This window comes from Achromobacter colocynthidis, assembly GCF_057334535.1.
Genome location: NZ_JBHFIZ010000039.1, coordinates 420,365 through 465,509 on the forward strand (window position 1 = coordinate 420,365; position 45,145 = coordinate 465,509).

The following is a 45,145-nucleotide window of genomic DNA, read 5'->3' on the forward strand; positions in this document are numbered from 1 at the left end:
GGCGCGGCTCGATGGTGACCAGCCCTTCGGCGGCCAAGGCGCGCAGCGCTTCGCGCACCGGGATGCGCGATACGCCCATTTCCTCCGACAAGCGGCCTTCCACCAAGCGGTCACCGGGGGTGAATTCCCCGCTGAGAATGCGTTCGCGCAGCTTGTCGCGGATAACGGCGAACAACTGCGGATGCTGCTCGCCGATCTTCAGCGGGGCGGAAGACGGCGTCTCTACGGCTTGCGGGCTGACGGGAGAAGTGGTCATGGCGAGCAGGTATGGATTAATGGATACAGTCCGCATTGTATTACCGGGTGTAGCCGAATGCCGCGACGGCAAACCGGTGCGGCGGGCCAGGCATCGATGCCGCGCATCAAGCCCCCCAGAAGGATTTGGCCAGCACGCCCACCGCGCCCAGCGCGCACGCTGCCAGCAGTACGCTGCGCACGGCTTGTGGCGGCAGCAGCGTGCGCAAGCGGTTGGACACGGCAAAACCGGCCAGCAGGAACGGCGCCAGGCTAAGCGCCAGGCCAAGGTGGTAGCCGGTGTACCGCTTGGCCAGGGCCAACATCGCCAGCGAGAAAATCGACCCCAGGAACAACACCACACCCAGCGTGGCGCGCAGCTGTGGCGGCGCGGTGTGTTGCAGCACGATGGCGATGGGTGGGGCGCCCACCGACGTCATCGTTCCCATGATGCCGGAGGCCCCCCCCGCGCCGGGCCCCCCGCCCCGGGGGGGGCGGTAAAGCGCAAGCCCGCCACGCTTAGCGCCACGGCCACCAGGATCATGCCGGCGAACAGCACGCCCAAGGTCTGCGGGGCAAAACGCGCCATCGCGTAGATGGCCAGCAGCGTCCCGCCCGCGCGGCCGGCCAAGGCGTACGACACGTTGGACCAGTCGATGAAGGCCCGTTCGCGCAACGCGGTCAACAGGGAGATGAAGCCGCCCAGCGTCAGCAGGGGGCCGGGAGCCAGTTGCGGAAAGAACATTGCCGCCACCGGGGCCGCGAACATCGCAAAGCCGATACCGCCCACGCCCTGCGCCACGGCAGCGCCAAACACCACCACGGCCATGGCGGCGTACTGCCAGAAATCCGGGAAAGACAGGGGGGACATGGCCTAAGCCTCTTCTTGTATACGATAGTCGAGCGTTGATTTCGACCGCAATGAATGCCGCCGTTCAAAAATAAGGGTAAACCCGTAATTTTTAAGCGGTATTCATGGGATTTTCAGAATTATCGGTTTCCCTAGGCACTGCATATTTCGATTGGTATGCCTTCAAACGAAATATAGTATACCGATTGTGGCGACCTAACAGCCACGTCACAAGGGGAATCACGCATGCAAGCGGACGTCGTGCTCACTGCTGCTCACTGGATATATCTGATCAGCGTGGCCGCCATCATCCTGACGATGATTTTGCGGGCCAACGTGGTGGTGCCATCGGTAATCGGCACCTTTCTGGTGGTGCTGGCCATTACCGGCAATCCGATCAGCGCGCTGATCGGCATCTTTTCGGCCAGCTTCGTGGCGGCCAAGGAATTGTTCAATATCTTCCTGGTCATCACGTTCATGACCGCCCTGCTGAATTCCCTGAAAACCTTGCAGGCGGACGTGCGCATGGTGCAGCCGTTTCGGCGTGTGATGCGGGGCGGCCATTCGTCGTTCATCATCATCGCGCTCTGTACCTATGTGATCTCGCTGTTCTTCTGGCCCACGCCCGCCGTGCCGCTGGTGTCGGCCATCTTGCTGCCCGCGGCCATCGCGGCCGGTTTGCCGCCACTGGCGGGCGCCATGGCGATTGCCATCGCCGGCCAAGGCATGGCCTTGTCGTCGGACTATGTGATTGGCGTGGCGCCCAGCATCAGCGCCAAGGCGGCGGGGGCGGCGGTCAGCGCGGCCGTGGTGGCCGACCGCGCGCTGGTGTTGTCGCTGATCACCGGCGCCGTGGCGCTGACCGCGGCCTATCTGCTGATCCGCAAGCACATCGTGCCGGCCAACGCGGGGCTGCTGGACGCCTGGCAGGCGCGTGCCCAGGACGGCAGCCTGGCGCGCATCGAGCAATCCGGCTCGTTCGACAAGGCCGAACTTGCGCGCGGCACCATGGGCGCCGACCCGGCCTTGCCCAGCGGCCCCACCGTCAGCGATGAAGAGCGCCGCCGTGTGCGCTGGTCCAAGACCTTCGCCGTGGTGACGCCGCTGGCCTTCCTGGCGGTGATCGGCGTGATGGTGCTGCCCCGGCTGTTCCCGTCTTTGCCCGCCTTGCGCGGCGGCGACGCGGCGGCGCTGGTGGGCGGCGTCGCCTTCGTGGTGATGATGCTGGTAACGCTGGCCGCCGAAGGCCCGCGCAAGATGCTGGACGTGTGCCCCGAGCACGTGACGGACGGCTTTGTGTTCGCCTTCAAGGCCATGGGATCGGTCCTGCCGATTGCCGGCTTCTTCTTCATCGGCGCCAACGAAACCGCGGCGCAGATCCTGGGCGTGCCACAGGCTCAGGCTCCTGGGCTGCTGTTTGAAGTGATCTCGGCCGGTCAGCACCTGATTCCCGAAAACCACTTCCTGGTCGCGTTCGGCGTCTTGCTGGTAGGCATGATTACCGGCATCGACGGCTCCGGCTTCGCGGGGCTGCCGCTCACCGGCACCTTGTCCGGCGCGCTGGGCCCGGTGGTGGGCGTGGACCCCGCGACGCTGGCCGCGGTGGGCCAGATGGGGGCGGTGTGGACGGGCGGCGGCACGCTGATCGCGTGGTCGTCCTTGATTGCGGTGGCCGGATTCGCGCGGGTGAACGTGCTGTCGCTGGTGCGGGCGCTGCTGCTGCCGGTGGTGCTGGCGCTGTCGGTGTCCACCATCTGCGCGGTGCTTATCTGGCGTTGACCGAGGGCGCACCACGCCAAGCAAGAAGGGGCCCGAGGGCCCCTTTTTCACGGCTCAGATCGGGTTTTCACGTATCGTTCGCTAGAGATTAAAGTATACAATGTTCAGAAATTACCTCAGACGCCCCATTTCGGGCCACTCCCGTACCGGCATAGGAAGCGCTTCCGTGGACGATCTTTCGCAGCAAACCTTCATGAACCATATCGGCGGCGCCTGGGTGCCCAGCGCCACCGGCCGCACGGCCCCCAACATCAACCCGGCCGACACCAGCGACATCGTCGGCAACTTCCCGGTATCGGACGCCGACGACGCGCGGCGCGCGGTGCAGGCGGCCGACGCCGCCTTTGCCGCCTGGCGCGACATGCCGATCTCGAAGCGGGCGGCCATTCTGTTTCGCGCGGCGCAATACCTGGAAGACCACGCAGACCAATTCGCCCGCGAACTGACGCGCGAAGAGGGCAAGGGCCTGAACCTGGCCAAGGACGAAGTGCTGCGTTCGGCGCAGACGATCCGTTTCTATGCTGTCGAAGGCCAGAGCTTTACCGGCGAAACCTTCGTCAACGATGACCCGGACATGGTGGTCTACAGCCAGCGCGAACCGTTGGGCGTGGCGGCCGTGATCTCGCCGTGGAACTTCCCCATTTCCATCCCGGCCCGCAAGATCGCGCCCGCGCTCATCGCCGGCAACACGGTGGTATTCAAGCCGTCGTCGGACGCGCCGCTATCGGGCTACCGCCTGACCGAAGCCTTTGTGCAGGCCGGCTTGCCCGCGGGCGTGCTGAATCTGGTGATCGGCCCGGCGGCGGCGGTGGGCGCCGCCATCACCAGCGCGCCGGCCGTACGCGCCATTTCTTTTACCGGGTCCACCGCCGCGGGCGAACAGATCCACCGCAGCGCCGGCCTGACGACGCGCACGCAGATGGAACTGGGCGGCAAGAATCCGCTGATCGTGCTGGCCGACGCCGACCTGGACCGCGCCGTCGACCTGGCCGTAAAGGGCGGTTTTTCGCTGAGCGGGCAGGCCTGCACGGGTACCAGCCGCGTGCTGGTGGATGCCAAGGTGCGCCAGGCGTTCACCGAAAAACTGGTGGCGCGCGTCAAGGCGCTGACCATCGGCAATGGCCTGGAAGGCAACTTCGATCTGGGGCCGCTGGCCACCCGCAAGCAGTTGGACAACGTGCTGAGCTACGTGGCGATCGGCAAGGAAGAGGCCACGCACCTGTGCGGCGGCGAGCAGTTGACCGGGGCGGGCTTTGACGGCGGCTACTACGTCACGCCCGCGCTTTTCACCGACGTGACCCAGCAAATGCGCATCGCGCGCGAAGAGATCTTCGGGCCGGTGATCGCATTGATCGAAGTCGACGGCTATGACGACGCCATCGCCAAGGCCAACGACACGGAATACGGCCTGTCCGCCGCCATCGCCACCACCGACGCGCGCTACGCACACCGATTCGCGCGCGACATTCAGGCGGGCACGGTAAAGATCAATCGCACCACCACCGGCAACCTGATCAACGCGCCGTTTGGCGGTTTGAAGCATTCCAGCACGTCCACGTTCCGGGAATCCGGCCGCGTGGGCCTGGAGTTCTACACGCAAATCAAAACCATCTACCGCGCCGGCTGAGCGCGCGCGATCAATCACTGAAGAGGCTACGACTATGAAACAGATTTATCGCCTGGAACTGGAAGAAGCGCGCGTGATGGTGCGTGCCGCCATGGCCAAATCCGAAGCCATCGGGGTGCTGGAATCCATTTGCATCGTGGACGACGGCGGCTACCCCATCGCCTTGGAACGCATGGACGGCGCGCGCATCACCGGCCCGCAAATCGCCTGGAACAAGGCCTTTACCGCCGCCGGCCACAAGCGCTCGACGCACTTGTTCAACACGCCGCCCAACGGCCCCGCGCTGCCCGGCAACGAAGCGTTCGGCATCCAATGGAGCTTTGACGGTAAGTTCGCCGTGTTCGTGGGCGGCTTTCCCATCGTGGTGAACGACGAGGTGATTGGTGGCGTGGGCTTGAGCGGCGGCAACGGCGAACAGGACACGCAGGCGGGCCTGGCCGCGTTGGCGGCCTTGGCCGAATTGCTGGAGCCGCGCGGCATGAAAGTGCTGGTGCAGGCCGACATCAAGAAATAAGCGAGGCCCGTCATGGCATACCGCGTGCACATCCTGCAGACCGGCGCAGCCTTCGTCGCCGGCGCCGACGAATCCCTGCTGGACGCCGCCGAACGCGCGGGTGTCAAGCTGCCGCACGAATGCACTTTCGGCGGCTGCGGCACCTGCCGCATCAAGCTGGAATCCGGCGCGGTGCGCTATGACGAATTTCCGATGGCGTTGACGCCGGAGGAAGCCGCCGAGGGCTACGCGCTCGCGTGCCAGGCGCGCGCGGAAAGCGATCTATGCATCAGCGTGCCCAGCAGCCGCCAGGTGTTTCCCGAGCCGCGCCAACTGGCCGCCACCGTGCACCGCATCGACGCCTATACGGACGACATCATCCACCTGACGTTGGCGCTGCCCGACGGCGGGCTGGACTATGTGCCGGGTCAATACATGAACGTGCTGCTGCCCGACGGCGAAACGCGCAGTTTCTCGATGGCGTCAGTGCCCTCGGATGGGCTGGTCGACTTCCATGTGCGACGCATTCCCGGCGGCCGTTACACCGACCAATGGCTGGGGCAGGCGCAGGCCGGCGCGGCCTTGACGATCGAAGCGCCCTTGGGCGTGTTCAGCTACCACGAGGAAGATTGGCGCCCGCTCATCATGGTGGCCACCGGTACCGGCATTGCGCCGATCAAGGCCATCCTGGAATCCTTGCTGGACAAGGAGGACTGCCCGCCCGTGACTTTGTATTGGGGCATGCGCACGGCGGCGGACCTGTATCTGCAAGATGAAATCGCGGGCTGGGCGGGGCGTTTGTACGAATTCAATTTCGTGCCGGTGCTGTCACGCGCGGACGCAAGCTGGCAAGGCCGGCGCGGCCATGTACAGGACGCCGTCGCCGAAGACCACGACGACCTTTCCGAACACGCGATCTACCTGTGCGGCGCACCCGCCATGATCCAAGACGCCAAGCACGTGCTGGCCGGACGCGGCGCCAGCCTGGACCACATCTACGCCGACAGCTTCACCTTCCAGCACGCACTGGAGCCGGCGGGCTGACGGCAAAGATGCCAGGCCTGGAAGCTCGGTCGAGCCGCGTCAGGCCGGGCCGCGTCAGGCCGGGCCGCGTCAGGCCGAGCCGCGTCAGGCCGAGCCGTGCCGAGCCGCGCTGTCCGTCATCGGAACACCAGCACGGGTAGCCGCGTCTTGGCCAGCACGCGCTGGGTTTCACTGCCCAGCAGAAAGCCCGTCATGCCGTGGCGCCCGTGCGACCCCATGATGATCAGGTCGCACCCCTGGCCCTTCGCGGTTTCCACAATGGCCTCGTGCGGGTGGTCGTTGATCAGCACGACGCAATTGCATGGCACCAGCGCGTGGCGGGCTTCCATTTCAAGACCGTTCAGGTAGTTTTCCGCGTTCTTGCGCGTCTGATCGGTGTGATGCGTTTGCGTGGTGCCCAGCATTTCAGCCTGGTGAACCAGCAGATGGTCCTCCGGTATGGCGCGGATAAGCGTGATGGTTGCGCCCATTTCCTTGGCGAAAACGAGCGCGCGCTTGAATGCCGATTCGGACAGCAGGGAGCCATCCACGGCGATGAGCAAGTGCCTGTACATGTTGCCTCTCCTTTAGGAAAAGGAATGTCGAGCAACGGCGAAATCAGTATAGGCCTGGCCCTGCCGGCAATCCAGTCCCGCAAAAGGACGAGGCGCGTGATGCCAGGGCTTCCCATGCCCGGGTGATAGGCATATATTGACATCGCGTTATCCGGCAGTTCCCTCGTGGCTTTTAGCTTCATGCGTTGCTTCACGGAGAACGGTTCATGCGTCGACTGCAAGCGTGGTTAATTTCTTGTTTGTGTCTGGGGCTGGCGGTCTGCATGCCCGCGGCGGCGCAAACCAAGCTGGACAACGGGCAATTGGATCAGTTGATGGCGCCTGTGGCGCTGTATCCCGATTCCTTGCTGTCGCAGATCCTCATGGGGGCCACGTACCCCGACGACATTGCCGCCGCCGCCAAGTGGTCGGCGGCGCATACCTCGGAATCAGGTGACCAGGCGGTCAAGGCGGTTGAAGGCGAAGCCTGGGACCCCAGCGTGAAATCACTGGTGGCTTTCCCGTCCGTCATGGACATGATGGGCCGCCAGCCTGACTGGGTGAAGTCCGTGGGCGATGCCTTCCTGGCGCAGCCGGACGCCGTGATGGATTCGGTTCAGCGCTTGCGCACGCAGGCGCAAAAGGCCGGCAACCTGAAAAGCACGCCGCAGCAGACGGTCACCACCAACACCACCAACGACAAGACGGTGGTGGTGATCGAACCGGCTGATCCGCAGGTGGTCTACGTGCCCAGTTACAACCCCACCGTGGTCTACGGGGCGTGGGCTTATCCTTCCTATCCGCCTTACTACTATCCGCCGCCGCCCGGGTCCGTCTTTGGGACCGCGCTGGTGTCGGGCATCGGTTTCGGCTTGGGCGTGGCGGCGGTGAATTCGATGTGGGGCGGGTTTAACTGGGGCAGCAACGACGTCGACATCGACGTCAACCGGTACAACAACATCAACGTCAATCAGCGCATCGATAACGCCCGCAACAATAATGTGTCCTGGAAGCACAACCCGCAGAACCGTGGCAACACGCCTTATGCGGACCAGGCCAACCGTCAGCGCTTCGATAGCGAACGCCAGGCGGGCCTGCAAAACCGGCAAGCGGGCCAGCGGCAAGGTCAGGCCGGACAGGGCGGACGTGTGGGCGGCGCCGCACCCGCGGCGAATTCACGCGACGCCGCGCGCGATCGCGCGGCACAGTCTTTCGAGGGACGTACCGGGGAGCCCATTGCGGGCCATTCACAACCCGGCGCAGGGCGTGGCCAGGGCGCCGCGGACCGTGGTGGCCAGGGCGCGGCGGGCCGGAATGGCCAAGGCGCGGCGGGACGGAACGAGGGCCAAGGGGCTCGCAGCACACAGGCCGGCAACCACAGCCCGCGCTCTTCAAGCGTGTCCACGCAGAACCATCAGGCCGCGGCCCAGCGCCAGCGCGCGGATGAAAGCGCCGCCCGCGACCGTGCCCGCTCGGCCAACAGCAACAACGCTTTGCGCGACTCCGGCAACGGCGACCGCATGCGCCAGCAAAGTCACCGAAGCGACATGAGCCGGGGCGGCGGTGGCGCCCCTCGCGGCGGCGGCGGACACGCGGGCGGCGGCGGCCATCGCGGCGGCCGGAGGTAGCACCATGGACAAGGGAGCTTTCATGACGAATGCCTGGATTCGTGCCCGTGCCTTGGGCGCGGCGACACTGCTGGCGCTGGGGCTGGGCGCGCCGCTGGCGGCGCAAAGCGTGTATCCCACCCCCGAGGCCGCGGCCGACGCCTTTGCCGACGCCCTGGCCACCAGCGATCCCGCTGCCATGGCGAAGGTACTGGGGCCGAACCACAATCAGCTTGTGCCGGGCGGGGTGGCGCAAGACGACATCTACCGCTTCCTGGCGGCCTGGTCCAAGAAGCACGAGGTCATCACCGACGTCGGCAGCTCCTGGCTGGCCGTGGGCGAATCCGGCTGGACGCTTCCCGTGCCCATCGTCAGCGCGGGCAAGGGCTGGCGGTTTGACCCGGTGGCGGGCAAGGCCGAACTTCAGCGCCGCGCGATCGGCCGCAACGAATTGACCGCCATTGATACCTTGCAGGAGTTGCAGGCCGCGCAAACCCGTTACCAGCAAGGCGTGGGGCAAGGCCGCTACGCCAGCCGTCTGGTCAGCCGCCCCGGCGCCATGGACGGCCTGTACTGGCCGGAAGTGCCCGGCGCCCCGCCGCAAGCCCTGGGGCCCGACGCGCTGGTCATGGGTCCGGAGGTGCCGGTGGCCGATGCGTATTACGGGTATCGCTACAAAATCCTGCCGGGCGACGACGACATGGCCTACCGCATCGTGGCATGGCCCGCGCGTTACGGGCAGACAGGCGTCGGCACCTTCGTCATCGGCCCGCAGGGCGGCGTGCGCGAGGCCGCCCTTGGCCCCTCGTCCGCCACCCGCGCGCCGGCGCTGCGCCACCGCGATATTGACGCCGGCAACTGGGTCGAGGCCGACGCGCAACCCGCTGACGCCAAATGAGTTTTTGGCATCTTTAGGGGGCGGTGCGGGCGAGGGTTGTTGCTGAGTCGCAACAGGCGCAAGCGAATGCGCCCACGCCCTCGCTTGATGCCCTTTTGAAAGGTGCGTGTGCATAAAATGGCGAGCACTGGGATCGGTGCCCGATCCTTCTTCGCCGGACCTTCAAATTGAACCCCATGCATTTTGTCCGCTACGCCCTGGCCGGCGTAGGGATGGCGCTTAGCGCAGCGGCGGCTTCCGCGCCGATTTTTGTCCTGAATTCCCTGGACGCCAATGTCAGCATCGTCGACCCGGTGTCCTACAAAGAACTGCGACGGGTGCCCACCGGCAAAGAACCGCACCACCTGTACCTGACGCCCGACGAAAAATCGCTGATGGTGGCCAACGCAACGGGCAACACCATCACCATGATGGATCCGAAAACAGGCGAGGTGCAGCGCACCCTGACGGATATCGTCGACCCCTATCAGTTGCAGTTTTCGCCGGACATGAAGTGGTTCGTCACCGCCGCCAACCGCTTGGACCATATCGACATCTACGCCTGGGAGCCGCAGCATCCGGGGGCGGAACTGAAGCTGGTCAAGCGGGTGCAGGCGGGCAAAACGCCCAGCCACATCATGATCGACAAAAGCAGCACCACGGCCTATGTCACCTTGCAAGACAGCGATCAACTGATCGCCATCGACCTGGCCACGCAGACGCCGAAGTGGACCGTGTCGGTTGGCAAGACGCCGGCCGACGTGTTCCTGACGCCCGACCAGAAAACCCTGTTGGTGGCGCTGACGGGCGATTCCTTTGTGGAAGCCTATGACGTCAGCCACGGCCCCGCCAAGCTGGTCAAGCGCATTCCCACCGGGGCCGGCGCGCACGCCTTTCGCGCGCAGGGCGACAAGCATCACTTGTTCGTCAGCAACCGCACCGCCAACACCATCAGCCGCATCGACATGCTGACGCTGACCGTCACCGACACCTTCGCCGTGCCGGGCGGTCCGGACTGCATGGACGTCCTGGCCGACGGCAAGACGCTGCTGGTCACGTCACGCTGGGCACGCAAGCTGACCGTGGTGGACCTGGAACAGAAGAAGGTCGTGGACCAGGTCCCGGTAGGCAAATCGCCGCACGGCGTATGGACGTTGAATCATGCTCCAACCCGTTAGGAGCCTGCTCGCCGCCGCGCTGGCATTTGCCGTTCCGATGGCAAATGCCGCGGCGCCGACGACCTGCGACAAGCCGGTCTACCTGACCTTCGATACCGGCCACATGGGCGTGGCGCCGCTGATCGCTGACGTGCTGGCGCGCCATCAGGTGAAGGTCACTTTCTTCCTGGCCAACGAACGCACCAAGACCGACGGCGCAAGCCTGGACGACGTGTGGGCGTCCTGGTGGAAGGCGCGCGTGGCGGAAGGCCATGCGTTTGCCTCGCACACCTACGATCACGTCTACTGGCAGGGCGACCTGCCCGGCGGCAAATTCCGCGTGAAGCCCAGCGCCGGCCCCAACACCGGCAAGCGCGCTGAATGGACCGCCGAACAGTACTGCGCCGAAATCAAGCGTTCCGCCACCCGCTTCCATCAGATGACGGGCGCCACCATGCTGCCGCTGTACCGCGCGCCGGGCGGCAAGACCTCGCCCGCCTTGCTTAAGGCCGCGAAGGCATGTGGCTACGAACACGTGGGCTGGTCGCCGGCCGGTTTCCTGGGCGATGAACTGCCCAGCGACAAATTCCCCAACGCAAAGCTGCTGGACCAGGCCCTGCGCACCATCAAGCCGGGCGATATCCTGCTGGCGCACCTGGGCATCTGGTCACGCCAGGACCCCTGGGCCCCCGCCGTGCTTGAGCCCCTGATTGTGGGCCTGCAACAGAAGGGCTATTGTTTTGCCACCCTGGACAAGAACCCCGCCTATCGCGACTGGATCGCCACGCATCATTGATCATGGACACGCTTAGCCAATTCTTCGGAGCAAGCCAGCAATGGCTCTTCGAAACCCTGATCCAGCCCGCGCTGTTTCACCTGGGCATGAGCAACCTCATCGAAGACGGCTACGACGCCACCATGTGGCTGCTGGTCGGCCTGGTGCAGGTGGCCGTGCTTGTCCTGGTGCTTGGCCCGCTGCAACGCCTGCGGCCGGTCGAACCCGTTACCGACCGCCGCCAGATCGGCATCGACGTGCTCTACACCCTGATCCATCGACTGGGCGTTTTCCGGCTGGCGCTGTTCTTCACCATCGACCCGTTCTGGGACAGCGTGTTCGGGCAGTTGCACGTGTGGGGCTTCGCGCCGTTTCAGCTTGACCAGTACTGGCCGGGCGTCACGGACAAAGCCTGGGTCAGCCTGATCATCTATCTGCTGTTGTTCGACGCGGTCGACTACTTCTACCATCGCGCACAACATCGCTTTGGCTGGCTATGGGCGCTGCATGCCGTGCATCACAGCCAACGCCAGATGACCGTCTGGAGCGATGACCGCAACCACCTGCTGGACGACATGCTGCGCGACGTGCTGGTCGTGTTCGTGTCGCAACTGGTGGGCGTGCCGCCCGCGCAGTTCGTGGTGGTGGTGGCCATTACCCAATTGGCGCAGAGCCTGTCGCACGCGAACCTGCGCATGCACTTTGGCGCCTTGGGCGAACGCTTGCTGGTCAGCCCGCGTTTTCATCGGCACCACCATTCCATTGCCTACGACGCATCCACCCCCGGCCCCGTCGGCGGCTATAACTTCGCCGCGCTGTTCCCCATCTGGGACGTGCTGTTTCGCACCGCCCGCTTCGGCGTCGGCTACGGTCCCACGGGCATCCACGACCAACAGGCCGAGTTGGGCGGACGCGACTACGGCCGCGGATTCTGGTCCCAGCAATGGCTGGGATTGAAGCGCATGGTGGGGCGTGACCGCGAGCCGGCGTCCGCACCGCCCGCGCCACCGGGGGCGGCGGAACGAGCCTGATGTCGCGGCAGTATTCATACGGGGCGGCGCCGGTTGGCGTCGCCCCGTGTGCTTTGGGTAGCCCTAAGACTCAGCCTTAGAAATCAGATCCAAGAATCAGACTTCTCCAATAGTCTTTTTGCCGGATCGGTACCACCCTGGTCGGTTGAGTGATTCGCTTGCGCAACGCCACGTCATCTTCCAAGGCCATGCGCGCGCCCGCTTAGGAACCCGCCATGACCGACACCGCCCCGACCGCACCGCGTTTCGCCCCGATGTCCTACGATGCCCGGGGCCACCCCGTGTTCCACTGGACCCTCACGCCCACGGCCCTCTGCGATCCGGTCATTCTGCTGATTCCGCCCGAAGCGATCCTGCCGGTCGTGTTCATCCCCGGCATCATGGGGTCGAACCTGAAGTCCGTCCCGAATGCCGGGGAAGAATCCGAACCCGTCTGGCGTCTGGATGCGGGCCTGGCCGGCAAGCCTATTGCTTTGTTCAAGCGCTGGAACGGGGTTCCCCCGGGTATCCGGCAGGCGGTGTTGCATCCCGACCGAGTCACCGTCGATGACGGCGGCGCCGTGCCCGAACGCAGCGCGGGCACGGTGATCGTGCCTTCTGTCGAATCCGCCGCGCAACGCAAACAGGCGCTTATCGATCGCTATCGCGAACGGGGCTGGGGCGAAGTCAGCGAAAGCAGCTATCACCCGTTCCTGCTCTGGCTCGAAGACTCGCTGAACAGCTCCTACCGGCCGCACGAGTGGCCGGAATTCCAATTGAAGTCCATGCACCTGGACATGCCCGACGATACCTCGCTACAGCCACGCCTGAAGCCCGGGCTGGAGGTGCCGCTGGCGGGCCTGGGCGAACACCTGTTGCACCAATTGCCGCATCTAAAGACGGACGACCTCTCCGCCCGTGCCGCGTACCGGATGCCGGTGCACGCGTTTGGCTACAACTGGCTGGCGGACAACGATGCGGCGGCAATAAAGCTTGCCGAGCGGATCGAACAAATCAGGCATCAGTACGGATCCCAATGCCGGCAGGTCATCCTGGTCACGCACTCGATGGGCGGGCTGGTGGCACGGCGTTGTGCGCAATTGCCCGGCATGAGCGATGCAATTGCCGGCGTGATGCACGGCGTCATGCCAACCAATGGCGCTCCGGTGGCTTACCGGCGGTGCAAAGTGGGAATGCAGCAAGAAAGCGCGATGGCCGCCGCCGTGATCGGCGTGACCGGCCAGGACGTCACAGCGGTATTCGCCCAGTCGCCGGGGGCGCTGCAATTGCTGCCCACCAAGAACTATTCGCCGGGATGGTTACGACTGCGAGACCCCGATCACGCGCCCGCCACGCCTGCGCTTCCGGAGGCAGACCCGTACCAGGAAATCTATCTGCGCCGTGATCGCTGGTGGGCATTGCTGCGCGAAGAGTGGTTAAAGCCGAAGGATGGAGTTCCCATCGAGTGGGTCCACTACGCAAGGAATATCAAAAAGGCGAAGCAGTTTCACGAAAGGATAGGCGCCGCCTATCACCCCTGCACCTACGTGTATTACGGGGCCGACGCCAAACAGCCGAGTTTCGAAACCATTACCTGGCAAATGCGACCCGGACGGGGTGATCTGAATCGGCCCCTGGGCGTGCCCCCGGAGGCCTTCGTCGTATCCACCATGCAGATGGCGCAGGTGCGCGATCAAGGGTCCAGCCCCTTGTACGTTGGGGGCAGTCGCGTCGTAGAACACGTGCCGGTCAGAGCAGGCCGGCTAGCCCTATCCATGGAAGTCAGTCATTGGGAACTGCACTGCGAGATGCAGGACGGCATCGGTGACGGCACGGTTCCGGTCAGTTCAGGCCAGGCGCCGGTCGCGCAGGCGCGTGAAGGCCAAGTGCGGGTGCAAGTCAGTGCCGCGGGCTTTGACCATGAAGGCGCATTCAAAGTGATGCAGACCCGGCACTTCACGCTGTATAGCCTCATCAAGATCGCAGCCCAAGCCAAGCGTCCGTCATGCGTCGCTTGATCCCGCTGCTTTGTCTGTTGGCCGGGCTCGCCGCAGGCGCGATGGCCCTATTTCATCCAAAGGAGGAACCCGCCGTGAACGAGATTACCGGCCCTATGCGAACGTGGGCGCTAGGCAGGCAACTGATCGAACTTCCCGCCGACTGGGGGCCGCCTTCCAGCGGGTACGCGAAGGTTTACTACGGAGGAGGGGCCGATCATACGAGCGTTGAAATCGATATTCTGGGGCAAGACATCACGCTGGCTCAGTTTGACGAGGCGCTATCAGAACGAGCCCGCCGCATCCGCGCCGTCCAAAGTTCTGAAACCGGGAAGTCCATGCTTCTCGGCGCGGAGGAATTGGCTCGGGGCAAGTGGCTATTCCAATTTCAAGAGAGTCTGGGCGGTACATGGTCGCAGACCTATGAACTGCATCTGCTGGTGAACGGCACGCACGTCAAGCTCGCAGCAGACTCGTACGAGGGCAGCAACGCACAGGTCGAGTCGCGCCTGCTTGAGCTCGCTCCGCAAGTTGTCGCCGTCAAGCAAGCCGAAGCGGCCGGCCCCGGCATTTCGTTAGGCCCCGTCATCATCCGAGGCACGCACGACCACGAGATGGGCATCGTGAGCTTCATGGCGCGAGGCTCGAACGTCAAACTGCAAATCTACTTTAGTGACTCCGCGCGCAATGAGTCGCCCCGTCTTATCGAACGCATGGTCCGCGACTTTAACGTCTTCCGCGTCTGGGACCCTGATCTGCTGCGTAAGGGGCATACCACGCTGGCCGGAATTCCCGCCGAGGAATACCTGATGCGGTATGACATGAAAGACCATCGCGGGTTGTTGTTCGTCGCCGAAAACTACCGTGATAGCCGTTCCTTGGCGAGTCCATCGGTCAATTTCCGCCTGACCGCGGGCGGCGTGCCCAGACTGCACGTCGACCCGGAGATGACACCGGACAAGTTGCTTAATTGGCTTCTGCCCAACTTTGTTCCTCGGGGCGATCCTCCGTTATGGCAACGAAAAAGGCCCCGTCCGCCCGTCGACTCCACCTTGAGCAAGGATCAGGCTCTGGCAATCTGGGACCACGCCATGCGTTCACTGCGCCCGCGTTACGGGGCCGTTGCGCCACCCCGCGTCGAGCCGCAAAGCGCCTTCCGTGGTCCAACCCCCGCGCAAGCCGAAGCCGCCCGGAAAGCCCTGGACGCCTTTATCGCAAGCAAACCCGGCACAGAGAAATAGCGGGGCCGAATCGACCGGGCCCTATGCCGCGTCGTGCGTGGTTTCGCGCTTGATCTCGTCGTGGCGGCGTTCCATTTCCTGGCGCAGTTCGCGACGCAGGCGCGCGGCTTCGAAGCGCTGCCGCTCTTCCAGGTTGCGCGGGGCCAGCGGGGGCACAGCCGTGGGGGCGCCCTTGTCGTCCACCGCCACCATCGTGAAATAACAACTGTTGGTGTGGCGCACGAGCTTCTGGCGGATGTCTTCGGTAACGACCTTGATGCCGATCTCCATCGACGTGCGCCCGGTGAAGTTAACGGCCGCCAGGAAAGTCACCAATTCACCCACATGGATGGGTTCGCGAAACACCACCTGATCCACGGACAGCGTCACCACGTATTGGCCGGCGTACCGGCTGGCACAGGCGTAGGCCACCTGGTCCAGGTACTTCAGGATGGTTCCGCCGTGTACGTTTCCTGAAAAGTTCGCCATGTCCGGCGTCATCAGGATGGTCATCGACAATTGGTGGCTAAAGGCGTCGTCCATGGCGGGCGCTCATCACTAAAAATAAAACGCCTATGGTAGCGGCAGTGGCTGTCATGGTGCCGACAACAGGGCGCGTCCTAGGGTTTATTCGCGGGCGCCGCCTGCGCAACTGGCGATGCGGCGTCGGGCAGCGCCTCGGGCCCGTCGCGCACCAGCGCGGGCGGCATCCACAATCCATCCAGCAGCGCGGGGCGCGGTTCGTACACGCGCAGCAGCAGGGTTGCCGACCCCACTGACGGCAGCGGCAACCAGTTGGCCTGCTGCTCGGGCGGGGGCGGCGCCTGGCTGATGTGCAGCTCGAGCGAACCGTCGGCGTTGTATTGCAAGGGCGAGCGGTCGCTTAGGGCATAACGGTTCAGCATATTTGCCACCGGCATGCCCTGGTCGTCGTAGGCCGCCAGTGACCACAGCGCGCCGGCGGGTGGCAACTGCCCGGCTTCAAAGCGCATCACGTAGTGCAGCGTGCCATTGATGGGCGCACCTTGGCTGTCGGCCGCCAGCAGCAGCACGGACAAGTCCTCGGGCAGGCCGGCGCCAGGTTGTGCCTGGGCGGCCAGCGCGCGGCGCAGATAGGCGTTGCCATACACGCCCACGCTGGCCGTCTCCTGCTGCCATCCGTTCAGGCTGCGCAAGCTGGCGCCCGAGGCGGCGGCCATGCGCTCGCGCGCGGCGCGCAGGCCGCGTCGCATGCCTTGCTTAGCGGGGTGGTCCAGCTTGTCGAAGTCAAAGGGCCTGCCGGGTATCAATCCCACCCGACGCAGCATGGCCAGCACCGGCTGGTCGGTGGCGTGCGGCGGGTGCTTGCGCAGCAGCGCGGCGGCGTAGGTGAAGAAGGCATCGGTCGGCATCGATTCCACCTGTTCGCGCACGGGGATCTTCAGGTCCAGGTTCGGATCGGAGTTCACCCGCTGCGATTGCGCGGGCAGGTTCCATTGCGACAGCGGCGTCAGCGTGTAGCCGTCCTGCAAGGCGTGGACGGCGGCGGTGTCTGCGGGCCCGTTAGTCTGGATGAGGATCTTGGCCCAGGCTTGGGCGGTGGGTGCGTCGATGCGCGCCATGCCCGAAGGCAGCGTGCCCGTCCAGCCGGGCGGGACGATGACGGTGTTGGACTTGGCCGTGCCGGTGCTGCGCGGGCCCAGCGTGGCGAAGACGTCCGTCCACATATCCAGCAATGTCAGCGTGGACAGCCGGCCCTGGGTGTCGGGCACCGACAGCACCACGGGGCCGCCCGTCAGGTCCACCCAGCCGGTGCTGCGCAGCATGTCGGGGTTGGCCCATGGCGAGGCTGCGACGGCGCCGGCCTGGGGCAGCGTGCGGCCATGCAGGAAGGTATTGGCGGCCGCCCCTTTGTCTGCTTGCAATGGGTGCGTGAACTGGCGCCGGGTCAGGTCCATCGTGACCAGCGGATAAAAGTACAGATAGCCCTCCATGGCCGCTTGATGCGCGGCTTCGGTGGCGGCGGCGGCGGGCGTGGGCTGGCCGGACGCGGGGGCCGCGTAGGCGGTGAGGCCAGGCATCCAGGCCAAGCCGGCAAGCAAGAGGGCCGAGAGGGCAAAGCGGGCAAAGCGGCGGCGCATCGGTGTTCCAACGGTCAGCAGTGAAAGCGAAATGTAGCAGCCGCAAGAAGATCCAAAATCTGCGAACAACTTCCATTTCGCTTTCATTTCCGCAGTGCAGCGTGCGTTATGCATGGCGTGGGCGTCCCCCTTAGGCATATACTTTTGCAATGTCCTTCAAGGCTGTGGGGCTTTTCCGCTTCGGGCGAGCCATCAGCCTTGTTCATTCACCAGGAGAGGAGTGCTTCATGGTAAACATGAATCGCCGCCAGTTCTTCAAGGTGACGGGTGCAACCCTGGCAGGCTCCAGCCTGGCATTGCTGGGGGTAGCCCCCGGCACGGCCATGGCTGAGGTCCGTCAGTACAAACTTGCGCGCATGACTGAAACGCGCAACACCTGTCCCTACTGTTCGGTCGCCTGTGGCTTGCTGATGTACGGTCTGGGCGATGGGTCCAAGAACGCGCGCGCCAGCATCATGCACATTGAGGGCGACCCTGATCACCCCGTCAACCGCGGCACGCTCTGTCCGAAGGGTGCGGCGTTGATCGACTTCATCCACAGCCCCAACCGCCTGAAGTACCCGGAATACCGGGCCCCCGGGTCGGACAAATGGCAGCGGATGTCCTGGGACGAAGCACTCACCCGCATCACCAAACTCATGAAAGCCGACCGCGACGCGAACTTCGTCGAGAAGACCGCGGACGGCAAAACGGTAAACCGGTGGCTGACCACCGGCATGCTGGCCGCCTCGGCAAGTAGCAACGAGGTGGGCTACGTCACGCACAAGACCGTGCGCAGCATGGGGATGTTGGCATTCGATAATCAAGCACGTGTCTGACACGGCCCGACGGTGGCAGGTCTTGCCCCGACGTTTGGCCGTGGAGCGATGACGAACCATTGGGTCGACATCAAGAACGCGGACGTAGTGTTGATCATGGGCGGCAATGCCGCCGAGGCCCACCCGTGCGGGTTCAAGTGGGTAACCGAAGCCAAGGCCCATAACAAGGCGAAGCTGATCGTTGTGGATCCGCGCTTCACGCGCTCGGCATCCGTGGCGGATTTCTACGCGCCCATACGCACCGGCACCGACATCATCTTCCTGGGTGGCGTCATCAAGTACCTGTTGGATAACGACAAGATCCAGCACGAGTACGTGCGCAACTACACCGACTTTTCCTTCATCGTGCGCGAGGATTTTGCGTTCGAGGCGGGCCTGTATTCGGGCTACAACGCCGACAAGCGCACCTACGACAAGGCAAGCTGGGACTACGAGCGCGGCGACGACGGCTACGTCAAGACGGACCCCACGCTGGCGCATCCGCGCACCGTCTACCAGCTGATGAAGAAGCACTATTCGCGCTACACCGAAGACATGGTCGAGCGCGTGTGCGGCACGCCGAAAGACAAGTTCCTGAAGGTGTGCGAGATGCTGGCGTCCACCGCCAGCCCCAACCGCGCGGCCACTGTGCTGTACGCGCTGGGCTGGACGCAGCATTCCATCGGTTCGCAGATCATCCGAACCGGCGCCATGGTGCAACTGCTGCTGGGCAACATCGGCATCGCCGGCGGCGGCATGAACGCGCTGCGTGGGCACTCGAACATTCAAGGCCTGACCGACCTGGGCCTGATGTCGAACCTGCTGCCGGGCTACATGACGCTGCCCAACGAACCCGAGCAGGACTACGCCAAGTACATCGAGACCCGTACGTTAAAGCCGCTGCGTCCCAACCAGCTCAGCTACTGGCAGAACTACAACAAGTTCCACGTCAGCCTGATGAAGGCCTGGTGGGGCAACGCCGCCACGGCCGAAAACAACTGGGCCTTCGACTACCTGCCCAAGCTGGACAAGCTCTACGACATGCTGCAAGTCTACGAGCTCATGGTCCAGGGCAAGATGAACGGCTACATCGCGCAGGGCTTCAACCCGCTGGCGGCCGCGCCCAACAAGTCCAAGATGAACGACGGCTTCGCCAAGCTGAAGTACCTGGTCATCATGGACCCGCTCGTCACCGAGACCTCGGAATTCTGGCGTAACGCGGGCGAGCTCAACGATGTGGACCCATCCAAGATCCAGACCGAGGTCTTCCGCCTGCCCACCACCTGTTTTGCCGAGGAAGACGGCGCGCTGGTGAACTCCGGGCGCTGGTTGCAGTGGCACTGGAAGGGCGCCGAGCCCCCCGGCGAAGCCAAGAGCGATATCGAAATCATGTCGCTCATCTTCACGCGCCTGCGCAAGCTCTACCAGGACGAAGGCGGCAAGTATCCGGACCCCATCGTCAACCTGTCCTGGCCCTACGCCAACCCGCAGAACCCCACCGCCGAAGAGTTGGCCAAGGAATATTCCGGCCGCGCGCTGGTTGACCTGGTCGACCCCAAGGACCCCACCAAGGTCACCCGCAAGGGCGGCGAGCAATTGGCGGGCTTTGCGGAACTGCGCGACGACGGCTCCACGGCCAGCGGCTGTTGGATCTTTGCCGGCGCCTGGGGCCCCGGCGGCAACCTGATGGCGCGGCGCGACAATAGCGACCCGACCGGCATCGGGCAGACCCTGAACTGGGCTTGGTCATGGCCGGCCAACCGCCGCATCCTGTACAACCGTGCGTCTTGCGATGTGACGGGCAAGCCGTTCGACCCCAGCCGCAGGCTGATCAGCTGGAACGGCAAGGCCTGGACGGGTGTCGACATTCCCGACTTCAAGGGTGACGAAAACCCGGCAGGCGGCATGGGCCCGTTCATCATGAACCCGGAGGGCGTGGCGCGCTTCTTCGCGCGGGCGGGCATGGCCGAAGGGCCGTTCCCCGAGCACTACGAACCCTTCGAGACGCCACTGGGCTACAACCCGCTGTACCCGAAGGCCAAGGGCGTGACCAGCAACCCGGCCGCGCGCGTCTTCAAGGACGACCTGGCCGCGATGGGCACGGTGGAAAACTTCCCCTATGTGGCCACCACTTACCGCCTGACCGAGCACTTCCACTACTGGACCAAGAACGTCCGCATCAACGCGATTCTCCAGCCGGAGCAATTCGTGGAGATCGGCGACGCGCTGGCCAAGGAACTGGGCATTGCCAACGGGTCGCGGGTGAAAGTGACGTCCAACCGTGGCTACATCAAGGCCGTGGCGCTGGTCACCAAGCGCTTGCGCGCCCTGACCATCGAGGGCAAGACCGTGCATCACGTGGGCATTCCCATCCACTGGGGCTTTGTGGGCCTGGCCAAACCCGGCTTCCTCGCCAACACCCTGACGCCATTCGTGGGCGACGGCAATTCCCAGACACCGGAATTCAAGTCGTTCCTGGTCAAGGTCGAGAAGGTTTAGGAGAACCGACATGTCCATGCAATCCCTAGACATCAAGCGGCGCTCCGCGACCACCACGCCGCCGCCCGGCATTCGCGAGCCCGTCACGGGTTCGGTGGCCAAGCTGATCGACGTGTCCAAGTGCATCGGGTGCAAGGCCTGCCAAAGCGCCTGTATGGAATGGAACGATCTGCGCGACGAGATCGGCACCAACGTCGGCGTCTACGACAACCCGGCCGACCTGACCGAGCATTCCTGGACCGTCATGCGCTTCTCGGAATACGAGAACCCCGCAGGCGACCTGGAATGGCTGATCCGCAAAGACGGCTGCATGCACTGCGAGGACCCGGGCTGCCTGAAAGCCTGCCCCTCGCCGGGCGCCATCATCCAATACACCAACGGCATCGTGGATTTCCACGAGGAAAACTGCATTGGCTGCGGCTACTGCATCACCGGCTGCCCGTTCAACGTGCCGCGCATCGCCAAGAAAGACAACAAGGCGTACAAGTGCACCTTGTGTTCCGCCCGCGTGGCGGTCGGCCAGGAGCCGGCCTGCGTCAAGGCCTGTCCCACCGGCGCCATCGTCTTCGGCACCAAGGAAGACATGAAGCAGCATGCCGAAGAGCGCATCGTGGATTTGAAGTCGCGCGGCTTCGATCAGGCCGGGCTGTACGACCCGCAAGGCGTGGGCGGCACCCACGTCATGTATGTGCTGCATCACGCCGACCAGCCCGGGCTGTATCACGGCCTGCCCAAGGACCCACACATCAGCCCCATGGTCTCGCTGTGGAAGGGTCTGGCTAAACCGGTGGGCCTGGCAATGATGGCCCTGACCGCCCTGGCGGGCTTCTTCCACTACGCCCGCGTGGGCCGCAACGAGGTGTCGGAAGAAGACGAACGCCGCGCCGAAGAGGAGATGCGTCATGACTGAAGACCACCATCACCGCCGCATCAAGCGTTATTCGCCCGGCGAGCGCACCAACCACTGGATCATCGCCTTCACGTTCATCCTGTTGGCGCTGTCCGGCCTGGCCTTGTTTCACCCGTCCATGTACTGGCTTAGCAACCTGTTCGGCGGCGGCCCCTGGACGCGCATTCTCCACCCCATCATCGGGGTGGTGATGTTCGTTTGCTTCGTTGTGTTCGCCGGCCACATGTGGCGGCAGAACATGATGACCAAGGCTGACCGCCAATGGCTTCGGCAACTGAACGACGTGGTTGAAAACCGCGAAGAGAAACTGCCCGAAGTCGGCAAGTACAACGCCGGCCAGAAGCTGTTGTTCTATGTGCTGGTGCTGTGCATGCTGGGCTTGTTCGCCAGCGGCATCGTGATCTGGCGCGAGTATTTCGCGTTCTATTTCCCGATCTGGGTGGTTCGGATCGCGTCGGTGGTGCACGCGGTCAGCGCGCTGGTGATGATCTGCGCGATCATCGTGCACATCTATGCGGGTATCTGGGGGAAGGGCGCGCTGACGGCGATGCTGCGCGGTCACGTGACGGCCGGATGGGCCTGGAAGCATCACCGCGCCTGGTTCCGCGAGCAAGTCAAAAAATAGGGTTCGCCCGCCCCACCCGGGGGCTTGCCCCCGGGTAGCCAACGGCTGCTATCCTTCTTTGCACGAAGGCTGGCAGCCGTGTTTGTTTTCTTGGAGACGCAATTGCAGCGAATTCTTCCGCGCGGTGAGATCGAAGCGCTAGACCACAATGTCATTCCCCGCGTCAGCCTGCCTGAACGCGGGTCGGTTTTTTCGACGCGCGCGGCGCGCCTGCGGCAACTGGCCTCAGACAGCCCGGTGGCGGATTACCTGCTCTTGATGGCGCAACTGGTCGACGCCCAACACCGTGCCTTGCAGGACTGCGCCGCGCCCGGCGCATCCGAAGACCGGCTGGCGCTGGCGCAAGCGCATGGCATGCCACCGTTGCAGGCCGTGGGCTGGCCGCGCGACCCGCTGTGGCGCGGCATCCTGGCGCGGCTGGTCGACGACGTGGCGCGCGGCCAGGGCGTGCCGGCCGAAGCCATTGAGGTCTGTACCGCGTTGCGCCGCGCGGTGGATGAAGACCCCGAATCGTTGGAAGACCTGGCCGAAGCCGTGTTGTCTGAACAGGATCAGGGCGTGGACGGCGCCGCCGCGCCCTTCGTGATGGCGGCCTTGCAGGTCTACTGGACCGATCTGGCCAGCCGCTTCGACGCCAAGCAATTGCCGGTGGTCAGCCCCTTTGGCGTGTGCCCCGTCTGCGCCAGCCTGCCGGTGGCCAGCGTGGTGCGCGTGGGCGGCCAATTCGAAGGCTACCGCTACCTGTGTTGCAGCCTGTGCGCCACGCAGTGGCACATGGTGCGCGTCAAGTGCACGCACTGTGAAGACGTGGAATCCGTCGCCTATCAGGCTATCGACGGCCGCTCGCCGGCCATCAAGGCCGAAACCTGCGACCACTGCCACACCTACCGCAAGATCTTCTATCAAGACAAAGACCTGTACGTTGAGCCCGTGGCCGATGACCTGGCCAGCTTGATGCTGGATGTGCTGGTGGGCGAGGCCGGCTATTCGCGCGCCAGCGGAAACCCCCTGTTGTGGCATGGCAACGAGGAATAGCATGGCCCAGCAACCGTCTGGCGGTGACGTGGCCGCCGCCTCGGATATTCCTCCGCTGGATCGTCTGCTGAACGCCGATGCCCTGCGCGGCGCCCTCGATACGCACGGCCGCACGCAAGTGGTGGCGGCGTTGCGGCGCGACCTGGACGCCTTGCGCCAACGCGCGCTGGCGGGCGACCTGATGCGCCCGGAACTGGAAGCCGGGGCCGTAGCGGCCCGCGTGACGGCGGCGTTAAACAAGGCCGCCCAGCCGCGCCTGCGCGCTGTCTACAACCTGACCGGCACCGTGCTGCACACCAACCTGGGCCGCGCCCTGCTGCCCGACGAAGCGGTGGCCTCGGTGATGCGCGCGCTGACCACGCCGGCCAATCTGGAATTCGACCTGGACACGGGCGGGCGCGGCGACCGCGACGATCTCATCGACGAGCTGCTATGCGAACTGACCGGCGCCGAAGCCGCCACCGTCGTCAACAACAATGCCGCCGCCGTGCTGCTGATGCTGAACGCACTGGCTGACCGGCGCGAGGTCGTGGTGTCGCGCGGTGAACTCGTCGAGATCGGCGGCGCGTTCCGCATTCCCGACATCATGAAGCGCGCGGGCGCCAAGCTGGTTGAAGTGGGCACCACCAACCGCACCCACGCCGCCGACTACGACGGCGCCATCGGCCCGCGCACCGCGATGCTGATGAAAGTGCATTGCAGCAACTACGCCGTCACCGGCTTCACCAAAAGCGTCGACCTGGCCGAAGTGGCGGCGCTGGCGCATGCCAAGGGCCTGCCCGCCACGGTCGACCTGGGCAGCGGCACGCTGGTGGACCTGACGCAGTTCGGCCTGCCGCGCGAAGACACGGTGCGCGACACCATCGCGGCGGGCGCGGACCTGGTCACCTTCAGCGGCGACAAGCTGCTGGGCGGGCCGCAAGCGGGCCTGCTGGTGGGCCGCGCCGACCTGATCCGCAAGATCAAGAAGAACCCGCTCAAGCGCGCATTGCGTGTGGGCAAGCTGACGCTGGCGGCGCTGGAACCCGTGCTGAACCTGTACCGCGCGCCGGAATTCCTGGCGCAGCGCCTGACCACTTTGCGCTTGCTGACCCGGCCGCAGCGCGACATTCAGCCGCAGGCCGAACGGCTGCGCGCCGTGCTGGCGCATGCGGTGGGCGCGAACTACGCGGTCGAGGCGGTGCCCATGTTCAGCCAGATCGGCAGCGGCGCCTTGCCCGTGGACCAATTGCCCAGCTTCGGCCTGGCGGCGCGTTATACCGGCAGCGGCCGGCCGGGCCGGCATCTGGACAAGCTGGAAGCGCAACTGCGCGGCTTGCCCACGCCCGTCATCGGCCGGATTGCCGACGACGCCTTGTGGCTGGACCTGCGCTGCCTGGAAGCGCGCGACGAAGCCGCCTTTGTCGAGCAACTGGCGGAGCCGCTGGCATGATCATCGGCACCGCGGGCCATATCGACCACGGCAAGACCACGCTGGTGCGCGCCCTGACCGGGGTCGACACCGACCGGCTCAAGGAAGAGAAGGCGCGCGGCATCTCCATCGAACTCGGCTATGCCTACACGCCACTTGCCAACGGCGACGTGCTGGGCTTTATCGATGTGCCCGGCCATGAAAAGCTGGTGCACACGATGGCGGCCGGCGCCAGCGGCATCGACTTCGGCCTGCTGGTGGTGGCGGCGGACGACGGCGTCATGCCGCAAACGCGCGAGCACCTGGCCATCCTGACGCTGTTGGGCGTGGCCCAGGGCGCGGTGGCGCTGACGAAGGCCGACCGCGCCGACGCCGCGCGGCTGGCGGCCGTGCGCGCCGATATCGCCGAGCTCACGGCCGGCACGTTCCTGGATGGCGCACCCGTATACGCCGTCTGCGCGGCGCAAGCCGAGGATGCCGGCACGGCGGATCTCAAGCATTACCTGCACGCGCAGGCAGAACATTTGCAGCGGCGGGGCAGCGATGGCCTGTTCCGGCTGGCGGTCGACCGCGTCTTCACGCTGGCGGGCCACGGCACGGTGGTGACGGGCACGGCGCATTCGGGTCAGGCGCGCGCGGGCGACGACAGCGCCGACCTGCGCGTGATGCCGGCCGGCACGCGCGTGCGGGTCCGCAGCATCCACGCGCAAAACCAGCCCAGCGACACCGGCACGGCCGGCCAGCGCTGCGCCTTGAACCTGGCGGGTATCGACAAGCAGGCTATTTCACGCGGTGATTGGATCGCGGATGCGCGTTGCTTCCTGCCGTCGCGTCATGTCGATGTTGCGCTGACCCTGCTGCCGTCGGCCGACGCGCCCTTGCGTGCCTGGGCGCCCTTGCACGTGCACATCGGCGCCGCGCGCCAGGTGGCGCACGTGGTGCCGCTGAGCGCGGAGACGCTGGCGCCGGGGCAATCGGGCTGGGTGCAACTGGTGTTCGACGAGCCGGTGTGCGCCATGCCCGGCGACCGCTTCATTGTGCGCAACGCGCAGGCCACCCGCACGGTGGGTGGCGGCCGCGTGCTGGACCCCAACGCACCGGACCGCAAGCGCCGCGCGGCGGCGCGCATGCAGGGCTTGCAGGCGCTGTGCGACATGCTGGACGGCGGCGGGCTGCCCCCGGTGTTGGCGCATGCGCCATTGGGTTTGGACGAAGGGGCCTTGCAACGCCTGACCGGCAAGCCTGTGCAAGACATCGAAGCGCCGCATGGCGCCTTGTGGATCGAGTCGCGCCACGCGCAAGGCCCGCGCACGCTGATCGGGTCAGCTCATTGGGATGCGCTGCGCGGCCGCGTGGAGCAGGCGCTGGCGAGCTTTCATCAGAGTGCGCCGGACGAACCCGGCCCGGATAGCGCGCGCCTGCGCCGCATGGCCATGCCGGTGGGTTCGGATGCCTTGTGGACGGCGGTGCTGGACCACCTGCAACGCGATGGTCGGGTGGCGCGCAACGGCCCCTGGCTGCATCTGCCTTCGCACACGGCCACGCTGGCCGACGAGGAAAGCGCGCTGGCGCAGCGCTTGTTGCCGCTGCTGGATGCCGGCGCATTCGATCCGCCCTGGGTGCGGGACCTGGCGCGCATGCAAGGCGAACCTGAAGAGCGTGTGCGGCAACTGATGCGCAAGCTGCTGCGGCGCGGAGAGGTCGCGCAGGTGGTGAAGGACCTGTTCTATCACCGTGACCAGGTGCGCGTACTGGCGCGCCTGGCCGCCGAGTTGGCCGCCCAGCCCCCGGGCCTGAACGCGGCGGTGTTCCGCGACCGCACGGGGCTGGGGCGCAAGCGCGCCATCCAGATCCTGGAATTCTTCGACCGCGTCGGCTATACCCGGCGCGTGCGGGACACGCACCTCCTGCGCGGTGAAAGCGCGTATGCGGGGATGCAAGGGCCGATGCAAAACCCGATGCAAGACTCCAGGCAAGAGGCGACGTAAAACTCGCCGCAGCCGGTATCATAGGCAGTCCGCCACGGAAGGCATCCGTGCCCGGCGGCACGGCTGGGCTTCAAACCCAGTTGGGGGCGTCAGACGTTCCCAGGTAGGTTCGACTCCTGCTGCCTTCCGCCATCTCCTTTCTTTCTGACCCAGGCGGCGTGTCTTGCCGTCTCAGACGGACACGGGTTTCGCGCTGATCCGATACCGGAAGCCGTCCGCGTCCAGGCTGTCGAGGCGTCCCGCGCTGGTTTCGCCGTTGGGATACATCAGGAACGGCACGGGGTCGTGGGCCGAGCCCGGCAGCACGACGTCGTGGCCGTGGTTGTACGCCACCCAGTTCATTTCCCAGGCGCCAAACAGCATGACACGCGCCGCGCGCACCTTGGCATTGGTCAAGGGTAGTTCTCCGGGCGGTTCTTCCAGCATCACCTTGCGCACATCAGCCGGGTCGACCGGCACCCAGCCATAGCCGGCGGCATAGAACTCGGCGCGGCAGTGCTGCGCTTTGGTGACGTCGCCTGCCTTGCCCAAGCTCTTGTAGCCCAGCTCGGAATTGGCCACGCGCACGCCGTAGGCATCGCGCGCGGGAATGCCCGAGGCGCGCGCCAACGCCACGAACAGGGCGTTGATGTCGGCGCACTTGCCGTTCAAGTCGTTGGCGCTAAGCATGTAATGCACGTCGCCCACGCCGCAGCCGGGCGTTGATGCGGTGCGGCAGGTATTTTCAACGACCCATTCGTAGATGGCGCGGGCGCGCGCCACGTCGCCCTGGTGGCCGCGTGTGATCTGGTCGGCGGTGGCCTTGACGATGCCGTCGGTGGGCAGCAGCGCCGTAGGCTTCACGAATTCGCGCAGTACCGCCGGGTCTTCAAGCACGGCGTTGGCGGGGGGCGGTTGCGTCAGGTCGACGCGGCGGTTGCGGGTCTGGAAGCGGCTGGTCACCGTCACGCCGCGCGGCGCCTGGGCATCCGGCCATTGCACGGCCAGCATCTGCACGTCGTAGCCGGGGGCTTGCGTCAACTGCGCGGTGCCGCCGCCGCTGACGTTCCAGGTGGTCGTCACCCCGCGCTGGTAGTCCGTGTCGGTGGCGTAGGGCACCGGAATCCAGATGCGCGTGTGTGCGGCGGAATCCGCAACGCTGATGTCGGTAGTGAGTTCAAAGCCACGCCAACCCACGGTGACGGGCGCTTGCTGCGCGCGCAGCACCTGTGGCAAGGCGGTGGTGGTGGCGGCGCACAATGCGCCAGATAAACGGAGAAAGTGTCGGCGATCCATAGAGCCCTCACGCACGGTGAAGATTGGCTGTCGGTGCGCCCGGGGCCGGGCGGCCGTCCGTTGCTGCTGAAGTCGAGCATACTGCGGCAATGCCTGCCGCCGAAACATCATAGGGCCAACGGCGGGCGCGGTGCTATCCTTTTTTGATTGATCCCCGGAGACTGAAATGACCCAGGAAGTAGCGTCCGCGGCAGTGCCGCGTTTGACTTCGCTGTCGCACGGCGGCGGCTGTGGCTGCAAGATCGCGCCGGGCGTGCTGTCCGAATTGCTCAAGCGTTTCGGCCCCGCCGCAAGCTATCCCAACCTGATGGTCGGCACCGAGACCGCCGACGACGCGGCGGTCTACCGGCTCAATGACGAGCAGGCGCTTATCGCCACCACTGATTTCTTCATGCCCATCGTGGACGACCCGCATGACTTCGGCCGCATCGCGGCCACCAATGCGCTATCGGACGTGTATGCCATGGGCGGCACGCCGATCATGGCGCTGGCCATCGTGGGCATGCCCATCAACGTGCTGCCGCACAGCGTCATTGCCGAGATCTTGCGCGGCGGCGAATCGGTCTGCGCGGAAGCGGGCATTCCGGTGGCGGGCGGGCACAGCATTGATTCGGTCGAGCCCATCTACGGCCTGGCGGTGATGGGGCTGGTGCACCCCAGCCGCGTCAAGCGTAACGCCGACGCGCGCGCGGGCGATGTGCTGATCTTGGGCAAGGCGCTGGGCGTGGGCATCTTGTCGGCCGCGCTGAAAAAGAACCGCCTGGACGACGCCGGCTACCGCGTCATGATCGATACGACCACTCGGCTGAACCGGCCCGGCGCCGCCTTGGCGGCAATGGACGGCGTGCATGCGGTCACCGATGTCACCGGCTTTGGCCTGGCGGGCCACGCGCTGGAGATGGCGCGCGGCGCGAATCTGACGGCGCGGCTGCGCCTGGACGCGCTGCCGTGGCTGCCTGGAGTGGAAGCCTTTGCGGCGGACGGCGTGATTACCGGCGCATCCGGCCGCAACTGGGCGTCTTATGGCGAATCCGTGCGGCTGGGCGCCAACGTGAGCGACACGCAACGCGCCTTGCTGACCGATCCGCAAACCTCCGGCGGGCTGCTGGTGTCGTGCGCGCCGGAAGCGGCCGATGCGGTGCTGGCGCTGTTTCACAGCCAGGGGTTCGGCGACGCCACGGTGATCGGTGAAATGGTCGAAGGCGACGCGCGCGTGCAGGTCGGCTGATCAGGTCGGCCGACCGAGCGCGGGCCGCATCGCGCAGGCCCGCGTTGCCCCGCGTTACCTCAAGCCCGCAGATCTTGCGCGGTACTCGCGGCCTGCTCGATCAACCATTGGGCCACCACATCCGCATCCGGCGTGCTGCGGCGGGTATTGCGCACCAGCCAATAGGCAAGTTCGGTGGCGCGGGCGGGCTGGTCGCCTACCGCCTGTAGCCGGCCGTCGGCCAGCATGGGCGCAATCAATGCCAGCCTGCCTAGCGCAATGCCATGGCCGGCCAGCGCCGCCAGCACAATCTGGTCGTATTGGTTAAAGCGCAGCATGCCGCGCGCGCGCGTGCGGCCCAGGCCACGCGCGCTCAGCCATTCCGACCATTGCAGCCACGGCCGGGTCGGGTCATCGAATTCCAGCAAGACATGGCGTTGCAGCGCGCGCGCATCCAGCTCGCGCACATTGAGCAAGGGGTGGGCCACCGGCACCACCGTTTCGCCGAACAGCCACGCGGCGGCGTCCGGCACCTTGTCGCGTTCGCTGTAGCGAATGGCGATGTCCACGCTTTCACGGTCGATGTCGATCAGGCGGTTGTCGGCCGCCACGCGCACGTCGATATGCGGATGCGCCGCCTGAAAATCCCCCAGGCGCGGCAGCAGCCACAACGAGGCCACGCCGATGGTGGTGGTGACGGTGACCGGCGTGCGCCGCTCGGGCGCGCGCAATTGTTCGGTCAGGTCACCCAATTGGCTGAGCCACACGTCGGCCATGCGAAACAGTTGCGCACCTTCGGACGTGAACGACACGCTGCGGAATCCGCGCACCAGCAGGGGCACGCCCAGGTGTTCTTCCAGCGCGCGAATCTGGCGGCTGACGGCGGATTGCGTCACGTGCAGATCCTGCGCGGCCAAGGTGATGCTCATGCGCCGGCCCACGGCGACAAAGCCTCGGACCAGGTCCAGCGGAGGAAGCTTGGCTAGCGGATATGGCATTCGTGAAACTCATGCGTGTTGGACGGAAAAGTCGCTTGAGCAATAGTACGCCGCCAGCGTCCAATGGGAACCATGCGACAGGCGGAGGGGATATCCCTGACGTCCCACGTGATCGCCGCCGACGCGGCCAGGGGGTTGCCATGATCCAGTTACGCTGCACCACGGGAATGTCATTCCGTTTGGATGGCGGCTCGACTATGCTGCTCAAGCGCGCCTCGGGCGTCCGCATCGTGTGCCGTGCCGGCACGGTGTGGATTTCCGAGTACCGCCGCTTGGATGACAGCGTGCTGCAAGCCGGCGACTCCCTTACCGTCGACAGCGATCGCGATGTCGTGCTCAGCGGCCTGCCGAATGCGCAGGTCGCGCTACTTTCCTTGTCGGAGCCCCCAGAATGACCGCGCCTTTGCCCGATGGCCCTCGCATGCAGATGTGGTTCGACTTTGCCAGCCCGTACAGTTATCTGGCGATCGAACGCATAGACTCCCTGGCGCAAGACGCGGGCGTGCGGGTGGACCTGCGCCCCTTCCTGCTGGGGCCGATTTTCCAGGCGCAGGGCTGGAATGATTCGCCGTTCCGGCTGTTTCCGGGCAAGGGCGCGTACATGATGCGCGACATCGCGCGGCTGGCTGACAAGTACGGCGTGGTCTACAAGCGCCCGCGCCTGTTTCCGCGCATGAGCGTGCTGCCGGCCCGCATCGCGCTGCTGGGCCAGGACGAGCCCTGGTGCCGGGATTTCTGCGTGACGGTGTTTCGCGCCAACTTCCAGCATGACGAGGACATTCAGTCCGAAGACGTGGTGCACGGTTTGCTGAACGGCCTGTCGCTGGACGCCGATGCGCTGATCGCACGCGCCAAGTCCGAAGCCGCCAAGGAAGCGTTGCGCCGCCAGGTGGACCGGGCGCGCGATCTGGGCCTGTTCGGCGCACCCACGTTTTTTGTGGGCGATGAAATGTTCTGGGGTAATGATCGGCTGGAAGACGCGCTGGACTGGGCGCGTCGCGGTCAGGCCTGATCCACAGCCTAGCGCGCTATCCCTTCGTCACGGGCGCCACGCGCGCCCATTCGTCGTCCGAATACAGCCGCGAGCGCAGCAGAAAGCGCTTGCCTTCCGCGCTGTCCAGCGAGAACGCGCCGCCGCGCCCGGGCACGGCATCGATGATGAGCTGGGTGTGCTCCCAGTACGCGAACTGGTCTTCGCCCATGTAGAACGGGCAGCCCTCAAGCTGGCCCAGCAACACGTCCGACCCGCCCACCATGAATTCGCCTTGCGCATAGCACATGGGGGAACTGCCATCGCAGCACCCGCCCGATTGGTGGAACATCAGCGGGCCGTGTTTGGCTCGCAGCGTGTCGATCAACTCGCGCGCCGCATCGGTGGCAACCACGCGCGGGGTGGGTTCATCCATGGTGTTTTCCTTGTCGCTTGTCTTGTGGATTCCTTGCGGCATCACCTACGGCTAATACGCGCACCGGACCCGATGGCCCGGTGCGCGTGTCGCGGCGTGATGCTTAGAAGAAACCCAGCTTCTTCGGCGAATAGCTCACCAGCAGGTTCTTCGTCTGCTGGTAGTGGTTGAGCATCATCTTGTGATTTTCCCGCCCGATGCCCGACTGCTTGTATCCACCAAACGCCGCATGCGCCGGGTAGGCGTGATAGCAGTTGGTCCACACGCGGCCGGCCTTGATGGCGCGCCCCATCCGGTAGCAGGTGTTGGCGTCGCGCGACCACACGCCCGCGCCCAGCCCATAGAGTGTGTCGTTGGCCAGCGCCAGCGCGTCGTCGGCATCCTTGAAGGTTGTCACCGCGACGACCGGGCCGAAGATCTCTTCCTGGAAGACGCGCATCTTGTTGTGGCCCTTGAAGACCGTGGGCTGCACGTAGTAGCCCCCTTCCAGCGCGCCCTGCATCTGCGCCCGCGAGCCGCCCGCCAGCACGTCGGCGCCTTCCTGCTTGCCGATATCCAGGTACGACAGAATCTTCTCCAACTGCTCGGTGGACGCCTGCGCGCCCAGCATGGTGTCGCCGTCCAGGGGGTTGCCTTGCTTGATCTCGGCCACGCGCTTCAAGGCGCGTTCCATGAACTTGTCGTAGAGCGATTCCTGGATCAGCGCGCGGCTGGGGCAGGTGCACACTTCGCCCTGGTTCAGCGCAAACATCACGAAGCCTTCCACGGCCTTGTCCAGGAAGTCGTCGTCTTGCGCCGCCACGTCGGCAAAGAAAATGTTGGGCGACTTGCCGCCCAGTTCCAGCGTGACGGGAATGATGTTCTGCGAGGCGTACTGCATGATCAGCCGGCCGGTGGTGGTTTCCCCGGTGAAGGCGATCTTGGCGATGCGCTTGCTGGAGGCCAGCGGCTTGCCGGCTTCAAGGCCAAAGCCCGTCACCACGTTCAGCACGCCCGGGGGCAGGATGTCGCCAATCAGTTCCATCAGCAGCAGGATGCCCAGCGGCGTTTGCTCGGCGGGTTTGAGCACCACGCAGTTGCCGGCCGCCAGCGCGGGCGCGAGCTTCCACGCCGCCATCAAGATGGGGAAGTTCCACGGAATGATCTGTCCCACCACGCCCAGCGGTTCGTTGAAGTGGTAGGCCACCGTGTCGCTATCGATTTCCGACAACCCGCCTTCCTGGCTGCGGATGCACGAGGCGAAGTAGCGAAAGTGGTCGATGGCCAGCGGGATGTCGGCGGCGCGGGCTTCGCGTATCGGCTTGCCGTTGTCCCAGGTTTCGGCGGTGGCCAGGCGTTCCAGGTTGGCTTCCATGACGTCGGCAATCTGCATCAGCATGCGCGCGCGTTCGGCGGCCGGGGTCGAACCCCATTTCGGCGCGGCGCGGTGCGCGGCGTCTAGCGCCAGTTCGATGTCGCGGTCCTTCGAGCGCGCGTTGCGCGTCAACACCTGGCCGGTCACCGGGGTCACGTTGTCGAAGTATTCGCCATCGGCCGGTTTCTGCCATTTGCCGTCGATGAAGTTGTCGTACTGCGTCTTGAGGTCCAGGCGCGTGCCGTACGTGTCCGGGGTGATGCGGGTCGCGATGTCCATGCTTGTCTCCGATATTGTTGGGATTGCGGCAGTGGGCTGCCTGCTTCCTATCAAGCAAGGAGCATGCCAACCTTGGGGCTTCCCCGCTGGACAGTCCGGGCCCCAGCGTGCGAAAGTTGATTTCGGCGCGCCCCGACGGGCGTGCAAGATTTTTGCCCTTTCAAGATGACGTTTTTTGCGACGTTGTCGCGGAACAGGTGTCGCAGAACACCCGTCCAAGGAGACATGCATGGCCAGTCAATCCCGTCAGCACGCGCTGACGCAAGCGCGCCTGCTGTTCAACCAGCAGGGGGCGGTGCCCGGCGGCATCGTTGCTGAACCCATTCTGCGATCCTGGCGGCGTTGCGCCGACCTGGGCTTTGACATGCGTGGCGTGCGCCGCGCCGAACTCATGACGCAGGGCGAACTGCGCGAAGCCCAGCAGCGCAACGAAGCGCTGCGCCGCCTGTCCGAACCCGCCATGTCCTACCTGCGCCGCCAGGCCGGCGGCAATGGCAACCTGGTGATCTTGTCCGACGCGCAAGGGTTGGTGCTGGACAGCGATGGCGACACCGGATTCGCCAGCCGCGCGTCCCGCGTGGCGCTGATGCCCGGCGCGCCCTGGGACGAGGCCGCCGCCGGCACCAATGCCATCGGCACCGCGCTGGTCGAAGGCCGGCCCATCGCCGTGCATGGCGCGGAACACTACTTTGAACCCAATCGCATCCTGACCTGCGCGGCCGTACCCATCACTGACAGTGAAGGGCGCATGCTGGGGGTGCTGGACCTGTCCAGCCAGGCGCGCGACGTTCGCCCGGATGTGCTGGCCCTGGTGCGCGCGGCCGTGGATGTGATCGAGCATCGGCTGTTTGAAGAAGCCTACGAGCATTACGCCGTGTTGCGTCTGCATGCCGATTCGTCCGGCCTGGGCGCGCCGGGTGAAGGCTTGCTGGCGTTTCAGGGGGATGTGTTGATTGGCGCGAATCGCCGCGCCTTGCAGGCCTTGGGCCTGGCCGCGACCGCCCTGGGCGTGTACCGCTACGCCGATGTGTTCGACGGCGAGCTGGAACGCTGCCCCGACGCGGCCGGCCGCGTGCAGGCGCGCGCGGGCACAAGCTACCACGCCCGCTTGCGCTTGCCGCGCTCGCGCCCGCCGCGCCCGGTGGCGCCCGCCTTGCCGCTCAGCGAGTCGCCCACCGACACCAAGCGCCCCGTGGCGCCCAGCTTTGACGCCGCCACACTGGGCGCGTTGGCGCGTGCCGTGCATCTGTCGGACGCGGGCGTGTCGATTTTGCTGCAAGGCGAAACCGGCGTGGGCAAGGAAGTGTTTGCCCGCGAATTGCATGCGCGCGGCAAGCGCGCGGCGGGGCCGTTCGTGGCGGTCAATTGCGCGGCGCTGCCCGAAAGCCTGATCGAATCCGAACTGTTTGGCTACGAGGATGGCGCCTTTACCGGCGCGCGCCGCCAGGGCAGCAAGGGCTTGCTGCGCCAGGCGCACGGCGGGGTGCTGTTCCTGGATGAAATCGGCGATATGCCGCTGCTGCTGCAATCACGTTTGCTGCGCGTGCTGCAAACGCGTGAAGTGTCGCCGCTGGGCGCGGCGCGGCCGGTGCCGGTGGATTTTGCGCTGGTGTGCGCCACCCATCGCCCGCTGGCCCATGAGGGGGCGGATGCGCCGGTGCGCCCGGACCTGTACTTCCGCATCGCCGAATACACGGTCACGCTGGAACCGCTGCGCGCCCGCGCCGACCGTCTGGAATTGCTGCGGGGGCTATGGGCGGCGCAGGGACCCGGGCCGATGCTGCCGCCGCACATCGAAGCGCTGTTGGCAGCGTATTCCTGGCCGGGCAACTACCGCCAGTTGGCGGCGGTGCTGCGCAACATGCATGTGTTGGCGGGGCCGTCGGGCGTGGTGGATGCCGACATGTTGCCGGCCGAGTTATTGCAGGCCAAGGGGCTGCCGCGTGATGTGCTGCCCACTGGTTTGTTGGCAACCGATGTGCAGCCCGCCATGGACGCGCGTCACGCCACCGACGTGGCGGCGGCCGCTGCTGACAGCGGCATGGAAGATCTGCAATCGATCACGGACACGGCGATCCGCGACGCGCTGGCCGCGCACGGCGGCAATGTCAGCCGCGCGGCGCGAGCCTTGGGTGTGCACCGCAGCACCGTGTACAGGCGCGCGGGCGGGCTGGGTTTGCCGCGATCGCCAAGCCGCTGACCTCTCGGCCCTTGACCTCGCGGCCGCTGACCTCGCGGCCCCGGCCCACCACCCGTTGATGCTTCAGTGCATCAGGCGGGCGAGTTCCGTGCCCGGGTCCTTGGCGCGCATGAAGGCTTCGCCAACCAGGAAGGCATTGACCTGGTGGTCGCGCATGAGCTTGACGTCTTCCGGCTTCAGGATGCCGCTTTCCGTGACGACGCGCTTGCCCGCCGGAATGTTGGGCAGCAGGTCCAGTGTGTTCTTCAGGCTGGTTTCGAAGGTGCGCAGGTTGCGGTTGTTGATGCCCAGGAGCGGCGTCTTCATCGTCAGCGCCACGTCCAGTTCGCGGGCGTCGTGCACTTCCACCAGAACATCCATGCCCAGTTCCATCGCCAGCGTTTCGTAGTCGCGCAGTTGCGACGGCGTCAGGGCGGCCACGATCAGCAGCACGCAGTCGGCGCCCATCGCGCGCGCGGCGATGATCTGGTAGGAGTCGATCACGAAGTCCTTGCGCAGCACGGGCAGCGAGCAGGCCGCGCGTGCCTGGCGCAGGTGGTCGTGCGAACCCTGGAAGAACTGCACGTCGGTCAGCACCGACAGGCAGGCCGCGCCATGCACGGCATAGGACGACGCAATTTCCGCGGGGGCGAAGGTCTCGCGCAGCACGCCCTTGGAGGGCGATGCTTTCTTGATTTCAGCGATGACGCCGGCCTTGCCTTGCGAGATCTTGTCTTCGATGGCTTGCGCGAAGCCGCGCACGTCCTGGCGAGCCTGCGCTTCGCGCAGGACTTCGGCTTCGCTGCGCATCTGGCGAGCGGCGGCGACTTCCTCGACCTTGACGGCGAGGATCTTCGCGAGAATATCGTTCATTTCTGGAATTTCCGGGTATATGCGCAGAATTCTTCCAGCTTGGCTCGCGCCGCGCCGGTGGCGATCAGTTCAAATGCTAGCGCTAAGGCTTCGGGAATGGAATCGGCTTTATTGCCGGCGTAGATGGCAAGTCCTGCATTCAGGGCGACGATGTCGCGGGCCGTGCCCTCGACATTTTCCAGCGCCTCGATGACAAGTTCGCGTGACTGCTCGCGATTGGACACCTTGATGGACCGGTTGGACATCATGGATAGCCCGTAGTCTTCGGGGTGGATTTCATATTCCCGTATTTGACCATCTTTCAGCTCGCCCACCAGCGTGGCCCCGCCCAGCGACGCTTCGTCCATGCCGTCCTTGCCATGCACCACCAGCACATGGCGCGAGCCCAGCCGTTCCAGCACGCGCACCTGGATGCCGACCAGGTCAGGGTGGAACACGCCCATCAACTGGTTGGCGGCGCCGGCCGGATTGGTCAGCGGGCCAAGAATATTGAAGATGGTGCGCACGGCCAATTCCTTGCGCACGGCGGCCACGTTCTTCATGGCGCCGTGATGCGCGGGCGCGAACATGAAGCCGATGCCCGTGGCCTGGATGCACTCGGCCACTTCGTCGGGCGTCAGCACCAGGTTGGCGCCCAGCGCTTCCAGCACGTCGGCGCTGCCGCTGGACGACGAGGCGCTGCGGTTGCCGTGCTTGGCGATCGGCACGCCAGCCGCCGCCGCCACGAACATGGCGGTGGTCGAGATGTTGAAGGTGTGGCTGCCGTCGCCGCCCGTGCCGCACATGTCCAGCAGGTCTTGCGGGTTGGGCGTGACGACCGGCGTGGCGAACTCGCGCATGACCTGGGCGGCGGCGGTGATCTCGCCAATGGTTTCCTTCTTGACGCGCAGGCCCATCAAGAGCGCGCTGGCGATTTGCGGCGACATCTCGCCGCGCATCAGCATGCGCATCAGATGCAGCATTTCGTCGTGGAAAATTTCGCGGTGTTCAATGCAGCGCGTCAGGGCTTCGGTGGGGGAAATAGTCACGGTGCGTCCTTCTTGTCTTAGGCGAGGTTCAGGAAATTGCGCAGCAGGGCATGGCCGTGTTCGCTGAGCACGGACTCGGGGTGAAACTGTACTCCGTACAGCGGCAGGGTCTTGTGGCGCACGCCCATGATGTCGCCGTCCGGCGCCGTCGCCGTTACCGCCAGGCAGTCGGGCAGGGTGGCGGGGTCGATGGTCAGCGAGTTGTAACGGATCACGGTGTACGGCGTGGGCAGGTCCGTGAAGATGTCGGTGCCGGTATGGGAAATTTGCACTGTCTTGCCGTGCATGATCTGCTGGGCGCGCACGATGTCGCCGCCGTAGGCCGCGCCAATGGCCTGGTGGCCCAGGCACACGCCCAGAATCGGCTTCTTGCCGGCAAACGCCTGGATGGCGGCCACCGAAATGCCGGCTTCAGAAGGCGAGCACGGGCCGGGCGATACGCAGATGCGGTCCGGGTTCAGCGCGGTGATCTCTTGCAGCGTGATCTGGTCATTGCGCGCCACGCGCACGTCTTCGCCGAGTTCGCCGAAGTACTGGACCAGGTTGTAGGTAAACGAATCGTAGTTATCAATCATCAACAGCATTTTTTTCTCCGGGCGGGCCGGGCGGGGGGGGCGGCAGGGCCGGGGCCGGGATCAGATGGGTTCGTCCAGGCCGTGCTGGACCTGCTCGGCGGCGCGCAGCACCGCGCGGGCCTTGGCTTCGGTTTCGGCGTATTCGGCTTCGGGGTTGGAGTCGGCCACGATGCCGGCGGCGGCTTGAACGTACAGCGTGCCGTCCTTGATGACGCCGGTGCGGATGGCGATGGCCACGTCCATTTCGCCGCCGTAGCTCAGGTAGCCGGCAGCCCCGCCGTAGATGCCACGGCGCACGGGTTCCAGTTCGTCGATGATCTTCATGGCTTCCACCTTGGGCGCGCCCGTCAGGGTGCCGGCGGGGAAGGACGCACGCAGCACGTCCATGCTGCTCATGCCGGGGTTCAGGTTGCCGGTGACGTTGGACACCAGGTGCATCACGTGCGAATAGCGTTCGATGACCATGGTGTCGCTGACCTTGACCGAGCCCACTTCGGCCACGCGGCCCACGTCGTTGCGCGCCAGGTCGATCAGCATCACGTGTTCGGCCACTTCCTTGGGGTCGGCCTTCAGTTCGGCGGCGAGCGCCGCGTCTTCCTGGGGCGTGGCGCCGCGCTTGCGGGTGCCGGCCAGCGGGCGGATGGTGATCTGCGATTTCGGCACGCCGTTGTCCACCACGCTTTCCTGGCGCACCAGGATCTCGGGCGACGCGCCTACCACCTGGAAGTCGCCAAAGTTCCAGAAGTACATGTAGGGCGAGGGGTTCAGCGAACGCAGGGCGCGGTAGAGGGACAGCGGGGAATCACGGAAGGGCTTGGCAATGACCTGGCCGATCTGCACCTGCATCAGGTCGCCGGCGGCAATGTGTTCCTTGGCGCGGTGCACGGCGGCCAGATAGTCTTCTTTCTTGAAGTCGCGGCGCTCTTCCGTCTGCATGCTGGCGTGGCTGTACGGAATTTCAACAGGGCGTCGCAGGCGGGCGCGCAGGTCGTGCAGGCGCTGCTGGGCGCGGCTGTAGGATTCGGGCTGGCTGGGGTCGGCGTACACCATCAGGTAGATGCGGCCGGCCAGGTTGTCGACGATGACCAGTTCATCCACATGCATCAGCATCAGGTCGGGCGTACCGCCTTCCATGCCGGCCGGGAAGGGTTTGACGGCAGGACCCAGGCAGGGCTCGATGTGGCGCACGGTGTCGTAGCCGAAGTAGCCGGCCAGGCCGCCGCAGAAGCGCGGCATGCCCGGGCGCAGCGCCACCTTGAAGCGGCTTTGGTATTGCTCGATGAAGGCCAGCGGGTCGCCTTCGTGCGTTTCCACAACCTTGCCGTCGTGCAGCACTTCCGTCAGCGTGCCGCTGGCGCGGATCACGGTGCGGGCCGGCAGGCCAATAAAGGAATAGCGGCCGAAGCGCTCGCCGCCCACCACGGATTCCATCAGGCAGGTCATGCGGCCGGCCAAGGGGCCCGCGTGCGCCAGCTTCAGGTAGATGCCCAGCGGGGTATCCAGGTCGGCGTAGGTTTCGGCCACCAGCGGGATGCGGTTGTAGCCTTGTGCGGCGAGGGCCTTGAATTCGATTTCGGTCATGTCGGGTCTCGTGAGCGATTTTTGATTTGCTTTCAGACCGGGCGCACAACAAAAAAGCCCGGTCCAGGTGTCTGGTTCCGGGCTTGGCTCTGTGTTTACACAGTTACGGCACTAGGCGGCATACGCGTCCAGGGCCGGGAGGGATCATCGCCACCCGGAAGACAAACGCCACCAGCGCCACGAGGCGCCGAGCATTTGGTTCTGGGGGTAAGCGTTCATTGATCCGGGTGTGTCTTTACGTGTTTGGGGTGTTGCTGGTGTTCTGAAATTCAGCTTTCAGGCACCGATCAGGAGGCGATTTTCGCGGCGTTCTGGTTTTGGTTCCAGAGCGCAACCCACTGGGCGGCGTCAACAAGCGTGTCAACTATACCATCGACATCCAGCTCCCGCACGTCACGGCCTTCGTTGTAGCCATAAGGCACCACCAGCACCTGCGTGCCGGCCGTGCGGCCCGCCTGGGCGTCGTTGATCGAGTCGCCGATGGTGACGGCTTCGCCCACCGCCACGCCCAGCAGTTCGCAAGCGTGCACGACCTGGTCGGGGTCGGGCTTGCGGCGCGCGCAGGTGTCGCCGCAGACCACCGCGTCGAAAAAGCCCGCCAAGCCGGTGCGCTGCAACAGCGGCAGCGTGAATTCGGTGGGCTTGTTGGTGACGACGGCCAGCTTCAGGCCCTGGTCGCGCATGTGCTTCAAGCCGTCGATGACGCCGGGGTAGACCTGGGCGCGTTCGCCATTGACCAGGTGGTAGTGGCGATAGAAGGATTCACGGGCGCGTTCGAATTCGGCGGGCGAGGGGTCGGCGGCGTGCAGGCTGCCCGCCAGGCTGCGGCGGACCAGGTTGTCGACGCCCTTGCCCACGAACGTGGCCACCACGTCTACACGCAGCGCGGTCATGCCGAGTTCAACGCGCATGGCGTTGGCGGCGAAGGCCAGGTCGGGGATGGAGTCCAGCAGGGTGCCGTCCAGGTCCAGCAGCGCGGCGCGAAAAGCGGTCATGTCGATTCTTCCTGGGGCTTAGACGGCGGTGGTTTCGCCGATGGCGATCTGTTCGCGCATGGACTTGATGATGCCGGCGTAGTCCGGCTTGCCGAAAATGGCGGAGCCGGCCACGAAGGTGTCGGCGCCCGCGCGGCGGATTTCGGCGATGTTGTCGATTTTGACGCCGCCGTCCACTTGCAGCACGATTTCCTGGCCGCCCGCCTGGGTCCAGGCGTCGATCCGGGCGCGCGCTTCGCGCAGCTTGGTCAGCGCGCCGGGAATGAAGCTCTGGCCGCCAAAGCCCGGGTTCACCGACATGATCAGGATCAGGTCGATCTTGTCCATGACGTAATCCAGGTAGGAAAGCGGGGTGGCGGGGTTGAAGACCAGACCGGCCTTACAGCCGTTTTCGCGGATCAGCGACAGCGTGCGGTCCACGTGGCGGCTGGCGTCCGGGTGGAAGCTGATGTAGTCGGCGCCGGCCTTGGCGAACATCGGCACCAGGTCGTCCACCGGCTCAACCATCAGATGCACGTCAATCGGCACTTGCACGTGGGGGCGGATCGCCGCGCACACCATCGGGCCGATGGTCAGATTGGGGACATAGTGGTTGTCCATCACGTCCACGTGGATCCAGTCGGCGCCGGCGGCGACAACGTTGCGGACTTCCTCGCCCAGACGGGCGAAGTCAGCCGACAGGATGCTGGGGGTGATGCGAGTGGAGGCCATGGAGGATGACATGATGTTCGGGATCGGGGAGGGCATAATGTGCCATTATTGCAGTTTGGGGCGCGGGTTCGAGAAAGGCCCGGTGTAGCGGGACCAAAATCCGCGACTCCTGTGCGTTTCCAATGCGTTTCGAATACGTCTCCCAAATGTCTCCCAAGCGCCCGGCGCCGGTCTGCGGCCCGGGGCGTCCAGCCACACAGGAAGGACTGTGAAACCTTACGACCTGAGCGTCTCTGTCTCTCCGCGCTTCGTGCCTGAACAGTCTGATCCCAGCGAGCAGCAATTCGTCTTTGCCTATACCGTGCGCATCACCAATACCGGCGAACATCCCGCCCAGGTGATCAGCCGCCACTGGGTCATCACCGACGGCAACCAGCGCGTGCAGGAAGTGCGCGGGCTGGGCATCGTGGGCCAGCAGCCCCTGCTGGCGCCCGGCGAAACCTTCGAATACACCAGCGGCTGTCCGCTGCCCACGCCGGTGGGCACGATGCGTGGCACCTACCATTGCGTAGGCGAGAACGGCATCCCGTTCGAAGTGCCGATCTCGGAATTCGTCCTGGCCATGCCTCGCACCCTGCATTGAATGGTTGTGCCCGTTGCCCGTCGCCCGCTTTTTCCCTTTGCTCATGAAGCGCATTCTTAGCCTGTCCCTGCTGCCCATCCTGTTGGCCGCATGTTCCACCCCGTCGGACATTCCTCCTGATTCAGGCGACGCCGGTACGCCCGGCGTGGCGGCCCCCTCGGCCGACGGCCCGCTGGTGGTGCCGTCGCTGTCGGCGCTGCGCGATACGCCGGCCCGGGCGCTGGCCGGCAAGTTCAAGCCCGCCAACTGGTCCGAAATGCCGGGCTGGACGTCCGACGACCTGACCCAGTTCTGGCCCTTGTTCCTGCGTAATTGCAAGGGCTTGATGCGGCAGACCAGCGGCAACCTGGCCGCGCCCGCGCGCGCCACGCCGCGCGTCTGGCAGCCTGTCTGCGCCGCCGCTGTTGATCCGGCCCGCGCCCCGGCCGCCGGTGACGGCGAAGGCGTGCGTCGCTTCCTGCAAACCTATTTGCAGCCGTGGCGCCTGAACGCCGCCGACGGCAAGCCCGCCGCCAACACGGTCACCGGCTATTACGAACCCCTGGTGCGCGGCTCGCGTCGCCAGGGCGGCAAGTATCAGTGGCCGCTCTACGCGGTGCCGGCCGACCTGCTGACGATCGACCTGGGTTCGGTGTATCCGGACCTGGCCGGCAAGCGCGTGCGCGGCAAGCTGGACGGCAAGCGCGTCGTGCCCTATGACACCCGGGCGGCCATCGAGTCCTCGGGGCGCAAGCCCCCGGTGCTGGTCTGGGTAGACGACCCGGTGGACAACTTCTTCCTGCAGGTGCAAGGCTCCGGCCGCGTCCAACTGACCGATGGGCCTGATGCCGGCAAGACGATCCGTGTCGCCTACGCCGACCATAACGGCCAGCCCTATGCGTCCATCGGCCGCTGGCTGATCGACCGTGGCGAGCTGACCGCCGACCAGGCGTCCATGCAGAACATCCGCGCCTGGGCGCAGCGCAACCCCAAGCGCGTGCCCGAGATGCTGAACGCCAATCCGGCCGTCGTGTTCTTCCGCGAAGAGCCGGTCATTGACCCCGAACAAGGGCCGAAGGGCGCCTACGCGATTCCGCTGTCGCCCCGGCGCTCCATCGCGGTCGACGCCACCTTCGTGCCGCTGGGCACCCCGGTGTACCTGAGCACGACCCTTCCGGCCTCCGACCGGCCGCTGCAGCGCCTGGTGTTCGCCCAGGACACGGGCACGGCCATCCGGGGCGCCGCGCGCGCCGACTTCTACTGGGGTTACGGCGAAGAAGCCGGCCAGCAGGCGGGCCGCATGAAACAACGGGGCCAGATGTGGGTGTTGTGGCCCAAGCAAGCGGGGGAGCCCTCGGCAAGATGAGCCATCAAATCGTTATTTGCGGGGCTGGCATTGTCGGCCTGTCCACCGCCCTGGCGCTGGCCCGGCGCGGCCAGCGCGTTGCCGTGCTGGCGCCGCGCGCATCCGTGCCCGCGGCGGACGCTGATCACTATCACCCGCGCGTCTACGCCATTTCGCCCGCTAGCCAACGTTTTCTGGCCGACCTGGGCGTCTGGGACGCCATGCCTGCCGCGCGGTTGACGCCGGTCGAGGCCATGGAAATTCACGGCGACGCCGACGGGCAGGTCAACCTGAATGCCTGGCAGGCGGCTTTGCCGCAATTGGCCTGGATCGTCGAGTCCGGCGAGATCGAGCGTGTGCTGATCCAAGCCGTGCGGATGTTCGGCATCCCCTGGCTGGAAGACCGCTGCACCGGCTATCAGGATGGCGCGGTCGATACCGAAAGCGGTGCGCGCATCCAGGCCGAACTGTTCGTGGGCGCCGACGGCGCGGCCTCGCCGCTGCGCACGGCGGCGGGCCTGAAGCACGATGCGGTCTCGTACAACGACACCGGGCTGGTGGTGCACCTGGACGCGGAACGCGCCCACCACGGCACGGCGTTCCAGTGGTTCCGCGATGACGGCGTGCTGGCCTTGCTGCCGCTGCCCAACACCGCCAGCGGCCCCCAAGTGTCGATGGTGTGGTCCATGCGCAGCGAATTGGCGCAGGGCCTGCTGGCCTTGCCGCCCGACCAGCAGGCGTCGCGCCTGGAAACCTTGCTGGCCGATGCCGCCGAGGGCCGGCTGGGCCGCTTGAAGGTCCGCAGCAAGCTGCACGGCTTTCCGCTCACGCTGGAACGCGCGCAGATGGTGGCGCCCGGCATCGCGCTGGCCGGCGACGCCGCGCACCGCCTGCATCCGCTGGCGGGTCAGGGGCTGAACCTGGGCCTGGGCGACGTCGAGGCGCTGGCCCGCACCGTGGCGGGGCGCGAGCCGTACCGCTCGGCCGGAGACATCCGCGTGCTGCACCGTTACCAGCGTGCGCGCGCCGAACCGGTGCTGGCCATGCGCCTGGCCACCGACGGCCTGCACAAGCTGTTCGCCTCGCGCGCCACGCCCCTGGTGTGGCTGCGCAATGCCGGCATGCACTGGGTGGAAAAAGCGCCCCTGATCAAGCGCCGCCTGATCGCCGGGGCGTCGGCCAATTGACGCGCGCCTCCGGTGGTCTCTTGAGGTTTTCTTTTGGAACCTTGAGGGGCGACCGGCGTCTGAAGGACACTCCGCCTTTCCGCGTCGCCCCGGCATGTCGTCCGGCCCGGCTCCCAGCCGGATGAGTTACGCTTTTCCCCAAAGAACACGATAAGTACAGGAGCACCCATGACTTTCCGCATCTCCGCCACGCTGGCGGCTTGTTTCCTGGCCGGCGGGCTGGGCTTGTCCGCTTCGGCCCTGGCGCAAGCGCCCGCCGAAGGCGGCAAGACCGTATCCACCCAGTCGGTCGGACAGCCCGGCAAGGGCGAGAAAAGCGTGTCGACGCCCCAGCTCGACGCCGTCAAGGAACGCTTCCAGCAACGCTTTTCCGGCATGGACGTGACCGCCGTGCGTCTGACGCCCTACGGCATTTTTGAAGTGCAGTTGGGCATGGACCTGATCTACACCGACGAAAAGGTCACCTGGGTCATGGAAGGTCCGTTGATAGACGCCATGACGCGCCAGGACGTCACGCGCGCCACGCAGGAAAAGCTCAGCGCCGTCACGTTCGACCAACTGCCGCTGGAACTGGCCATCAAGCAGGTCAAGGGCACCGGCGCGAAGAAGGTCGCCATTTTTGAAGACCCCAACTGCGGCTACTGCAAGCAGTTGCGCAAGACGATGGAAGAGCTTACCGACGTCACCGTCTACACCTTCATGTACCCGATCCTGTCGCCCGATTCCAAGGACAAGGTGCGCGACGTCTGGTGCGCCAAGGACCAGGGCAAGACCTGGGACGACTGGATGGTGCGCAACAAGAAGCCGGCCACCGCCAACTGCGACGTGCCTGAAGACAAGCTGCTGGCGCTGGGCCACAAGCTGATGGTGCGCGGCACGCCCACGCTGTTTTTTGCCGACGGCTCGCGCGTCAGCGGCGCCATTCCGCTGGACCAACTGAAAGAACGCTTGAACTGACCGGCGCTGGTCGCGCCGGGGGGGGGGGGGGGGGGGGGGGGGGGG

General features: G+C 65.6%; 39 protein-coding genes, 1 tRNA gene and 1 pseudogene. 26 read left to right on the top strand and 15 right to left on the bottom strand.

Annotation, left to right across the window (positions count from 1 at the left end; all coding sequences use genetic code 11):
- Together ACE04A_RS28315 and ACE04A_RS28320 are read right to left on the bottom strand one after the other, a co-directional pair.
- The coding region (locus ACE04A_RS28315; protein ID WP_485820751.1) for a GntR family transcriptional regulator at window positions 1–256 on the bottom strand (256 nt) is incomplete at its 3' end.
- A gap of 106 nt (window positions 257–362) precedes the next feature.
- Window positions 363–1,105: pseudogene (locus tag ACE04A_RS28320) on the bottom strand (sulfite exporter TauE/SafE family protein).
- A 225-nt stretch (window positions 1,106–1,330) separates the two neighbouring features.
- Between ACE04A_RS28320 and ACE04A_RS28325 the strand changes: the two are divergent.
- The 4 genes from ACE04A_RS28325 (at window position 1,331) to ACE04A_RS28340 (ending at window position 6,027) form a co-directional block, all read left to right on the top strand.
- Window positions 1,331–2,863 carry a hypothetical protein gene (locus tag ACE04A_RS28325; RefSeq protein WP_279993704.1) on the top strand — a complete coding sequence of 511 codons (1,533 nt, stop codon included), beginning with the start codon at window positions 1,331–1,333 and terminating at the stop codon, window positions 2,861–2,863.
- Window positions 2,864–3,056: 193 nt separating this feature from the next.
- The gene (locus ACE04A_RS28330; RefSeq protein ID WP_424917653.1) at window positions 3,057–4,490 is read left to right on the top strand and encodes an aldehyde dehydrogenase family protein; all 1,434 of its coding nucleotides are present in this window, start codon (window positions 3,057–3,059) and stop codon (window positions 4,488–4,490) included.
- Window positions 4,491–4,524: 34 nt separating this feature from the next.
- A complete protein-coding gene (locus ACE04A_RS28335) occupies window positions 4,525–5,004 on the top strand; it encodes a GlcG/HbpS family heme-binding protein (RefSeq protein ID WP_100853407.1) in 480 nt (159 codons plus the stop codon).
- 12 nt (window positions 5,005–5,016) lie between these two features.
- Complete coding sequence (locus ACE04A_RS28340; RefSeq protein ID WP_448716932.1) at window positions 5,017–6,027, top strand: 2Fe-2S iron-sulfur cluster-binding protein; 1,011 nt, start codon at window positions 5,017–5,019, stop codon at window positions 6,025–6,027.
- A gap of 116 nt (window positions 6,028–6,143) precedes the next feature.
- On the opposite strand, the gene ACE04A_RS28345 is transcribed toward ACE04A_RS28340, so the two are convergent.
- Window positions 6,144–6,581 carry a universal stress protein gene (locus tag ACE04A_RS28345; protein ID WP_259252793.1) on the bottom strand — a complete coding sequence of 146 codons (438 nt, stop codon included), beginning with the start codon at window positions 6,579–6,581 and terminating at the stop codon, window positions 6,144–6,146.
- A gap of 206 nt (window positions 6,582–6,787) precedes the next feature.
- On the opposite strand from ACE04A_RS28345, the gene ACE04A_RS28350 reads away from it, so the two are divergent.
- The 7 genes from ACE04A_RS28350 to ACE04A_RS28380 all read left to right on the top strand — a co-directional run bounded on the left by ACE04A_RS28350 (window position 6,788) and on the right by ACE04A_RS28380 (window position 15,224).
- Complete coding sequence (locus ACE04A_RS28350; RefSeq protein ID WP_259252794.1) at window positions 6,788–8,188, top strand: DUF3300 domain-containing protein; 1,401 nt, start codon at window positions 6,788–6,790, stop codon at window positions 8,186–8,188.
- 4 nt (window positions 8,189–8,192) lie between these two features.
- Window positions 8,193–9,065: a DUF2950 family protein gene (locus ACE04A_RS28355; protein WP_485820752.1), complete on the top strand. Its 873-nt coding sequence runs from the start codon at window positions 8,193–8,195 to the stop codon at window positions 9,063–9,065.
- A 176-nt stretch (window positions 9,066–9,241) separates the two neighbouring features.
- Window positions 9,242–10,222, top strand: coding sequence for a YncE family protein (locus tag ACE04A_RS28360; protein WP_448716999.1), 981 nt, complete (start codon window positions 9,242–9,244; stop codon window positions 10,220–10,222).
- Entirely contained in the window at window positions 10,206–10,997 is a 792-nt protein-coding gene (locus tag ACE04A_RS28365; protein WP_448716935.1) for a polysaccharide deacetylase family protein, read from the top strand. Before ACE04A_RS28360 ends, ACE04A_RS28365 begins: the two co-directional genes overlap by 17 nt.
- A gap of 2 nt (window positions 10,998–10,999) precedes the next feature.
- Window positions 11,000–12,007 carry a sterol desaturase family protein gene (locus tag ACE04A_RS28370; RefSeq protein ID WP_050446815.1) on the top strand — a complete coding sequence of 336 codons (1,008 nt, stop codon included), beginning with the start codon at window positions 11,000–11,002 and terminating at the stop codon, window positions 12,005–12,007.
- A 215-nt stretch (window positions 12,008–12,222) separates the two neighbouring features.
- Complete coding sequence (locus ACE04A_RS28375) at window positions 12,223–14,004, top strand: Tle4 family T6SS lipase effector (RefSeq protein WP_448716938.1); 1,782 nt, start codon at window positions 12,223–12,225, stop codon at window positions 14,002–14,004.
- The gene (locus ACE04A_RS28380) at window positions 13,992–15,224 is read left to right on the top strand and encodes a T6SS immunity protein Tli4 family protein (RefSeq protein WP_485820753.1); all 1,233 of its coding nucleotides are present in this window, start codon (window positions 13,992–13,994) and stop codon (window positions 15,222–15,224) included. The genes ACE04A_RS28375 and ACE04A_RS28380 overlap by 13 nt, the downstream gene beginning before the upstream one ends.
- A gap of 21 nt (window positions 15,225–15,245) precedes the next feature.
- Here the strand turns inward: ACE04A_RS28380 and ACE04A_RS28385 are convergent, their stop codons facing one another.
- Both ACE04A_RS28385 and ACE04A_RS28390 read right to left on the bottom strand, forming a co-directional pair.
- Entirely contained in the window at window positions 15,246–15,746 is a 501-nt protein-coding gene (locus ACE04A_RS28385) for an acyl-CoA thioesterase (RefSeq protein ID WP_259252798.1), read from the bottom strand.
- Window positions 15,747–15,823: 77 nt separating this feature from the next.
- The gene (locus ACE04A_RS28390; RefSeq protein WP_448716941.1) at window positions 15,824–17,323 is read right to left on the bottom strand and encodes a DUF1254 domain-containing protein; all 1,500 of its coding nucleotides are present in this window, start codon (window positions 17,321–17,323) and stop codon (window positions 15,824–15,826) included.
- A gap of 227 nt (window positions 17,324–17,550) precedes the next feature.
- Between ACE04A_RS28390 and fdnG the strand changes: the two genes are divergently transcribed.
- From fdnG to ACE04A_RS28425, 7 genes are all read left to right on the top strand, one after another.
- Window positions 17,551–20,619: a formate dehydrogenase-N subunit alpha gene (gene fdnG, locus ACE04A_RS28395; protein ID WP_448716942.1), complete on the top strand. Its 3,069-nt coding sequence runs from the start codon at window positions 17,551–17,553 to the stop codon at window positions 20,617–20,619.
- A gap of 10 nt (window positions 20,620–20,629) precedes the next feature.
- The gene (gene fdxH, locus ACE04A_RS28400; protein ID WP_485820754.1) at window positions 20,630–21,529 is read left to right on the top strand and encodes a formate dehydrogenase subunit beta; all 900 of its coding nucleotides are present in this window, start codon (window positions 20,630–20,632) and stop codon (window positions 21,527–21,529) included.
- Window positions 21,522–22,154 (top strand): formate dehydrogenase subunit gamma, encoded by a 633-nt coding sequence (locus ACE04A_RS28405; RefSeq protein WP_485820755.1) that lies wholly within the window; start codon window positions 21,522–21,524, stop codon window positions 22,152–22,154. Before fdxH ends, ACE04A_RS28405 begins: the two co-directional genes overlap by 8 nt.
- 102 nt (window positions 22,155–22,256) lie before the next feature.
- Entirely contained in the window at window positions 22,257–23,189 is a 933-nt protein-coding gene (gene fdhE / locus ACE04A_RS28410) for a formate dehydrogenase accessory protein FdhE (protein ID WP_259252803.1), read from the top strand.
- Between the two features lies 1 nt (window position 23,190).
- Entirely contained in the window at window positions 23,191–24,621 is a 1,431-nt protein-coding gene (selA, locus tag ACE04A_RS28415; RefSeq protein ID WP_448716946.1) for an L-seryl-tRNA(Sec) selenium transferase, read from the top strand.
- On the top strand, window positions 24,618–26,588 hold the full coding sequence (gene selB, locus ACE04A_RS28420; protein WP_485820756.1) for a selenocysteine-specific translation elongation factor: 1,971 nt from the start codon (window positions 24,618–24,620) through the stop codon (window positions 26,586–26,588). The genes selA and selB overlap by 4 nt, the downstream gene beginning before the upstream one ends.
- Window positions 26,589–26,624: 36 nt before the next feature.
- Window positions 26,625–26,720: transfer RNA gene (locus ACE04A_RS28425), tRNA-Sec, on the top strand.
- A 39-nt stretch (window positions 26,721–26,759) separates the two neighbouring features.
- On the opposite strand, the gene ACE04A_RS28430 is transcribed toward ACE04A_RS28425, so the two are convergent.
- Entirely contained in the window at window positions 26,760–27,863 is a 1,104-nt protein-coding gene (locus tag ACE04A_RS28430; protein ID WP_448716949.1) for a transglutaminase-like domain-containing protein, read from the bottom strand.
- A 166-nt stretch (window positions 27,864–28,029) separates the two neighbouring features.
- On the opposite strand from ACE04A_RS28430, the gene selD reads away from it, so the two are divergent.
- Window positions 28,030–29,091, top strand: coding sequence for a selenide, water dikinase SelD (gene selD, locus ACE04A_RS28435; RefSeq protein WP_448716950.1), 1,062 nt, complete (start codon window positions 28,030–28,032; stop codon window positions 29,089–29,091).
- Window positions 29,092–29,150: 59 nt separating this feature from the next.
- Here the strand turns inward: selD and ACE04A_RS28440 are convergent, their stop codons facing one another.
- Complete coding sequence (locus ACE04A_RS28440; protein WP_100853389.1) at window positions 29,151–30,068, bottom strand: LysR substrate-binding domain-containing protein; 918 nt, start codon at window positions 30,066–30,068, stop codon at window positions 29,151–29,153.
- 140 nt (window positions 30,069–30,208) lie between these two features.
- Here ACE04A_RS28440 and ACE04A_RS28445 point away from each other — a divergent pair, with 140 nt between their 5' ends.
- Complete coding sequence (locus ACE04A_RS28445; protein WP_279993723.1) at window positions 30,209–30,463, top strand: DUF2917 domain-containing protein; 255 nt, start codon at window positions 30,209–30,211, stop codon at window positions 30,461–30,463.
- Window positions 30,460–31,080: a 2-hydroxychromene-2-carboxylate isomerase gene (locus tag ACE04A_RS28450; protein WP_259252809.1), complete on the top strand. Its 621-nt coding sequence runs from the start codon at window positions 30,460–30,462 to the stop codon at window positions 31,078–31,080. Before ACE04A_RS28445 ends, ACE04A_RS28450 begins: the two co-directional genes overlap by 4 nt.
- Window positions 31,081–31,096: 16 nt before the next feature.
- Here the strand turns inward: ACE04A_RS28450 and ACE04A_RS28455 are convergent, their stop codons facing one another.
- On the bottom strand, window positions 31,097–31,474 hold the full coding sequence (locus tag ACE04A_RS28455; RefSeq protein WP_039882642.1) for a DUF779 domain-containing protein: 378 nt from the start codon (window positions 31,472–31,474) through the stop codon (window positions 31,097–31,099).
- Between the two features lie 103 nt (window positions 31,475–31,577).
- The gene (adh, locus tag ACE04A_RS28460) at window positions 31,578–33,107 is read right to left on the bottom strand and encodes an aldehyde dehydrogenase (RefSeq protein WP_259252810.1); all 1,530 of its coding nucleotides are present in this window, start codon (window positions 33,105–33,107) and stop codon (window positions 31,578–31,580) included.
- A gap of 229 nt (window positions 33,108–33,336) precedes the next feature.
- Here adh and ACE04A_RS28465 point away from each other — a divergent pair, with 229 nt between their 5' ends.
- The gene (locus ACE04A_RS28465) at window positions 33,337–35,307 is read left to right on the top strand and encodes a sigma-54-dependent Fis family transcriptional regulator (RefSeq protein WP_485820757.1); all 1,971 of its coding nucleotides are present in this window, start codon (window positions 33,337–33,339) and stop codon (window positions 35,305–35,307) included.
- 63 nt (window positions 35,308–35,370) lie between these two features.
- Here ACE04A_RS28465 and trpC read toward each other — a convergent pair whose 3' ends face one another.
- The 6 genes from trpC to rpe all read right to left on the bottom strand — a co-directional run bounded on the left by trpC (window position 35,371) and on the right by rpe (window position 41,085).
- The gene (trpC, locus tag ACE04A_RS28470) at window positions 35,371–36,159 is read right to left on the bottom strand and encodes an indole-3-glycerol phosphate synthase TrpC (RefSeq protein WP_100853384.1); all 789 of its coding nucleotides are present in this window, start codon (window positions 36,157–36,159) and stop codon (window positions 35,371–35,373) included.
- A complete protein-coding gene (trpD, locus tag ACE04A_RS28475) occupies window positions 36,156–37,187 on the bottom strand; it encodes an anthranilate phosphoribosyltransferase (RefSeq protein WP_050446795.1) in 1,032 nt (343 codons plus the stop codon). The genes trpC and trpD overlap by 4 nt, the downstream gene beginning before the upstream one ends.
- 17 nt (window positions 37,188–37,204) lie before the next feature.
- Window positions 37,205–37,771: an aminodeoxychorismate/anthranilate synthase component II gene (locus tag ACE04A_RS28480; protein WP_448716953.1), complete on the bottom strand. Its 567-nt coding sequence runs from the start codon at window positions 37,769–37,771 to the stop codon at window positions 37,205–37,207.
- A 51-nt stretch (window positions 37,772–37,822) separates the two neighbouring features.
- Window positions 37,823–39,343: an anthranilate synthase component I gene (gene trpE, locus ACE04A_RS28485; protein WP_050446793.1), complete on the bottom strand. Its 1,521-nt coding sequence runs from the start codon at window positions 39,341–39,343 to the stop codon at window positions 37,823–37,825.
- Between the two features lie 287 nt (window positions 39,344–39,630).
- Complete coding sequence (locus tag ACE04A_RS28490) at window positions 39,631–40,338, bottom strand: phosphoglycolate phosphatase (protein WP_259252814.1); 708 nt, start codon at window positions 40,336–40,338, stop codon at window positions 39,631–39,633.
- Window positions 40,339–40,356: 18 nt separating this feature from the next.
- The gene (rpe, locus tag ACE04A_RS28495) at window positions 40,357–41,085 is read right to left on the bottom strand and encodes a ribulose-phosphate 3-epimerase (RefSeq protein WP_050446791.1); all 729 of its coding nucleotides are present in this window, start codon (window positions 41,083–41,085) and stop codon (window positions 40,357–40,359) included.
- A 172-nt stretch (window positions 41,086–41,257) separates the two neighbouring features.
- On the opposite strand from rpe, the gene apaG reads away from it, so the two are divergent.
- The 4 genes from apaG to ACE04A_RS28515 all read left to right on the top strand — a co-directional run bounded on the left by apaG (window position 41,258) and on the right by ACE04A_RS28515 (window position 45,100).
- On the top strand, window positions 41,258–41,632 hold the full coding sequence (gene apaG / locus ACE04A_RS28500; RefSeq protein ID WP_050446790.1) for a Co2+/Mg2+ efflux facilitator ApaG/CorD: 375 nt from the start codon (window positions 41,258–41,260) through the stop codon (window positions 41,630–41,632).
- Window positions 41,633–41,675: 43 nt separating this feature from the next.
- Complete coding sequence (gene mltA, locus ACE04A_RS28505; RefSeq protein WP_448716954.1) at window positions 41,676–42,977, top strand: murein transglycosylase A; 1,302 nt, start codon at window positions 41,676–41,678, stop codon at window positions 42,975–42,977.
- On the top strand, window positions 42,974–44,143 hold the full coding sequence (locus ACE04A_RS28510; protein ID WP_279993729.1) for a UbiH/UbiF family hydroxylase: 1,170 nt from the start codon (window positions 42,974–42,976) through the stop codon (window positions 44,141–44,143). Before mltA ends, ACE04A_RS28510 begins: the two co-directional genes overlap by 4 nt.
- A 168-nt stretch (window positions 44,144–44,311) precedes the next feature.
- Window positions 44,312–45,100, top strand: a complete 789-nt coding sequence (locus ACE04A_RS28515) for a DsbC family protein (RefSeq protein ID WP_100853379.1) — start codon at window positions 44,312–44,314, stop codon at window positions 45,098–45,100.
- The last annotated feature ends 45 nt before the right edge of the window (window positions 45,101–45,145 follow it).

Coding starts and splice junctions, on each gene's coding strand:
- ACE04A_RS28325 (WP_279993704.1), top strand. CDS start 1,331: ATGCAAGCGGACGTCGTGCTCACTGCTGCTCACTGGATATATCTGATC.
- ACE04A_RS28330 (WP_424917653.1), top strand. CDS start 3,057: ATGAACCATATCGGCGGCGCCTGGGTGCCCAGCGCCACCGGCCGCACG.
- ACE04A_RS28335 (WP_100853407.1), top strand. CDS start 4,525: ATGAAACAGATTTATCGCCTGGAACTGGAAGAAGCGCGCGTGATGGTG.
- ACE04A_RS28340 (WP_448716932.1), top strand. CDS start 5,017: ATGGCATACCGCGTGCACATCCTGCAGACCGGCGCAGCCTTCGTCGCC.
- ACE04A_RS28345 (WP_259252793.1), bottom strand. CDS start 6,581: ATGTACAGGCACTTGCTCATCGCCGTGGATGGCTCCCTGCTGTCCGAA.
- ACE04A_RS28350 (WP_259252794.1), top strand. CDS start 6,788: ATGCGTCGACTGCAAGCGTGGTTAATTTCTTGTTTGTGTCTGGGGCTG.
- ACE04A_RS28355 (WP_485820752.1), top strand. CDS start 8,193: ATGGACAAGGGAGCTTTCATGACGAATGCCTGGATTCGTGCCCGTGCC.
- ACE04A_RS28360 (WP_448716999.1), top strand. CDS start 9,242: ATGCATTTTGTCCGCTACGCCCTGGCCGGCGTAGGGATGGCGCTTAGC.
- ACE04A_RS28365 (WP_448716935.1), top strand. CDS start 10,206: ATGCTCCAACCCGTTAGGAGCCTGCTCGCCGCCGCGCTGGCATTTGCC.
- ACE04A_RS28370 (WP_050446815.1), top strand. CDS start 11,000: ATGGACACGCTTAGCCAATTCTTCGGAGCAAGCCAGCAATGGCTCTTC.
- ACE04A_RS28375 (WP_448716938.1), top strand. CDS start 12,223: ATGACCGACACCGCCCCGACCGCACCGCGTTTCGCCCCGATGTCCTAC.
- ACE04A_RS28380 (WP_485820753.1), top strand. CDS start 13,992: ATGCGTCGCTTGATCCCGCTGCTTTGTCTGTTGGCCGGGCTCGCCGCA.
- ACE04A_RS28385 (WP_259252798.1), bottom strand. CDS start 15,746: ATGGACGACGCCTTTAGCCACCAATTGTCGATGACCATCCTGATGACG.
- ACE04A_RS28390 (WP_448716941.1), bottom strand. CDS start 17,323: ATGCGCCGCCGCTTTGCCCGCTTTGCCCTCTCGGCCCTCTTGCTTGCC.
- fdxH (WP_485820754.1), top strand. CDS start 20,630: ATGTCCATGCAATCCCTAGACATCAAGCGGCGCTCCGCGACCACCACG.
- ACE04A_RS28405 (WP_485820755.1), top strand. CDS start 21,522: ATGACTGAAGACCACCATCACCGCCGCATCAAGCGTTATTCGCCCGGC.
- selA (WP_448716946.1), top strand. CDS start 23,191: ATGGCCCAGCAACCGTCTGGCGGTGACGTGGCCGCCGCCTCGGATATT.
- selB (WP_485820756.1), top strand. CDS start 24,618: ATGATCATCGGCACCGCGGGCCATATCGACCACGGCAAGACCACGCTG.
- ACE04A_RS28430 (WP_448716949.1), bottom strand. CDS start 27,863: ATGGATCGCCGACACTTTCTCCGTTTATCTGGCGCATTGTGCGCCGCC.
- selD (WP_448716950.1), top strand. CDS start 28,030: ATGACCCAGGAAGTAGCGTCCGCGGCAGTGCCGCGTTTGACTTCGCTG.
- ACE04A_RS28440 (WP_100853389.1), bottom strand. CDS start 30,068: ATGCCATATCCGCTAGCCAAGCTTCCTCCGCTGGACCTGGTCCGAGGC.
- ACE04A_RS28445 (WP_279993723.1), top strand. CDS start 30,209: ATGATCCAGTTACGCTGCACCACGGGAATGTCATTCCGTTTGGATGGC.
- ACE04A_RS28450 (WP_259252809.1), top strand. CDS start 30,460: ATGACCGCGCCTTTGCCCGATGGCCCTCGCATGCAGATGTGGTTCGAC.
- ACE04A_RS28455 (WP_039882642.1), bottom strand. CDS start 31,474: ATGGATGAACCCACCCCGCGCGTGGTTGCCACCGATGCGGCGCGCGAG.
- adh (WP_259252810.1), bottom strand. CDS start 33,107: ATGGACATCGCGACCCGCATCACCCCGGACACGTACGGCACGCGCCTG.
- ACE04A_RS28465 (WP_485820757.1), top strand. CDS start 33,337: ATGGCCAGTCAATCCCGTCAGCACGCGCTGACGCAAGCGCGCCTGCTG.
- trpC (WP_100853384.1), bottom strand. CDS start 36,159: ATGAACGATATTCTCGCGAAGATCCTCGCCGTCAAGGTCGAGGAAGTC.
- ACE04A_RS28480 (WP_448716953.1), bottom strand. CDS start 37,771: ATGCTGTTGATGATTGATAACTACGATTCGTTTACCTACAACCTGGTC.
- trpE (WP_050446793.1), bottom strand. CDS start 39,343: ATGACCGAAATCGAATTCAAGGCCCTCGCCGCACAAGGCTACAACCGC.
- ACE04A_RS28490 (WP_259252814.1), bottom strand. CDS start 40,338: ATGACCGCTTTTCGCGCCGCGCTGCTGGACCTGGACGGCACCCTGCTG.
- rpe (WP_050446791.1), bottom strand. CDS start 41,085: ATGCCCTCCCCGATCCCGAACATCATGTCATCCTCCATGGCCTCCACT.
- mltA (WP_448716954.1), top strand. CDS start 41,676: ATGAAGCGCATTCTTAGCCTGTCCCTGCTGCCCATCCTGTTGGCCGCA.
- ACE04A_RS28510 (WP_279993729.1), top strand. CDS start 42,974: ATGAGCCATCAAATCGTTATTTGCGGGGCTGGCATTGTCGGCCTGTCC.
- ACE04A_RS28515 (WP_100853379.1), top strand. CDS start 44,312: ATGACTTTCCGCATCTCCGCCACGCTGGCGGCTTGTTTCCTGGCCGGC.